The sequence below is a fragment of the Promicromonospora sp. NPDC057138 genome, from assembly GCF_042670845.1.
Lineage (GTDB): Bacteria > Actinomycetota > Actinomycetes > Actinomycetales > Cellulomonadaceae > Promicromonospora.
On the sequence record NZ_JBHUUX010000008.1, the window covers coordinates 57672 to 111239 of the forward strand.

60 protein-coding genes and 1 pseudogene (2 of these 61 running past the window's edge) are annotated in these 53568 nt (G+C 68.9%); 34 read left to right on the forward strand and 27 right to left on the reverse strand.

Annotated features, from left to right (window positions below):
- Nucleotides 1–2985, forward strand: partial view of a DUF3320 domain-containing protein gene (locus tag ACFT2C_RS07665; protein WP_377206434.1) — the 3' portion only. It extends 2412 nt beyond the left edge of the window; the window shows 2985 of its 5397 coding nt (coding positions 2413–5397); the start codon falls outside the window, past its left edge; its stop codon occupies nt 2983–2985.
- Nucleotides 2986–3081: 96 nt separating this feature from the next.
- On the opposite strand, the gene ACFT2C_RS07670 is transcribed toward ACFT2C_RS07665, so the two are convergent.
- The 3 genes from ACFT2C_RS07670 to ACFT2C_RS07680 all read right to left on the reverse strand — a co-directional run bounded on the left by ACFT2C_RS07670 (nt 3082) and on the right by ACFT2C_RS07680 (nt 5717).
- Nucleotides 3082–3420 (reverse strand): nucleotide pyrophosphohydrolase, encoded by a 339-nt coding sequence (locus tag ACFT2C_RS07670; protein WP_377206435.1) that lies wholly within the window; start codon nt 3418–3420, stop codon nt 3082–3084.
- A 186-nt stretch (nt 3421–3606) separates the two neighbouring features.
- Nucleotides 3607–4281 (reverse strand): YdcF family protein, encoded by a 675-nt coding sequence (locus ACFT2C_RS07675; protein ID WP_377206436.1) that lies wholly within the window; start codon nt 4279–4281, stop codon nt 3607–3609.
- The gene (locus ACFT2C_RS07680) at nt 4278–5717 is read right to left on the reverse strand and encodes a hypothetical protein (protein ID WP_377206437.1); all 1440 of its coding nucleotides are present in this window, start codon (nt 5715–5717) and stop codon (nt 4278–4280) included. Before ACFT2C_RS07680 ends, ACFT2C_RS07675 begins: the two co-directional genes overlap by 4 nt.
- Nucleotides 5718–5988: 271 nt before the next feature.
- Between ACFT2C_RS07680 and ACFT2C_RS07685 the strand changes: the two genes are divergently transcribed.
- Nucleotides 5989–6921 carry an HAD family hydrolase gene (locus tag ACFT2C_RS07685; protein ID WP_377206438.1) on the forward strand — a complete coding sequence of 311 codons (933 nt, stop codon included), beginning with the start codon at nt 5989–5991 and terminating at the stop codon, nt 6919–6921.
- A gap of 27 nt (nt 6922–6948) precedes the next feature.
- On the opposite strand, the gene ACFT2C_RS07690 is transcribed toward ACFT2C_RS07685, so the two are convergent.
- The 3 genes from ACFT2C_RS07690 to ACFT2C_RS07700 all read right to left on the reverse strand — a co-directional run bounded on the left by ACFT2C_RS07690 (nt 6949) and on the right by ACFT2C_RS07700 (nt 8415).
- Complete coding sequence (locus ACFT2C_RS07690) at nt 6949–7164, reverse strand: molybdopterin-binding protein (RefSeq protein WP_377206439.1); 216 nt, start codon at nt 7162–7164, stop codon at nt 6949–6951.
- Nucleotides 7165–7214: 50 nt separating this feature from the next.
- Complete coding sequence (locus ACFT2C_RS07695; RefSeq protein WP_377206440.1) at nt 7215–7712, reverse strand: GNAT family N-acetyltransferase; 498 nt, start codon at nt 7710–7712, stop codon at nt 7215–7217.
- Nucleotides 7713–7788: 76 nt separating this feature from the next.
- Nucleotides 7789–8415, reverse strand: a complete 627-nt coding sequence (locus tag ACFT2C_RS07700) for an FMN-dependent NADH-azoreductase (protein WP_377206441.1) — start codon at nt 8413–8415, stop codon at nt 7789–7791.
- A gap of 57 nt (nt 8416–8472) precedes the next feature.
- Here ACFT2C_RS07700 and ACFT2C_RS07705 point away from each other — a divergent pair, with 57 nt between their 5' ends.
- Nucleotides 8473–9123 carry a TetR/AcrR family transcriptional regulator gene (locus ACFT2C_RS07705; protein ID WP_377206442.1) on the forward strand — a complete coding sequence of 217 codons (651 nt, stop codon included), beginning with the start codon at nt 8473–8475 and terminating at the stop codon, nt 9121–9123.
- 28 nt (nt 9124–9151) lie between these two features.
- Here ACFT2C_RS07705 and ACFT2C_RS07710 read toward each other — a convergent pair whose 3' ends face one another.
- Together ACFT2C_RS07710 and ACFT2C_RS07715 are read right to left on the reverse strand one after the other, a co-directional pair.
- Nucleotides 9152–9916, reverse strand: a complete 765-nt coding sequence (locus ACFT2C_RS07710) for a glycerophosphodiester phosphodiesterase (RefSeq protein WP_377206443.1) — start codon at nt 9914–9916, stop codon at nt 9152–9154.
- The gene (locus ACFT2C_RS07715; RefSeq protein ID WP_377206444.1) at nt 9913–11163 is read right to left on the reverse strand and encodes a hypothetical protein; all 1251 of its coding nucleotides are present in this window, start codon (nt 11161–11163) and stop codon (nt 9913–9915) included. Before ACFT2C_RS07715 ends, ACFT2C_RS07710 begins: the two co-directional genes overlap by 4 nt.
- Before the next feature lie 120 nt (nt 11164–11283).
- Here ACFT2C_RS07715 and ACFT2C_RS07720 point away from each other — a divergent pair, with 120 nt between their 5' ends.
- Genes ACFT2C_RS07720 through ACFT2C_RS07730 form a run of 3 tightly spaced genes read left to right on the forward strand, consistent with a single transcriptional unit; the run spans nt 11284 to nt 12559 of the window.
- Nucleotides 11284–11655 (forward strand): ArsR/SmtB family transcription factor, encoded by a 372-nt coding sequence (locus ACFT2C_RS07720; RefSeq protein WP_377206445.1) that lies wholly within the window; start codon nt 11284–11286, stop codon nt 11653–11655.
- Nucleotides 11652–12155 (forward strand): SRPBCC family protein, encoded by a 504-nt coding sequence (locus tag ACFT2C_RS07725; RefSeq protein ID WP_377206446.1) that lies wholly within the window; start codon nt 11652–11654, stop codon nt 12153–12155. The genes ACFT2C_RS07720 and ACFT2C_RS07725 overlap by 4 nt, the downstream gene beginning before the upstream one ends.
- Nucleotides 12152–12559, forward strand: a complete 408-nt coding sequence (locus ACFT2C_RS07730; protein ID WP_377206447.1) for a VOC family protein — start codon at nt 12152–12154, stop codon at nt 12557–12559. Before ACFT2C_RS07725 ends, ACFT2C_RS07730 begins: the two co-directional genes overlap by 4 nt.
- Before the next feature lie 11 nt (nt 12560–12570).
- Here the strand turns inward: ACFT2C_RS07730 and ACFT2C_RS07735 are convergent, their stop codons facing one another.
- On the reverse strand, nt 12571–12894 hold the full coding sequence (locus ACFT2C_RS07735) for a hypothetical protein (RefSeq protein WP_377206448.1): 324 nt from the start codon (nt 12892–12894) through the stop codon (nt 12571–12573).
- A gap of 101 nt (nt 12895–12995) precedes the next feature.
- Between ACFT2C_RS07735 and ACFT2C_RS07740 the strand changes: the two genes are divergently transcribed.
- From ACFT2C_RS07740 to ACFT2C_RS07755, 4 genes are all read left to right on the forward strand, one after another.
- Nucleotides 12996–14705, forward strand: a complete 1710-nt coding sequence (locus ACFT2C_RS07740; RefSeq protein WP_377206449.1) for a polymorphic toxin-type HINT domain-containing protein — start codon at nt 12996–12998, stop codon at nt 14703–14705.
- Nucleotides 14705–15085, forward strand: coding sequence for a hypothetical protein (locus tag ACFT2C_RS07745; RefSeq protein WP_377206450.1), 381 nt, complete (start codon nt 14705–14707; stop codon nt 15083–15085). The genes ACFT2C_RS07740 and ACFT2C_RS07745 overlap by 1 nt, the downstream gene beginning before the upstream one ends.
- A 112-nt stretch (nt 15086–15197) precedes the next feature.
- Nucleotides 15198–15464 (forward strand): hypothetical protein, encoded by a 267-nt coding sequence (locus tag ACFT2C_RS07750; protein ID WP_377206451.1) that lies wholly within the window; start codon nt 15198–15200, stop codon nt 15462–15464.
- Nucleotides 15465–15538: 74 nt separating this feature from the next.
- The gene (locus ACFT2C_RS07755) at nt 15539–15949 is read left to right on the forward strand and encodes a hypothetical protein (RefSeq protein WP_377206452.1); all 411 of its coding nucleotides are present in this window, start codon (nt 15539–15541) and stop codon (nt 15947–15949) included.
- 97 nt (nt 15950–16046) lie between these two features.
- Here ACFT2C_RS07755 and ACFT2C_RS07760 read toward each other — a convergent pair whose 3' ends face one another.
- Nucleotides 16047–17012 carry an alpha/beta fold hydrolase gene (locus tag ACFT2C_RS07760; protein ID WP_377206453.1) on the reverse strand — a complete coding sequence of 322 codons (966 nt, stop codon included), beginning with the start codon at nt 17010–17012 and terminating at the stop codon, nt 16047–16049.
- Nucleotides 17013–17069: 57 nt separating this feature from the next.
- On the opposite strand from ACFT2C_RS07760, the gene ACFT2C_RS07765 reads away from it, so the two are divergent.
- Complete coding sequence (locus ACFT2C_RS07765; RefSeq protein WP_377206454.1) at nt 17070–17657, forward strand: TetR/AcrR family transcriptional regulator; 588 nt, start codon at nt 17070–17072, stop codon at nt 17655–17657.
- A 20-nt stretch (nt 17658–17677) separates the two neighbouring features.
- On the opposite strand, the gene ACFT2C_RS07770 is transcribed toward ACFT2C_RS07765, so the two are convergent.
- Complete coding sequence (locus tag ACFT2C_RS07770) at nt 17678–18616, reverse strand: aldo/keto reductase (RefSeq protein ID WP_377206455.1); 939 nt, start codon at nt 18614–18616, stop codon at nt 17678–17680.
- Between the two features lie 89 nt (nt 18617–18705).
- On the opposite strand from ACFT2C_RS07770, the gene ACFT2C_RS07775 reads away from it, so the two are divergent.
- From ACFT2C_RS07775 to ACFT2C_RS07790, 4 genes are all read left to right on the forward strand, one after another.
- Nucleotides 18706–19311, forward strand: coding sequence for a TetR family transcriptional regulator (locus tag ACFT2C_RS07775; protein ID WP_377206456.1), 606 nt, complete (start codon nt 18706–18708; stop codon nt 19309–19311).
- A gap of 88 nt (nt 19312–19399) precedes the next feature.
- Nucleotides 19400–19873, forward strand: coding sequence for a BTAD domain-containing putative transcriptional regulator (locus ACFT2C_RS07780; protein WP_377206555.1), 474 nt, complete (start codon nt 19400–19402; stop codon nt 19871–19873).
- 206 nt (nt 19874–20079) lie between these two features.
- On the forward strand, nt 20080–21717 hold the full coding sequence (locus tag ACFT2C_RS07785) for a GDSL-type esterase/lipase family protein (protein WP_377206457.1): 1638 nt from the start codon (nt 20080–20082) through the stop codon (nt 21715–21717).
- Between the two features lie 162 nt (nt 21718–21879).
- Nucleotides 21880–22134 (forward strand): hypothetical protein, encoded by a 255-nt coding sequence (locus ACFT2C_RS07790; protein WP_377206458.1) that lies wholly within the window; start codon nt 21880–21882, stop codon nt 22132–22134.
- A gap of 37 nt (nt 22135–22171) precedes the next feature.
- Here ACFT2C_RS07790 and ACFT2C_RS07795 read toward each other — a convergent pair whose 3' ends face one another.
- The 5 genes from ACFT2C_RS07795 to ACFT2C_RS07815 all read right to left on the reverse strand — a co-directional run bounded on the left by ACFT2C_RS07795 (nt 22172) and on the right by ACFT2C_RS07815 (nt 26813).
- A complete protein-coding gene (locus ACFT2C_RS07795; RefSeq protein ID WP_377206459.1) occupies nt 22172–22891 on the reverse strand; it encodes an ASCH domain-containing protein in 720 nt (239 codons plus the stop codon).
- 55 nt (nt 22892–22946) lie between these two features.
- Complete coding sequence (locus tag ACFT2C_RS07800; protein WP_377206460.1) at nt 22947–23519, reverse strand: hypothetical protein; 573 nt, start codon at nt 23517–23519, stop codon at nt 22947–22949.
- The gene (locus ACFT2C_RS07805) at nt 23516–24109 is read right to left on the reverse strand and encodes a DUF4291 domain-containing protein (RefSeq protein ID WP_377206461.1); all 594 of its coding nucleotides are present in this window, start codon (nt 24107–24109) and stop codon (nt 23516–23518) included. Before ACFT2C_RS07805 ends, ACFT2C_RS07800 begins: the two co-directional genes overlap by 4 nt.
- Nucleotides 24110–24516: 407 nt before the next feature.
- On the reverse strand, nt 24517–25023 hold the full coding sequence (locus ACFT2C_RS07810; protein ID WP_377206462.1) for an Imm1 family immunity protein: 507 nt from the start codon (nt 25021–25023) through the stop codon (nt 24517–24519).
- A gap of 11 nt (nt 25024–25034) precedes the next feature.
- A complete protein-coding gene (locus ACFT2C_RS07815; protein ID WP_377206463.1) occupies nt 25035–26813 on the reverse strand; it encodes a DddA-like double-stranded DNA deaminase toxin in 1779 nt (592 codons plus the stop codon).
- Nucleotides 26814–26975: 162 nt separating this feature from the next.
- Here ACFT2C_RS07815 and ACFT2C_RS07820 point away from each other — a divergent pair, with 162 nt between their 5' ends.
- A complete protein-coding gene (locus ACFT2C_RS07820) occupies nt 26976–27491 on the forward strand; it encodes a GNAT family N-acetyltransferase (RefSeq protein ID WP_377206464.1) in 516 nt (171 codons plus the stop codon).
- Nucleotides 27492–27496: 5 nt separating this feature from the next.
- On the opposite strand, the gene ACFT2C_RS07825 is transcribed toward ACFT2C_RS07820, so the two are convergent.
- The gene (locus tag ACFT2C_RS07825) at nt 27497–27964 is read right to left on the reverse strand and encodes a hypothetical protein (protein ID WP_377206465.1); all 468 of its coding nucleotides are present in this window, start codon (nt 27962–27964) and stop codon (nt 27497–27499) included.
- 292 nt (nt 27965–28256) lie between these two features.
- On the opposite strand from ACFT2C_RS07825, the gene ACFT2C_RS07830 reads away from it, so the two are divergent.
- Both ACFT2C_RS07830 and ACFT2C_RS07835 read left to right on the forward strand, forming a co-directional pair.
- Nucleotides 28257–29474 carry a sensor histidine kinase gene (locus ACFT2C_RS07830; RefSeq protein ID WP_377206466.1) on the forward strand — a complete coding sequence of 406 codons (1218 nt, stop codon included), beginning with the start codon at nt 28257–28259 and terminating at the stop codon, nt 29472–29474.
- Nucleotides 29459–30133 (forward strand): response regulator, encoded by a 675-nt coding sequence (locus tag ACFT2C_RS07835; RefSeq protein ID WP_377206467.1) that lies wholly within the window; start codon nt 29459–29461, stop codon nt 30131–30133. Before ACFT2C_RS07830 ends, ACFT2C_RS07835 begins: the two co-directional genes overlap by 16 nt.
- Nucleotides 30134–30160: 27 nt before the next feature.
- Here the strand turns inward: ACFT2C_RS07835 and ACFT2C_RS07840 are convergent, their stop codons facing one another.
- On the reverse strand, nt 30161–31417 hold the full coding sequence (locus ACFT2C_RS07840) for a GTP-binding protein (RefSeq protein ID WP_377206468.1): 1257 nt from the start codon (nt 31415–31417) through the stop codon (nt 30161–30163).
- A gap of 136 nt (nt 31418–31553) precedes the next feature.
- Here ACFT2C_RS07840 and rpmB point away from each other — a divergent pair, with 136 nt between their 5' ends.
- The 5 genes from rpmB to rpmG are packed head-to-tail and all read left to right on the forward strand — an operon-like array spanning nt 31554 to nt 32763.
- Nucleotides 31554–31790, forward strand: a complete 237-nt coding sequence (gene rpmB / locus ACFT2C_RS07845; RefSeq protein ID WP_377206469.1) for a 50S ribosomal protein L28 — start codon at nt 31554–31556, stop codon at nt 31788–31790.
- Nucleotides 31790–32095, forward strand: coding sequence for a 30S ribosomal protein S14 (gene rpsN / locus ACFT2C_RS07850; protein ID WP_377206470.1), 306 nt, complete (start codon nt 31790–31792; stop codon nt 32093–32095). The genes rpmB and rpsN overlap by 1 nt, the downstream gene beginning before the upstream one ends.
- Nucleotides 32096–32147: 52 nt before the next feature.
- Complete coding sequence (gene ykgO / locus ACFT2C_RS07855; RefSeq protein ID WP_020013141.1) at nt 32148–32270, forward strand: type B 50S ribosomal protein L36; 123 nt, start codon at nt 32148–32150, stop codon at nt 32268–32270.
- Between the two features lie 17 nt (nt 32271–32287).
- Complete coding sequence (locus ACFT2C_RS07860; RefSeq protein ID WP_377206471.1) at nt 32288–32596, forward strand: type B 50S ribosomal protein L31; 309 nt, start codon at nt 32288–32290, stop codon at nt 32594–32596.
- Entirely contained in the window at nt 32596–32763 is a 168-nt protein-coding gene (rpmG, locus tag ACFT2C_RS07865; protein WP_377206472.1) for a 50S ribosomal protein L33, read from the forward strand. The genes ACFT2C_RS07860 and rpmG overlap by 1 nt, the downstream gene beginning before the upstream one ends.
- A 166-nt stretch (nt 32764–32929) precedes the next feature.
- Here rpmG and ACFT2C_RS07870 read toward each other — a convergent pair whose 3' ends face one another.
- The 8 genes and pseudogenes from ACFT2C_RS07870 to ACFT2C_RS07905 form a co-directional block, all read right to left on the reverse strand.
- Complete coding sequence (locus ACFT2C_RS07870; protein WP_377206473.1) at nt 32930–34777, reverse strand: glycoside hydrolase family 15 protein; 1848 nt, start codon at nt 34775–34777, stop codon at nt 32930–32932.
- A gap of 112 nt (nt 34778–34889) precedes the next feature.
- The gene (locus ACFT2C_RS07875; protein ID WP_377206474.1) at nt 34890–35996 is read right to left on the reverse strand and encodes a sulfite oxidase; all 1107 of its coding nucleotides are present in this window, start codon (nt 35994–35996) and stop codon (nt 34890–34892) included.
- Nucleotides 35997–36042: 46 nt separating this feature from the next.
- Nucleotides 36043–36906: an enoyl-CoA hydratase/isomerase family protein gene (locus tag ACFT2C_RS07880; protein ID WP_377206475.1), complete on the reverse strand. Its 864-nt coding sequence runs from the start codon at nt 36904–36906 to the stop codon at nt 36043–36045.
- A 40-nt stretch (nt 36907–36946) separates the two neighbouring features.
- Entirely contained in the window at nt 36947–38311 is a 1365-nt protein-coding gene (locus ACFT2C_RS07885; protein ID WP_377206476.1) for a Dyp-type peroxidase, read from the reverse strand.
- Nucleotides 38312–38313: 2 nt separating this feature from the next.
- Nucleotides 38314–39105 carry a DUF4331 family protein gene (locus tag ACFT2C_RS07890; RefSeq protein WP_377206556.1) on the reverse strand — a complete coding sequence of 264 codons (792 nt, stop codon included), beginning with the start codon at nt 39103–39105 and terminating at the stop codon, nt 38314–38316.
- A 192-nt stretch (nt 39106–39297) separates the two neighbouring features.
- Nucleotides 39298–39450, reverse strand: a pseudogene (locus ACFT2C_RS07895) (DUF4331 family protein); the annotation flags it as partial.
- A 21-nt stretch (nt 39451–39471) separates the two neighbouring features.
- Nucleotides 39472–40020 carry a hypothetical protein gene (locus ACFT2C_RS07900; protein WP_377206477.1) on the reverse strand — a complete coding sequence of 183 codons (549 nt, stop codon included), beginning with the start codon at nt 40018–40020 and terminating at the stop codon, nt 39472–39474.
- A gap of 168 nt (nt 40021–40188) precedes the next feature.
- Nucleotides 40189–41058 (reverse strand): LysR family transcriptional regulator, encoded by an 870-nt coding sequence (locus tag ACFT2C_RS07905; RefSeq protein ID WP_377206478.1) that lies wholly within the window; start codon nt 41056–41058, stop codon nt 40189–40191.
- Between the two features lie 94 nt (nt 41059–41152).
- Between ACFT2C_RS07905 and ACFT2C_RS07910 the strand changes: the two genes are divergently transcribed.
- The 4 genes from ACFT2C_RS07910 (at nt 41153) to ACFT2C_RS07925 (ending at nt 44212) form a co-directional block, all read left to right on the forward strand.
- Nucleotides 41153–42145, forward strand: a complete 993-nt coding sequence (locus ACFT2C_RS07910) for an aldo/keto reductase (protein WP_377206479.1) — start codon at nt 41153–41155, stop codon at nt 42143–42145.
- A gap of 44 nt (nt 42146–42189) precedes the next feature.
- Complete coding sequence (locus ACFT2C_RS07915; RefSeq protein ID WP_377206480.1) at nt 42190–42705, forward strand: helix-turn-helix domain-containing protein; 516 nt, start codon at nt 42190–42192, stop codon at nt 42703–42705.
- Entirely contained in the window at nt 42705–43277 is a 573-nt protein-coding gene (locus ACFT2C_RS07920) for a DUF6036 family nucleotidyltransferase (RefSeq protein WP_377206481.1), read from the forward strand. Before ACFT2C_RS07915 ends, ACFT2C_RS07920 begins: the two co-directional genes overlap by 1 nt.
- A 392-nt stretch (nt 43278–43669) precedes the next feature.
- Nucleotides 43670–44212: a VOC family protein gene (locus ACFT2C_RS07925; protein ID WP_377206482.1), complete on the forward strand. Its 543-nt coding sequence runs from the start codon at nt 43670–43672 to the stop codon at nt 44210–44212.
- Nucleotides 44213–44322: 110 nt separating this feature from the next.
- On the opposite strand, the gene ACFT2C_RS07930 is transcribed toward ACFT2C_RS07925, so the two are convergent.
- Nucleotides 44323–45363, reverse strand: coding sequence for a LacI family DNA-binding transcriptional regulator (locus ACFT2C_RS07930; RefSeq protein WP_377206483.1), 1041 nt, complete (start codon nt 45361–45363; stop codon nt 44323–44325).
- A gap of 124 nt (nt 45364–45487) precedes the next feature.
- On the opposite strand from ACFT2C_RS07930, the gene ACFT2C_RS07935 reads away from it, so the two are divergent.
- The 7 genes from ACFT2C_RS07935 to ACFT2C_RS07965 all read left to right on the forward strand — a co-directional run.
- Nucleotides 45488–46729 (forward strand): amino acid ABC transporter substrate-binding protein, encoded by a 1242-nt coding sequence (locus ACFT2C_RS07935; protein WP_377206484.1) that lies wholly within the window; start codon nt 45488–45490, stop codon nt 46727–46729.
- Nucleotides 46730–46733: 4 nt separating this feature from the next.
- Nucleotides 46734–47618: a branched-chain amino acid ABC transporter permease gene (locus tag ACFT2C_RS07940; protein WP_377206485.1), complete on the forward strand. Its 885-nt coding sequence runs from the start codon at nt 46734–46736 to the stop codon at nt 47616–47618.
- Complete coding sequence (locus ACFT2C_RS07945) at nt 47602–48696, forward strand: branched-chain amino acid ABC transporter permease (protein WP_377206486.1); 1095 nt, start codon at nt 47602–47604, stop codon at nt 48694–48696. The genes ACFT2C_RS07940 and ACFT2C_RS07945 overlap by 17 nt, the downstream gene beginning before the upstream one ends.
- Nucleotides 48693–49469 (forward strand): ABC transporter ATP-binding protein, encoded by a 777-nt coding sequence (locus ACFT2C_RS07950; protein ID WP_377206487.1) that lies wholly within the window; start codon nt 48693–48695, stop codon nt 49467–49469. Before ACFT2C_RS07945 ends, ACFT2C_RS07950 begins: the two co-directional genes overlap by 4 nt.
- Nucleotides 49459–50247: an ABC transporter ATP-binding protein gene (locus ACFT2C_RS07955; RefSeq protein ID WP_377206488.1), complete on the forward strand. Its 789-nt coding sequence runs from the start codon at nt 49459–49461 to the stop codon at nt 50245–50247. The genes ACFT2C_RS07950 and ACFT2C_RS07955 overlap by 11 nt, the downstream gene beginning before the upstream one ends.
- Before the next feature lie 115 nt (nt 50248–50362).
- A complete protein-coding gene (locus ACFT2C_RS07960) occupies nt 50363–51409 on the forward strand; it encodes a ThuA domain-containing protein (protein WP_377206489.1) in 1047 nt (348 codons plus the stop codon).
- Nucleotides 51410–51595: 186 nt separating this feature from the next.
- Nucleotides 51596–53568: the 5' portion of a PQQ-dependent sugar dehydrogenase gene (locus tag ACFT2C_RS07965; protein ID WP_377206490.1), read on the forward strand. The gene runs 385 nt beyond the window's last position; the window shows 1973 of its 2358 coding nt (coding positions 1–1973); it begins with the start codon at nt 51596–51598; the stop codon falls past the right edge of the window.

Sequence of the window (53568 nt, forward strand, 5' to 3'; positions counted from 1 at the left end):
GCCGCCACGCTCGCCGGCGGCCGAGTACCGTCCGAACTCGCGGACTTCCTCTCAACGCATGGTCCCGACGACGGCCAGAATGCCATCGTCGACGCAGTGACGGCGGAATTCGACACATGGAAGTCCGGCCTCGCTCCCGCACCAAGACTCACCGGACGACCCGAACTCGTACTCGCACCTGTGCAAGTCTCAATCGATTGGCTCCTCGCGCACGTCGGGCCGATGCGACAGGCCGCTGAGCGCATCGGTGCAGTCATGGCCGTGACCCGGAAGACGCACACGCTGATGGATGCGAACCGGCTCTTGGAGCTGCGCGAGAAGGCCGCGGCGGCGCACCGCGCGCTGCAGAGCAAGGCCGAGTCGTATCGTGCCTCGTTCGATGAGCACTACAACGGCACGGAGACAAACCTCGCTGCGCTAGACAGCGCACTCAGATGGGCTGAGCAGACTCGCCAGATCACCCGCGGTTCGTTGTCGATCGATCAGATCAGGGCGCTCGAGTCGTCTCATCATGTCGAGAACCTGCAAGCGGCGTACGACAAGTGGACGTCTGTACGTGACCGGATCGTCGACGCCTTCGCGCGAACTCGGCGCACGGACTTGCTCAGCGACCTTGACGACTACACCGACGCCTTCGACCTGATCGACAACCTCCAAATGGACTCCATCGGTCAGCAAGAGTGGTTTGACTACATCAAAGCGCGCACCGACCTTCAGGGTTACGGCCTCGAGCCGGCCATCGAGTACTGCATTGACCATCAGGTAGAGAGCGAACAAGTACCGCACGTCCTCGAACGCTCCCTGCTCAGGGGTTGGGCGGACATGACGATCCACCTTGATGCTGACCTGCAGCCAGCACTAGCCATGGACCGTGACTCGCTGGTCCAGGAGTACCGGAACCTGGACCAACAGCTGCTCGTCAACGCAACGTCGGAGATCATCAGGTCAGCGAACGCGCGCCGCCCCGAGCGGACCACCCTCGGCGAGCCGGCCCTCATCCGTCGCCAGGGCATGCTCAAGCGCAAGCACAAGCCGGTGCGCGACCTCATCCGAGAAACACGTAACACATCACTTGCCATCAAGCCGTGCTTCATGATGTCGCCGCTCGCGGTCTCGCAGTACCTTCCGCCGGACATGAGCTTCGACGTCGTTATCTTCGACGAGGCCTCCCAGGTAACCCCGGGCGACGCCATCAACTGCGTCTACCGAGGCAAGGCATTGATCCTGGCAGGCGATGACAAGCAGCTCCCTCCGACGTCGTTCTTCGAACGGGTCGTTGATGACGAGGGCAACGATGAGACCGACGTTGCCGACTTCCAGTCCATCCTGGAACTCGCCAAGGGTGCAGGGGCCTTCCCGAACCTCGGCCTGCGTTGGCACTACCGCTCCCGCCACGAAGACCTCATTGCGTTCTCGAACTACAAGTTCTATGAAGGAAAACTGGTCACCTACCCGTCCTCCCACGCTGAAGGTGACGACGTCGGCGTCGCGTTCTACAACGCCAACGGCACGTACCGCCGGGGCGGCGGCGCCGACAACCCCACCGAGGCGGCTAAGGTCGCCGAGCGGGTCATCGAGCATTTCACCAATCGGCCCGATCTCACTCTCGGCGTCGTGACCTTCTCCATCGTGCAAGCCGACGCTGTCATCGCGGCACTCGACCAGGCACGAGAGTCCCGTCGCGACCTTGACCGGTTCTTCGACACCGGCGACCGCCTCAATGGCTTCTTCGTTCGCTCGCTCGAGTCGGTCCAGGGCGACGAACGCGACGTCATCATCTTCTCGATCGGCTATGGCCCTGACGAGGCAGGCAAGGTCACGACGAACTTCGGCGTCCTCAACAAGCCGAAGGGCTGGCGCCGACTCAACGTCGCTGCAACCAGAGCACGCCAACGTGTCGAGGTCGTCGCTTCGATGCGAGCCGGCGACATTCCACCGTCGACCAACGAGAACGTCGAGCACCTTCGCGCCTACCTCGACTACGCCGAGCGCGGTACGAAAACCCTCGCGCTTGAGTACGGTCCCAGCGGACTCGAGCCCGACTCGCCGTTCGAGGAGTCGGTCATCAAGGCGCTCAGAAGCTGGGGCTACACCGTTGATCCACAAGTCGGCGCGGCAGGATTCCGAATCGACATCGGTGTTCGTCACCCCGCACATCCGGGCATGTACGCGATCGGCATCGAGTGCGATGGCTACCAGTACCACTCAGCCCCAGCAGCACGTGACCGCGACAGGCTCCGTGAACAGATCCTGCGAGGCCTGGGATGGGAGCTGCACCGCATCTGGGGAACGTCGTGGTATCGCCATCGGCACCAGGAAGAGGAACGGTTGAGGGCGGCGATCGAACGGGCGATCGCGACACCGGCAGAGAACCGTCACCGCAAGCCGTCGTCGCTGGAGCGCCCGGAGATCAGCACCGTCGCAGTCGAAGGGGACGGTCCGCCCACGTGGACGACGGAGTACCAGGTTGCCCCTCCCAAGCGACTGCCCTACTGGGTCGATGCCTTCGAGGCCGCCGACCACTGGCACCTGCGGGAACCACTGACTGCACTGGTCGATGTCGAAGGCCCCGTGCACCTCGATGTCGTGTTTGAGCGCATCCGCGCGTGGTGGGACATCGGTCGCGTCTCCGCGAGGCTCCGCACAAACATTAAGCGCGCCGCCAGGGAGACCCATACTCTGCTGGACGGCGACTTCCTCGACGTGCCGGGCCGTCCCATCGATAAGGTGCGCACCCCGACTCGCCACATGACCCGGAAGGTCGAGCATGTTCACATCGGCGAGCTCACGCTTGCCGCCCAGCTCCTGCTACGAGATGCAGGTGCTGCTGATCGATCAGGACTCGTCGTCGGTGTGGCACGCATCTTCGGCTGGACGCGCACAGGGGCTCTCGTCGATCAGCGGATCAACGGGGCCATCGACCAGTTGCTCAGTGGCGGTGCACGCCTGGACGACCTTGGGCGGTTGCACTTCCCAGACGCATGACGGCACAAACGCCAAACGTCCACGATCGGCTTGCGCCGACCATGACCGGCACCGTGCCGGATCGGCATCAACCATCCACACGTGCGATTCGCGCAATCAGGCCGCCGATCGCGACGGCGGGAACCGATCGTCGTTCCTCGTGATCTTCGCGTGTGCCGCCTGAACTAGATCCACGCCGCAGACGTCGGCGAGCTGGATCAGGTAGAGGAAGACATCGGCGAACTCTTCCTCGACCTCGTTCCGGGTGTCGGGGTCGGCCAGCTTCTCGTGGACCTGCTCGTCCGTGAGCCACTGCATCTCGGCGAGGAGCTCGCCGACCTCTCCCGCGAGCGCCATCGCGAGGTTCTTGGGCTTGTGGAACTGGCCCCAGTCCCGCGCAACCGCGAATTCGCGGAGCCGGTCCCGTACTGACTCGATTGTGGCGTCGTCGTTCATGGGGTTGATTGTGCCCGGGCTGCGTACGGTCACGTGCCGAACGGCATGGTGCCGCCGACTGCTACGCATGCCGGGAGGGCGTGCCTGCTTTCGTCGGCCGTATGAAGGAGGCCCAAACGCCCGGAGGGGGCGTACCTATCTGAGGCCGCGCGTCGATGGGAAGCACCGCTTTCGGCCACGGGCCTCCTAGCGCCAACGAGCAGCGAACGCTCCATCGACCCGCTGGAGCGAGACGAAGCTGCCGTCGGTGATGCGTCGCCGGGTCTCCTGCCACTCGCGGATCACACGCCGCCGCCCATCGGCATGCTCGGGCCAGTTGTCTCGTGTGATGGGGACACCTGAGTAGACCGGCTCGTAGCTCAGCCCGTGCAATGGCGCGGCTTTCGGGTGCACGGTGGCGAGAATCTGGATCGCGCGACGGTGGTACCACTTGGACACCGCCGTGACGGGTAGGCCGAGCTGTACGGCCTCGTCGAGGAACGCGGCTGAGTTGTGCACGTTCTGCCAGGTGTCCGCCGACTCGGCCTCGACGCGAATCGCGTCCTCGGGGACACCGCGCTCGATGAGCAGGTCGCGCAGCACGTGCCCTTCGACGATGCCGCTGTGACGGTTGATCCCGCCGGTCACGATGATCAGCGGAGCCAGACCCTGCTGGTGGCGATCGGCAACAATGTCTGCGGGCAGCGTCTGGTTGGTGCCGAACACGAAGTACGCCGCCGGGCCGATCGGTGGTGCCTCGATGTCCACGAACGCCGTGATCTGCGGGACCTGTTCGGGGCTGATGTCGGCGACGCTGAAGTCGATCCCGGCGTACGCCGAAGCCGCGCCACCGGGCACCGGCGCTTCCCCCTGGTCGGTCACGTCCTGCTCCCTGCCACTGCGAGATCCCGTGCAGCGTCACGGTACAGGCCAGCAAATTCCGCTACCTCGGCCGTGTCGCTGCTGCCAGCACCCGCGAGGGCGCGGTCCAGCTTGCCCGCCAGGACGACGGTAGGCCACACGGTGCCCGGCACGCTCAGCGCGGCGGCTCCGGTCGCTGCAGCCTCGTCCAGCTTTCCTAGTCCGGCCTGTGCCAGTGCCAGCACGAGGAGAGTCCGGGCGTAGCTCGACGTCTCGCGGGCGCGGCCCTCCGGGTACGCCGTCGTGATCAGGTCCTCGGTGACCACCGAAGCCTCCGCGTACTCACCGACCAGTAGCAGCGAAGCGGCCGTGTACGGAGGCTCGGCCGCACGCGCGATCGAGTGCACACCGGCGTTGCCGTCATCCTCGAGAGCGGACATCGCAGTCTGCGCTTGGCGGCGAGCGGCCTGCATGCCCTGCGTGTTGCCGAGCGCGGCATGCGAGCGCATCTCCTGGCAGGTCAGCTTCGCAAACGCAACCGTGCCGGCAGGTGCCACGGCCGCGCCTTGACGGGCCAGGTCCAGCGAACGGGCTCCGCGTCCCTGGTAGTGCAAGACCGTGGCACGGGTCAGCAGCGCCCAGCCCGAGATCACCGGGTGGCCCGCCGCTTGGCCACGATTCTGCGCGTCGATCGCCCAGACCAGTGCTGAGGTGTGGTCGCCCCGGTAGGAGGACGCGACGGCCAAGAGGCTGGACAGCCACGCAGCGGCCGCTTGGATGTCAGCTGCCCGAGCCCCGACAGGCTTGTACCTGTCGAACAATGATCGCGCGAACTGCCGGGCCGCCAGAAGGTCGGCCAGGACCGATGCCGGGCCGGCGGTCGCGAGCCTGTCGGAGGTGAAGGTGATGACCTCTTCCAGAGCGTCGATCGCCGTACTGAGGCCGTCGGGCTGTCCGGACTCCACCATGTCCAAGGCGTAAGCGAGGCTGGAAGGGCTGGTCTCGGGTGCGGGGCTGACTCGCCCCGCTTCCTGGGCCACCCCGGGATACGACGCCGGCAGAGCCGGCTTGACGTCAACCTGCCTCATCGCCACAAGTCGACGTTCCGCATCCGACATGCGATCGAGGTCGGCCTCGTCGAGGAGGTCGGCAACCACGCAGCCGTGGCCGAATGCTGACGCCAGCGCAGCGAGGACCTCCAGCGAAGGACGTGTCCCACCGAACGGCCAGGACTCCCACTCGGAGACACGGCTCTCACCGATGGCCAGGTGCGGGTTGGCGGAGCGGAACTCCTGAACGAGCTTCCACTGCGGCCAGCCCATCGCATACCGCCAGGCGACCCGCGGCCGCACGTGCAACCGGGCGGCCAGCTCGACCGCGACGTCCTTGGCGGACATGCCCCTGCGGAACAGCTCCTGCCGGATCTGCTCGCGCAAGGCCTTCGCGCTCTTGGCCACGACCCACCCCTCCAAGTCCAGCTATCCATCAGACTCGCCTCCAGGCAGCGTAGTGACAGCAACGGACACCGGCCCTTCGCGCAGCGGAAGTTTCCAGGTTCTGGAAGTTCTCGAAGCTCGGGCTCGCGTTCCCGCTGCACCTAGCCTCGAATCGCGTTCTTCCTCGGACAGGCGGATTATCGACCCGTAGGCCACGGCAGGGTGGTTCTGCATCACGGCGACGGCTCCCCGCCGACGTCGGGCACTCGACCCTGACCGATCGGAGATCACCGTGACCACACCCGACAACGTCCACATCGCTTCGCCGAGGCTGATCGCCCTCGATATCGACGGCACCCTGCTCCACGCCAACGGCCACATCAGCGACGTCGTCCACGAGGCGATCGACCAGGCCCAAGCCGCCGGGCATCACCTCGTCCTCGCCACCGGTCGAGGCCTGGACGGGCTCCTGTCCATCGCCGAACGGCTCGCGCTGATCAACGGATTCGCGGTGGGCGCCAATGGCGGGCTGACGATCCGACTGGACCCCGCCGCGCCGGACGGTTACCGGTTCGCGAACGCGCGGATGTTCGACCCGGCGACAGTGATCCATGCCGCCGTCTCACTCGTCCCGGATGTCCTCGTCGGGGTCGAGGAGCTCGTCAGGGGCTGGAAGGTGAACCGCAATTTCGGCCCGAAGCGACTCAACGGGGAGCAGAAGCAGGCCGCCATGGTGGACCTGTCCGCGGGTCCGTCCTGCCGGGTCGCGTTGTCCGCTCCTGGGATCCAGCAGCACCTGGAAGCGCTGCGTGCGACGGGAGTGACGGTCACGCCCGCGGGACCGGACTGGCTCGACGTGACCGGCCCAGGCGTCTCGAAGGCCACGACTCTCGAGCGGCTCCGGACCAAGCTCGGCGTCGCAATCGAGCACACCGTCGCGATAGGCGACGGACCCAACGACATCGAAGCCCTCACCTGGGCCGGCCGAGGCGTGGCAATGGGTCACGCCGCCGAGGCCGTGCGCGAGGCGGCCGACGAGGTCACCGGCACGATCGACGAGGACGGCGCCGCGACGGTACTGACATCTCTGGTGCGGCAACGGGTCGAGGGGCCTGCCGATCAACCGACCGAGCGGTCAGCCAGACAGCGCCTCGACCCAGGCCGCCGCCGGCTCGTCGCTAGACGCGACCAGGCGAGTCAACGCGAGATACCGCGGTCCGCCTGAGCGTCGATGGCCGCGACCATGACCCCCTCAGTCATCGAACGTCACCGACTCCACCTGGAGCAGGAAGTCCAGACCTTGCGCGATCTCGCGCGGGTCGTCTGGAACCACAGCGGTCCGGACGACGCCGGCGCCGCGGCCGGCGATCTGTCGGCAGACCCAGCCGCTGTTGGTGTCCGTCGTCGATCCGTCGAGGATCTCGTCCCTACGACCAACAGGGCGACCGTCATCAGTTCTGTCCTTCACAGCGCCGTCAGGATCGCGACGACCGCGCCCGTCAGGGAACGACCATATGGTCAGAGCCCCCGCACCATCCGGATCTCGACGATGTCGAGCCCGTCGACGAACCGAGCGCCGTCCGCCGCGAACCCGTGCTTCTCATAGAACCGACGCGCCCGCGGATTGGCCTCGGCGACCCACAGCTCGGCCGGCCGCTGCGGAGGGAGCACAGCATCGAGCAGCAGCGCACCGATACCGATCCCGTGATGCTCCGCCAGGACGTACAGCGCCCACAGCTCGTCGGCCCGGACCGGTGGCGCGCCGTCTTTCCCCCGCGCAGCCCCGGCCCGCGCGAAGCCCACCACCTGCTGGTCGACGACGGCCACCAGCGGGTACCCGGACGCCTCCCCGGACAGTTGCACCTTCCAGCGCTCCCGGCGCCGCGCCACAGTGTCGCGCTCCCAGTGCTCGGCGGGCAGCAGGTCGGAATACGTCTGCACCCACCCCGTGTGGTGCACGACGGCGATCGCGTCAGCGTCGTCGACCATCGCGGGCCGCACCCGTGGCTCAGTCATGCGCACCACCTTGGCATCTGGCCCAACCCCCGGCGAAGCGTTTTGGCAGCGTCGAACAGCCCGCGTCAGACCCGGGTCAGAACGACCCCGCGACCTCGAGCACGACCGACCGCGCCTTCTCCCGAGCCGTGTCGACGTCCGCCGCAGCGAGGTTCGGCTGGAACCGCACGCTGGTGATGTCGCTGATCCCTGCCCACCGCAGCCAGTCCTCGAAATAGGGCTTCTGGAAGTCGCTGCCGAACTCAGGACCCCGATCGGCGCCCCATACCGCGCCCGTGTAGATCACCGCGGCCTTCTTCCCCGTCAGCAGACCCTGGTAACCCGTCACCGGGTCGAAGCCGAACACCATGCCCGGCTGCGAGACGACGTCGATGAACTGCTTGAGGATGTACGGCACGCCCGCATTCCACATCGGGACGCTGAACAGATACCGGTCGGCGGCATCGAAGCGAGCGAACGTCGCCTTCGCCGCCTCCCAGGCGGCAACCCCCTCGCCGCTCGGCTCCGCGCCCGCGAAGACGTCCATCTTCGCCTTCGCCGCCGCCGGACCGAATTCGGGCAGCGTGCCGTCCCACAGGTCGAAGTGCTCGACGTCGGCACCCGGGTTGGTCTCGCGGTAGACGTCGAGGAAGGCGGCGGCGAGCCTCAGCGACTCGGACGCCTCGCCACGTGGGGAAGCGCTGATGTGCAACAGTCGGGTCATGGTCAGCTCCGGTGTGTCGGGTGGACGACAACGCAAAAGCGGAATAGGTTCCGCTTCATGAAGGAAGTTAGCGGAACCGATTCCGCTTTGTCAACGGGGTCGCGCCTGCCCGTGCACGGCCAGCCCGACGCCGGTCCGGCGCGCTCCCCGCGCGTGGACGCCACCCGCAACCGAGGCAAGGTCCTCGACGCGGCGGAGCGGCTGTTCGCTCGCGACGGTGTCGAGCGCGTGACCATGCAGGCCGTGGCCAAGGAGGCCGGCGTCGGCGTGGGGACCCTGTATCGCGGCTTCGGCGATAAGGCCGGGCTGGCGATGGCCCTGCTCGGTGAGCGCGAGCGCCAGTTCCAGGAGCTGATGATCTCCGGACCGCCCCCGCTCGGCCCCGGCGCCGAGCCGGTCGAGCGGCTGACGGCGTTCGTCGACGGCTATACCGAGCTCGTCGCCGAGCAGCTCGAACTGGTCCTGCTGTCCCAGACGGCCGCCCCGGGCGCCCGCTTCCGCAGCGGAGCGCACGCCCTCTGGCGGACGCACTGCCGCCACCTGCTGGGCCTCGCCGGCGCACCCTCCCCCGAGTTCCGCGCGGACGCACTCCTGGCGGCGCTGTCGGGCGAGATGATCGCGCACTGGCTGACCGACCAGGACAGGGACCTCGCCGAGATCACCGACGCGCTGGTGGGGATGGCTCGCGCACTCGCCTCAACCAAGTGACCGCTGCCCCCGGTGGGGCGAAGCCCGACTAACCAGCCTTGACCAGCCCGATCGCCCGCTCCGGATAGTTCGTGGTCACCAGCCACGCGGCGTCCGGCCCCAGCCAGTACGCGAGCGCCTCAGGCTCGTCGACGGTCCAGACCAGCAGCGGCAGCCCCCGCCGTCGGGCAAAGCGCGCCACCGTGTACCGGGCGATCCGCTGCTGGCAGACGACGAGGTTGGCGCGCGAATTCCGGATCCGCCGTGCCGGGAAGAACTCCGAGAGCCGGGTCCGCAGCGCCTTCACCACGGTCATCTCCGACGTGTCCCGCCCCAGGGACAGGCCGACGAGCAGGTCGAGGCCGACGCCGTCGGACCAGTCGCGCACCGCCCGCACCGACTGGTCCTCGAGGGTCGTGATGATGAACTGGCCGGGCCCGAGGATCTCCAGGGCCTGCTGAGTGGCGGCCACCTCGTAGGTGCTCTCGGGGTCCGCGTACGCGGCGTCGGGCGAGACGAACTTGAGGTCGATGTGCGCGTGCTTCACTCCCTTCAGCGCGGCGAGCACGTCGTCGTACCGCATGAAGTGGTCGGCCATCCCGGAGAACTGCTCGAACGTCAGCTCCGCCATCGGGACGGTCCGGCCGTCGAGCTCCACGAAGTCGTCGTGGAAGAGCACGAACGTGCCGTCGCCGAGCCGCTGCACGTCGAACTCGACGTAGTCGACGTCGAGGGTGAGCGCCCGGTCGAGCGCCGCCCGGGTGTTCTCCAGGTCCCGGTCGCTCCCGGCCCCGCAGCGGTGTGCGCTGATCATCGCCATCTCGTTCGGTCCCCGTTCTGCGTGCGGAAGTACTGCCTGAGCGTCATGGCGGCGATCGCCACTGCGGAGGTGATCGCCAGGGCCCACACCAGACCGTAGACGGTCAGGTCATAGATCGACCTGTCAGCGGGGATGGTGTGCTCGCTGGAGACGCCGAAGTACGACAGGAGCAGGGCGATCGGGATCGCGATCCCGGACGCCATGCCGACGCCGAGCTGCCACCGGCGTTCGCGGGTGTCGGCGAGCTTGGCCGCGCGCACCTGGATGTCGGCGAGGCTGGAGCCGAGCACGTCGCTGAGCGCGTCCATGAGGCCGACCGTCGAGTCGGTGAGCTCGTTGAGGCGGAGCGCCTCGGCGAAGCTGGTCCGGAAGCTGTCGATGACCAGCTCGGGCATGAACAGCCCGTCGGAGTACCCCTGGACGTCGAGCGCCATGATCGTGCGCTGCCTGCGCACCTCCCTGGCGACCTCGCTGAGCCGTTCGGCGTCGTCCCAGATGCCGGCGGCCTCGTCCGGGGTGCGCGACCCCTGGAGCAGGTTCTCGATCTTCGCTCGCGCATGCCGCGCCCGCCCGACGGCGAACAGCAGCTCGCAGGCGGTCAGCCGCACGGTCGCCGCCGTCGCCTCGCTCTGCCCGCCCAGGACGACGACGCCGCGCCCGTGCGCAGCGAACGCGTCCGCCAGCGAGTTGAGCGCGGCCGGCACGCGCACCGGGACGCCGCCGTCGGGCAGCCGCTCGACGGTCCGGTAGATCATCGCGATGGCGTCGTTGCTGGGCTCGTCCGTGTCGGTGACGAGACCCGCGGCGTCGTCGAGCTCGACGAACTGCAGGACGTCCTGGTCCAGCGTGGGCGCCCGGTCGAGGTCGGCGCTGCTGACCAGCCAGTCGACGAGCGGGGTGCCGTCCAGCGACAGCGACGTCCGCTCGTGGCAGAAGACCGCCAGGTGGTTCGCCACCTCGTGCGGGGACGGGTCGTCGAGTTCGTACGACAGGTGAAGCTGCGCCAGGGAGACGTCGTCCCACCAGAGGTGCGCCGCGATGTCGAGCGGCGCGAGGGTCGACCGGTCCGTGGTGACCAGGACGTCGGCATGCTTGCCGAGATCCGTGACGCGCACGCCGTCGCCCGGGCGGTTCACCAGGTGCGGGGTGAACCGCCCGTAGTCATAGGCCTCCGTCAGCGGGACGCCGGCGGGTGGGGCGGGGAAAGCGCGGAACGTGAAGATGTGCACGATGCGGGCCATAGGCGGCATCGTGCCACGTGACAGGCCTGGACGAGCAGCCGTCGGATCCACAGCCCCCATCTCTTGACAGGCCGGCCCTCGCACGCGACCATCACCATATGGTTATGAAACCGGTTGGTTATGAGCACCGTCACCGCTGAGCGGCTCGATGCGACGTTCGCTGCCCTCGCCGACCCGACGCGACGCGCCATCGTGGCCCGGCTCGCCGCGGGCGAAGCGACGATCACCGAGCTGGCCGCGCCGTTCAACATCAGCCAGCCCGCGATCTCGAAGCACGTGAAGGTGCTCGAGCGAGCGGGCCTGGTCACGCGAACCCGGCAGGCGCAGCGCCGGCCGTGCCGGCTCCAGGCAGGGCCGCTGCGGGACGTCACCGCGTGGCTGGCGAACTACCGCGACTACTGGGACGAGAGCTATCAACGGCTTGATGCGCTGCTAGCGGACCTCACGGCCGACGACGAGTCCGCCGCTCCCCCAAGGGACGGCCAGTCGTGAGTGCCGACGAGCGCCTGCACGTCGCCGCGCCGGGCGATCGCGAGATCGTGATGTCGCGGACGTTCAACGCTCCCGCCAACCTCGTCTTCGACGCGTTGACCCAACCAGCGCTGCTGACCCGCTGGTACGGCGCCCGCGGCTGGAACCTCGTCGCCTGCACGGTCGACCTGCGTGTCGGCGGGCGCTACCGGTTCGTCTCGCGCGGCCCGGACGGCGCCGAGCTGGCCCAGTCCGGGACGTACCGCGAGGTCGAGCGGCCCTCGCGGCTCGTCTGCACCGAGGTGTTCGACGACCAGTCCTACCCCGGCGAGACCCTGATCGCGCAGGACCTCACCGAGCTCGCCGGCACCACGACGCTGACCAGCACCCTGCGCTACCCGTCCCCGGAGGCGCGCGAGATCGTGCTCCGCTACCCCATGACCCGAGGAGTCGGCCAGTCCTACGACCGGCTCGACGCAGTCCTCACCGAGCTCGCCCACCCCCAGGAGAAGCAACTATGAAGTGGACCCTTGAAGTCGTCGTCGTACCGGTATCCGACGTCGACCGCGCCAAGGCTTTCTACAGCGACAAGCTCGGCTTCAACGTCGACCACGACACGAAGATCGGCGAGGGCCAACGCGTCGTTCAGCTGACCCCGCCCGGATCGGGATGTTCGATCGTCATCGGCGAAGGAGTCGTGCCACCGATGCCGCCAGGATCGCTCAAGGGCCTGCAGCTCGTCGTCAACGACGTCACGAAGGCTCGGGCCGAGCTGGCCGAACGAGGCGTGGACGTGAGCGAGGTCCAGGTCCTCGGCGAGAACCCGACGCCCATGCCGGACCCGCTCGACAACGTGGGGTTCTGCTTCTTCAGCGACCCCGACGGCAACGCCTGGGGGGTCCAGCAGATCTCGACCCGCCCGTGACCGGACCGCTGTCAGCGCGCCTTCGTCTTCCACTGCAGGCGGTCGTCGCCGACGTCGCCGTCGTAGTCGGGAAGGTCCACCACCGGTAGCCGCGGAAGCCCGAGCAACGGCGCGATCACCTCGTTGGCGTCGTCCATCCACGCCGTCGCCCACACGAGGTCGCCCAGCCCGGACAGCAGCGGGCCGAGCGACCGGTCGATCCGCGCCAGATAGGGGTTGGACGACGCCATCCACACCTCCGGCGCATCCGGAACCGTCGGCATGCCGGAGCCGCCGAACGGCAGGAGCGTCCCGTCGACGTCGAGGAAGAAGATGGGGCGAGCGGCTCCGGTCATGCCCGCACGATATCGGCGGCGCGTTTTTTCATGGTCCTGGCGGCAATCGGTGGGTAACCTCGGCAGCGTCGTTGTCGTGGTTCGCGGGGGGTGGACGCGTGATGAGGCCGTCTGATTGGTCGCCGGTGGGGTTGGATTCCGATCCGACGCCGGGGGATCCGGTGCTGGTGCTGTCGGGTGGGCAGGAGTATCAGGAGGTTGCGCGGTCGATCGACAACGCGGCGTCGGCGATGTCTCGGTTGGATGTGGACGGGACGATCTCGCAGGCTGTGGATTCTCTGATGGAGGCCAAGGAAGACACCATCAGCGAGATCCGCAAGGCCCACTCCCGGTACGTCGCGGCGGGTGACGCGTTGATCGGGTACGCCAGCGCGTTGGAGCGGGTGCAGGGCGAGACGTTGGCGGCGTTGGAGCGGGCGCGGGATGCGCAGGACGCGGCGCAGTCGGCGTCGGGGTCGAAGGACCGCTGGCAGGAGCTGGCCGATTCGGCGAAGGACGAGACGGAGAAGCAGGAGTACCAGCAGAAGGCCGATCAGGCTGGTGGGGACGCCGACGAGGCAGCGGGGACGATCTCGAGTGCGAAGGGCACGGTGGAGTCCGCCGTGTCGGACCGGGACCGTGCCGCGGAGCATGCGGTGGACCGCATCGAGGAGATCACCTCATCCGATGACCTGAACGATGGGTGGTGGGACAACTGGGGTTCCAAGCTGGTCGCCGCGATCGCGGACATCGCCGACATGATCTCCACCATCGCGGGCATCCTCGCGATCGTGGTGGCCTTCATCCCCGTGGTCGGTACCGCCCTGGCCGGGGTGTTGATAGTCATCGCGGCGGTGGCGGCGATAGTCAGCGCGGTCGCGAACATCGCTCTGGCCGCCACGGGTGAGCGGTCTTGGGCTGAGGCTGGGATCGCGATCGCCGGTGCCGCGCTGTCGCTCATTGGTTTGGGTGCCGCGGCGAAGGCCGCGACAGGGTTGGCGAAGGGGATCACGAAGGGCGCGTTCAAGCAGGGGTTGAAGAAGGGGTGGTGCAAGTTCGGATTCGGCAAGTGCTTCGTCGCCGGCACCCTGATCCACACCCCGGACGGCCCGCGTCCGATCGAGGACATCCGAGTCGGGGACAAGGTCTGGGCCCACGACCTGGTCACGGGCCGGGACGAGCTGCAGCTGGTGAGCGAGACGTTCGTCCGCCACACCACCGAGCTGTTCCACCTCACCATCAACGGCATGGTCGTCTCGACCACCGCGGAGCACCCGTTCATGGTCCAGGGTCGCGGCTGGCTGGACGCTGCATTCCTCAGCGTGGGCGACGTGCTGGTCACCCCCGAGGGTTCCACGGTCCCAGTCGAGGCGATCGAGACCGAGCAGCGTGACGAGGCGGACGCGGAGACGGTCTACAACTTCCACGTCGAGACCCACTCCAACTACTACGTCTACGCCGGCAGCCTGCCAGTCCTGGTACACAACGCAGGCCACACGACGGGTGCCGTCAACAAGGCGAATGCTCCGGTCAAGGAAGTTGAGACCTACGCTCCGAAGCCCGTGAAGCCTGGCGATGCCGTCGAGCGAATGAACAACTTCCTGGGTGAGGGTCAGCACACAAACATCCACCCTCGAACCGGACAGCCGGACCCCCATCGAATTGTCTCGGAGGATGGTCAGCGCAGCATTCGGTTCGGGCCGCATGAGATGAACAGCGGGCCCACAAAGTTTCACTACCATGAGGAGTCGTGGGCCTACGATGAGGCGGCGGGTATCTGGAATGTGGATAACGTCGTGGTCAGAGTTCCGTACCCGAAGGGATCATGGTAATGCGCGGAGTCGTGCTGGCAAGTGTTGATGGGCAAGGCTCGGAACTCCGCTTGGAAACGGAGATCGGCCCAATTCTCGGTGTGTGGCGTGGGGACGCCCCGGTCGACTCTGGCGAGACCCTGGATGTCGAACTGGAATTTCCAAGCGCCCGTTCATGGCATGACATCGCGAGCGCCGCATCCGCCGACAGCGCCCGAAGCATCTCGTCAGACTCCCTCTATGGCACGGTCATGGAGTTGTTTGACGACGGGATCCTCATGGTGAAGATTGGCGGCTCGATCGTGCAAGTTGAACTTGACGACAGTCCGTCGCGGAACCCAGCTGGGGAGACCGTCGCTATTTCTCCTGACGACTTGGAGATCTACCCCACAGGTGTGTGATTGGACCGGTGCAACAGTCTCGTTCGGTCTGGCGACCGTGGCATCGCACGGCAAGCTCATCCTGGACAGGGATCCAATCGACATGCTCGCCTGCGTGCGATTGACTTGACATATGAGGCTGATGGAGTGCCCAAACTTCGACCAGGGTCTTGTTCGGCCGCTGGTAGCGCAGGAAGGTCAGATGATCCTCTTCTGCGACAGTGCCGAATGCATTTGGCTCAGCCCTGGGCACGTTTCGTCGGTCGAAGCGATCTACACCGAAGGGCCTGAGTGGGAAGTTGCTCCAGGAATTCACGCCACCCCCGGCAAGACTCGGTGGGCGACGCAGGACGACCTGCCCCAAGAATGGCTCGACGGATTTGAATGGCATGACGGCTAGGAGATTGAATTACTGATTCAGGTCGTGGGCATGGGGTGGGTGCCGTCACGGACGGCGCAGGTGGGAGCGAAGCGATGAGCTCGGAACCGAGTACCGGAGAGTGGCAATCCCTGGTCGCGGCCGAGCAGGAGGTTTCCAAGCTCCGCGAGGCGATCTATCGGATTCCGCACCGCGCGGAACTTTTGGCGAACGCGGTCTCAGGAAGTTCAGTGTGGGACAGGAACGTTGCGATGCGCTTCATTCGCGAATTTCCCGAAGACACACCACAGCTGCTTGACCAGCTCGTTGACCTCGCCTTGTCTACGGGTTGGGCGCGCGAGTCCATAGAAGCAATCCGAGCCGCCCGGAGCGAGATCGACCCCACTCGAATGACCGGGACCGTGGAGCCATTCCTCACCGACGGAGACGCAGAGGATCACCTCCGGCTCGCCGAGCTGACGGCCCAGACGGACGCATGGCAGGCAGTAGGCGTAGAGCGCCGATGACTTTGGACAGCGGGGTGGCGGCCGTCGCCCTGGCCGGGTGTGACCCGGCCAGGGCGGCCGGCGCAGAGCAACGCCGCGACACTCCGCCCCGAATGTGTCAGCCGTGCGACACGCCTGCTACCGGTTTGCCTCCGAGGAAGTCCTCCAGGATCTCGGTAAACCGCGCCGGCTGCTCCTCGGCCACGTAGTGGCCGCAGTCGTCGACGACCACCTCGGTGACGTCGTCGGCCGCCAGCCGCATCGTCGCGGCGGCCGCCGAGCCGCTGTACAGCGCGCCGCCGACGGCGAGCACCGGCAGCGTCAGCCGCGTCTTCTTGCGCTGCTCGTTCTGCGCGATCGTCGCGTCCAGCGCGCGGTAGTACGCGAAGCTCGCCCGTAGCCCGCGAGGATCCGCGACGATCGCATCGACGTAGACGTCGACGGCGTACGCGGGGATCGCGTCCGGGGTGGCCGCCTTCTTGGCGAACTGGTAGCCGAAGAAGAGCCGCTCCCGCCCCCGGACCAGCTCCTCGTTGAGGTCGGTGAGCTGGTTGAAGCCGAAGTGCCAGAACCGCTGGCTGACCGCGGCCGGGCTGAAGAACGGCGGGGTTGGCGTGAGACCGGGGATGATGGCGTCGACGACGGCGAGCCGGCCCACACGCTCGGGGTGATCGGCAGCGAGGGCGTATCCAGTCCACATGCCGATGTCGTGGCCGACCACGTCGAACCGGTCGTGCCCGAGCGCGGCCATCAGGGCGACCAGATCGGCGGCCAGCGTGCCGGCGTCGTAACCGTCGTCAGGCTTGTCGGAGAGCCCGGCCCCGCGCGAGTCGACGGCGACGACGGTGTGCTCGCGGGCGAGCGCGGGCATGACCTCCCGCCAGGCGTACCAGGTCTGTGGCCACCCGCCGACCAGCAGCAGCGGCGGGCCGTCCCCGCCGATGACCGCGTGCAGCCGCAGCCCGTTCAGCTCCACGAGCCGGCTGGTGAAGACGTCGGTGAACCCGTCGGGCAGCCGCAGCGAGCTCAAGCTTGTCGTGCTGTCGGCCGTGCTCATCATGGAACGATCGGTTCGACTTGTCATGCCGGCGACCCTACACATCTTGAAACGATCGGTGCAAGATGTGTAGGCTGACGAACCATGGCGGGCCGCAAGCAATTCGACGTGGACGAGGCACTACGACGCGCGATGCACGTCTTCTGGCGCTGGGGCTATTCGGAGGCCTCGATCGACCGCCTGACCGAGGGCACGGGCCTGGGCCGGAGCTCGCTCTACGGCACCTTCGGCGACAAGAGCGCCCTCTTCCGGAAGAGCCTCCAGCGGTACGAGCAGACCTACCACCCGCTGTACGACCAGGCACTGTCCGGCCCCCACCCGAACCCGAGCGCCGTTGTGGCGGCCTACCTGCAGGTCACCCTGAACCGCATCGCCGACCCGACGGTCCCGGACGGCTGCCTGCTCACGGTGTCGGCAACGCAGTTCCCGGCCCTCGACGCGGAGGGCCGGGCGATGGTCCGCGCCATGATCGACGGCTTGCGAGCGATGCTGGAGCAGGCGTTGCTGGCGGCGGGGGCCGATGAGCACGAGGCGGCAGAGCTGGCGTTGTGCACGCTGGCAACGAACAAGTCCCTGGCGGTGCTGAGCCGCGCCGGCTTCTCGAGCGACGACCTGGCAACCGTCGCCGCGGCCGCCGCCCGCATCCCCGGGAGACCACATCCACTGCCGTGAGAGTCCCCGCGGACCCGGGGTCAGACGCCCCGGCTACCGAAACCGCCGTCGGGCGCGATCTCCGCGATGCGCGCCATGTCCTCCTCGCTCAGCACGATCCCGCCCGCGGCGACGTTCTGCACCACACGCTCCGGGTTACGCGACCCCGGGATCGGCACGATGTAGTCCTTCTGGGCCAGCAGCCAGGCCAGCGCGAGCTGCGAGAGCGTCACGCCCTTGCTCGCGGCAAGGTCCCCGAGTCGCCGAGCGATCTCGACGTTGCGGTCGAAGTTCTCTGGCGCCCACCAGCCGATCATGTGGCGCACATCATCCGCCTCCAGCCCGTCCCGCGGCTGGACCGCGCCGCTCAGAAATCCGCGCGCCAGCGGCGAGTACGCGACGAGCCCGATCCCGAGCTCCTCGAGCACGGGCAGCAGCGGCTCGGAGTCGCGGGCGAAGATCGAGTACTCCTCCTGCAGCACGGAGATCGGGTGCACGGCGTGCGCCCGGCGGATCGTGTCCTCGTCGGCGTTCGACAGGCCGAGGAACTTGACCTTGCCGGCGTCCACGTACTCCTTCATGACGCCGACGACGTCCTCGATCGGGACGTCCGGGTCAGGGACGTGCTGGTAGAGCACGTCGATGGTGTCGACGTTCAGGTTCCGGAGGCTGTGGTCGACCACCTCGCGGATGTGCTCCGGCCGCGAGTCGGACCCGTAGGTCTCGGTGAAGCCGAACTTCGTCGCGATCACCACCTCGTCGCGGATCGGCGCGAGCGCGTGACCGAGCAGCTTCTCCCCCACTCCCCAGCCGTACAGCTCGGCGGTGTCGAAGAAGGTCACGCCCTCGTCGTGGGCGCGGCGGATGGCGGCGATCGACTGCGTGTCGTCGGTGGGCCCGTAGAACGCCGCGGTCCCCATCGCGCCGTAGCCCAGCGCTGAAACGGTCAGGCCCTGCTGGCCCAGCTTGCGTGTCTGCATGGTGAAACCCCTCTTTGAGCGGACTCGTGTCAGCATACGCCACACCTGTCAGACTCTGACACGCATGTCACCGCCTGTACTCTGGAGGCATGTCGAGCGCGACCAGCGGCGGGCCGAGCCTGCGAGAGATCAGCCGGGACGCCGTGCGCACACGCATCACCGACGTCGCGCTCGGCCTGTTCGTCGAACGCGGATTCGACCAGGTCACCGTCGAGCAGATCGCCGCCGCAGCGGGCATGTCCGCGCGCACGTTCCACCGCTACTTCCCGGCCAAGGAGGACGTCGTCGTCGGCGAGCCGGCGCGCTGGGGCGAGCTCGTGCGCGACGCCCTCGCGGACCGCCCCCGTGACGAACCCGTCTGGGAGTCGCTCCGGTCGTCCTTCGAGACACTCCTTGCCCAGGCCGGCCGCATCAACGGGGACGAAGGCGCCAAGCTCACCATGCGCGTGCTCGGCACCACCGCCTCCCTGCGCGCCCGGAACCTCGAGAAGCACCTGCTGTGGGCAAGCATGCTCACGCCCCTCGTCGCCGATCGCCTGAAGGGTGACGACGCCGCGCTGCGCGCCGAGATCATCGTCCAGTCGGCCCTCGCGTGCCTCGACGTCGCGCTCACCACCTGGGCCAATGTCGACGACGGCACCACGGCCAGCGAGCTGCTCGAACGAAGCTTCGCGGCGCTGCAGCCTCAGGTGTAGGGGCCCGGCCTCAGGTTGAGGGCATCTCCGACGGAGGACAGCCCCACCCCAACGCGGCGGCGCGCACCATTCCGGGGACAGCGACTGGCTGCGATCCGGGGAGCACGCGCGTCTGCTGCCCTCGGTCGCCGACGCCGCGCGGGCGCACCCGCTCGACGAACGCCTGGCCGGGCAGCTGATGCTCGCTCTGTACCGCTGCGACCGGCAGGCCGATGCGCTGGCGCACTTCCACGTGGTCCAGCAACGGCTGGCCGACGAGCTCGGCAGTGACCCCGGCCCGACGCTCCGCGGGGTGTACCAGCAGATCCTGCGGCACGACCAGGAGCTCGCTGCGCCAACCGGTGTCTCGGGGCCGGCTACGCACGAACCGGGCAGCATGCACGCTGACGCTGCGGCAGACGGCGATGCGGCGGAAGCCGTCGCAGCCTCGGTCGAACGGTCGCACCGGCCGGCGCAGTTGCCCCTTGACGCGGCGGGCTTCACCGGGCGCGCCAACGAACTGCGGCGCCTCGACGAGCTGCTCCGAATGTCGCGAACGACCTGGCGGCCAGGACCGTGGTGATCACCGCGATCGGCGGGACCACCGTCATCGGCTCGCTCTTCACCCAGATTGCATCAGGCGGCATCATTGTCGGCGGCTACCGAGCAGACGCGCACCACCCCAGTGACGTCCGAATGAAGAACCAGAACATCACCGTCTCCACGAAGAAACCGCGCACGTCCCCACGCGGAAGAGCCGCACGTCCCTACCCAGAAAGAAGGCCGCACATGCACACGTCCCGAAGACTCTCCGCCAGACTCACGGCCACGGCATCCGCCATCTGCCTGGCCGCCGTCGGACTCGCCCTCGTCCCGGCGGCAGACGCCTCCGCCGCGGGCGCGCCGCAGGGCGGCCACGTCTACGCGCTGACAGCGGCGCACAGCGGCAAGAACGGCGCCGTGCTGTCGGACTCCCTGGCCAACGCAGCGGCGGTCGTGCAGAAGACCGCCTCCGGCGGCCCCGGCCAGCTGTGGGAGGCGGTCGACCACGGCGACGGCACCTTCTCGCTGGTCAACATCAACAGCGGCAAGTGCATGGACGTCCAGAGCGGCTCCACGAACGCGGGGGCCGCGATCATCCAGTGGTCCTGCACCGGCTCCAGCAACCAGCGCTGGACTGTCAGCGGCTCGGCGATCGTCTCCGCCCGCAGCGGCCTGTGCCTGGACGTCTCCGACAACTCCACCGCGGAGGACCACGCGATCATTCAGTGGACCTGCAAGAACACTACCAACCAGCAGTGGAGCCTGACCGAGCGCCCGCGCTCGGCGACCTGGGGCCCGAGCATGGTCAGCGGCGGCCAGACCTTCACCTCGCAGACCATCCGGATGGTCGTCCACAACAACACCTCCGGCGCGGGGCTGCGCATCCGGCTGTCCAACCTGCGCAGCACGACCGCCCTCTCGGTCGGTGCCGTCACGGTGGCCGTCCAGTCCAGCGGCGCCACCGCGGTCGCGGGCACCACACACACCGTCACCTTCGGCCGTTCGGCCACGCCCACCATCCCCGCCGGGCAGGAACTGACCAGCGACGTCATCCCGATGCCGGTCGTCGCGGAGCGGAACCTGCTGGTGAGCGTCTACCTCCCGGGCACCACCGGTGCCTCGACCTACCACTACGACGCCCACCAGACCTCGTACCTGTCCGCCTCGGGCACCGGCAACCACGCGGCCGAGGAGGCCGCGACGAACTTCACCACCACCACGGCCCGCTGGTTCTACGTCGCCGGACTCGACGTCGTGTCACCCACGGCCAAGGGAACCGTCGTGGCCATCGGTGACTCCATCACCGACGGCTCCCTCGCCACCGACAACGCCAACCAGCGCTGGCCCGACTACCTCGCCCGGCGGCTCCAGGCCCAGTCCGGCGGCCAGCGCCTCGGCGTTGTCGACGCGGGCATCGGCGGCAACCGCGTGGTCCACGACAGCCCGTCCACGCAGCAGGGCATCGCGGCCGTGACCCGGTTCTCCCACGACGTCCTGACCCAGCCGGGCGTGAAGGACGTCATCCTGCTGGAGGGCATCAACGACATCAACTCCACCGCCATCCCCACCACCGCCGACGAGATCATCGCCGGCTACCAGACCATGATCGACCAGGCACACACGGCCGGTGTCCGAATCATCGGCGGGACGATCCTGCCGGCCTCGCAGACCGCCGCCAAGGCCGCCGCCCGCGCCCAGGTCAACGACTGGATCCGCACCAGCGGCGCCTTCGACGCGGTGATCGACTTCGACGCGGCGCTCCGGGACCCGGCCAACCCGGCGCAGCTGCTCCCCGCCTACGACAGCGGCGACCATGTGCACCCCAACAGCGCGGGCATGCAGGCCATGGCCAACACGGTGAACCTCTCGCTGCTCACCTCCTGAGCGGTGCCCACCTCCCGGACGGCGTAGTTCCGTTCGGCGCCCCCTCTCCGCGTACGGGGCACCGGACGGAACGGCTCGTCATCCGTGCGCCGCCGGGCAGCTGCTGCTGCGGACGATCAGGTGGCGCAGGACGACCGAACGCATCCAGGAGCACGGACGCCCGTGGATGTGGTCGAGCATCACGGTGATGCACCGGCGCCCCATTTCGGCGAATTCGGGGCGCACCGTCGTCAGCGGCGGGAGGCCTGCGTGGTGCCGTTCGCGGTCGTCCTCCTGGCGGACGGCGGGCCGGGGTCGCTCACCGACTCGGCGCTCGGTCTCGTCGAGCGGTGTGTGGTGATCCTCGATGTCATGGCGATCGGGGTGCTGGCCCGATGGTCGCGAGCGAGCGCGACCGTAGCGGTCGCCGGGCGATAGTCGCCCCGGCGCTGCCGGCGATCGGAGGGCGTGCCGGTCAGCCCTTTCCCGCGACCCGGAAGCGCACGAAGTCGACCACGTCGTCGTCGACGATCTCCGGGTAGTAGTGGGTCCGTAGCGCCGTGCGCAGCTCGTCGGCCGTGCAGCCCTCCAAGGCGGCCTGGGCGTCGGTGATGTCGGCGAACCGGACTGGCTCGACGGACTCGACCACCCCCGGGAGGGACCGGTATCGGTCGTCGAACTCGAACAGGAGGGTGGCCGGCCCCGGCACAGCGGGGTCGTTGAAGCGGGTGGTGGCCGTCTTGACGCCGTCGACCACGTTCGTCCAGTGCCCCGGGCTGAACCGCAGCAGGCGCGGCGGGTTCGCGTCCGGGTGCTGGGACGGGTACGGAAGGAGCTCGCGGGCTGGAACCGAGCTCGAGCCGTCGCTGTCAGGAACGATGACGCGGGTGTCCGGCTGCTGGTCCAGCAGGACCTGGCGGCATCGTCCGCACGGGGGCATGACGCCACGGTCCTCGTCACCTACCGCGACGATCTCCGCGATCGGGCCGGCCCCCGCGGACGCCGCCACCCCGAGCGCCACCAGCTCCGCGCACGGGCCTCCCGTGAAGTGGAAGACGTTCACGCCGGTGTAGATGTCGCCGTGAATGTCCATCACCGCGGACGCGACGGTGTTCAGGTAGGTGCCGTCGGCGGGAAGCCGGGACGCGACGTCAGCGGCGGCGTCGAAGAGGCGCTGCTCAGGAGCGGTCAACATGGGACGACCCTGGCACGTGCGATGAGCTCACATCGAGGCCATTTCCTACTTCTCTTCAGGGCTCGTCGGCCGGCCGCCCGCGGATCTCGGCGAGCAGCCGCCACCCGAGGCCGTCGAACGCCGTGTGGTATCCCGAACGCAGCGCGCGGTACAGCTCATCGGCGGCATGGCGCGCGACGGCGGCCGTGGCGGCGTCGACCAGATCGGCGGCTTCGGCGTCGTCCAGCTCATCGGCGTCGACGATTCCGGCGTCGTCGGCCGAGCACCACAGGTCCAGCTCAAGATCGAGGAAAGAGAACAGCTCGTCGCGCGCCGCGGCGACGTCGACCGAGATCCACGGGGACGTCCAGTGGTCGGCGGGCGGTTCCGGGGCTGCCGACCAGCACCAGGCGACGAACCATCCGCCCGACTCCGGGAGCGCCTGCGCGGGGAAGAACTGCACACCGTCGGCTGGCTGCGCCGGCAGCGGGCCGTCCGGACCGACGACCTCCGTGCCGGCGGGGCTGAACAGCCAGACCCCCTCCGGCCCGCGCCGGACGACCCGTGAAGCGTGCGTCTTCTCGGCGCCGTCGAGCTTCACCTTGCGGCTACGCACCGCACGCCCCAGCGGGCTGCCGTCGTCATTCATACATGACCGTCCGCTCCGATCCGGGCCCCGACCTCCGGCGGCAGCACGTACGGCACCTCGGCGGGCAGCGCAGGCGAACCACCACCGAGCAGGTCGGAACGCCAGGTCCGGACTCGGTCGGTGATGTCCTCCAGCCCTACCACCCACTCGTCCACGTACGCGCCCACGGCTCCCCCGCCGATCCCGACCTGCAGCGAGCGGTGGTCCAGCGCGACGCCGGTGGGAGTGCGCTCCGGATCCCACTGGACCCGTACGGGACTGGCCGCTTTCTGCGCGGCCCACGCCGCGGCGTCGTCGTGCAGCCTGCGGTCGAAGTGGCTGAGTGAGGCCATGCCGAGCGCCTGCTCGAAGCCCTCGCGCGACATACGCACCGCGAGGACTCGCTCCTGACCGGGCTTCGTGGCCCAGCCGCAGCGGTACATCATCCAGCAGAACGAGGGCTTGACCCAGGTCATCCGCTCACGCTTGAACGGCGGCACGAACCGGCCGGCGCGGACGGCGGCGTCCGCGATCTCGGGCGGGTAGGCCTGGTAGACGGTGATGGTGTCGGCGTCGTAGACCGCTCGCACCTGTCGGTTCGGAGTGTTCATCGACGGTGACGGTACGCACCTGGGCGACGTCGGCCCAAGCGAATTGCCCGGGCCAGACCAGTCGAAGACGAGTTCGCGGAAGGCATCACGGACCCTCGTAAGAGGTTGGCGATCGCGGTTGTAGTACAGCTTGTTGGTCAGCAGCACAGCCCATCGCTCGCGTCGCGGCGATATCCACATGCCACTTCCCGTGAAGCCATAGTGAACCCAGATGTCGTCGGCCAGAGCGGTACCAGGAGCGGTTTGCCAGAAGAGGCCACGTGCGGGTTCGAGGCCGCCGGTCTGAATGGTCAGTGACTCCGTGATCCAAGCAGTGGTGAACCCGACCTCGCCCGCGGTGGTCGAGACGCGGCCCGCGCACTGCAGGGCGGGGCTCACCGGGAGCGGCAAAGAGCCTCCCGCAGAGGTCAGGAGCGTCGCCCTTGCATGTCGCCGGCAACCCACTGAACCGTAGTGGGACGATCTCCATTGCCGACTGTAAAGAATTCCTCGAGTGCCGCGACGACGTGCTTTACCGGGATCGCACTCGCGGCATCGTGGAAGATCCCGTTGTAAGGGTCCGCGGGTACGCGCGGGTCGTCGGCAGGCGGCTCGGGGCTGTCGGAAACCCAGATGCCCTGGGGCGACGTCTCCGTCTCCGGCCGATCGGCGGTACAGAACCAGATCAGGCCGCCATAACCAGTCGTCCTGTTAACCGAGACATAGAGACAATGGTCAGGCTCCTGCGTGCCTGACGGGCTCGGCAGCCACGGGTTCGCCTCAGCAGCGTTGTCACCACTGACGAAGTACAGTTCTGCGCGCTCGCCGTTCGTAGCCCGATCGCTCCCGGGCTCAGCTAGCTCCGTGGTGATCTCATCAATGAGTTCCGCCATCGACTCATGTCCGGGAACCTCCCGCACCTGACGACGGAGCATGGCCTTGAGGATCAATAGACTGCCTTTCCATTGAGAACTGTGGGCTCGGCGGCGCCCGGGAACCAGACGTTCATCGCCGACCCCTCCGGCAGGATCGCCGGGACGGCATTTGTGCAGCTGAACACGCCTTCACATACACCTTCGGGATTATTGATCGCCACGTCAGCATTGGACACACCACTGTCCCGCATCCACACGGCAAGCTTGGTCTCCACGTCGCCGGCGACATTGTATTCCCCATTGATCGGGCGCAGTTCTTGGAGACGAGCCTGCGCCGCATCGGCCAGCGGGTCGTCCTGAAGACCGCTCGTCAGGTCGTCGCGCAACTGGTTCCCGTTGGAGTCGAAGACGCGCCCCGTCGTGACCCGCTGACCCGCAAGATCCTGCAGCGCGTCGTCGATGTGTGAGCCCCCCACGTGGTTGGCGCTGTTGTGCACGAGGACGGGTTGGTCACCGGCCAGGACGTAGTAGTTGTGGTGGGTCTCGACATGGAAGTTGTAGACCGTCTCGCAGTTGGCCGACTCGCGGTCCTCGACCTCTATGCCCTCCACCACCGCCGTCCCGTCCGGGGTGACCAGGAGGTCCCCAACCCTGAGGAACGCAGCATCCAGCCAGCCGCGCCCCTGAACCATGAACGGGTGCTCGGCGGTCGTGGAGACGATGTCGCCGCTGATCGTGAGGTGGAACAGCACGTTGGCTTCCCGCACGAACGTCTGCTTGACAACCTGGAGCTCGTCCAGGCCAGTGTCCAGGTTGCGGGCCCAGACCTTGTCCCCGACACGGATGTCCTCGATCGGCCGCTGCCCGTCCGGGGTGTGGATCAGAGTGCCGGCCACGAAGCACTGTCCGAACCCGAACTTGCACCAGCCCTTCTTCAACCCCTGCTTGAACGCGCCCTTCGTGATCCCCTTCGCCAGCCCGGTCGCGGCCTTCGCCGCACCACCCAGACCGATCAGGGACAACGCGGCTCCGGCGATGGCGATCCCCGCCTCCGCCCAGGACCGCTCACCCGTGGCTGCCAGCGTGATGTTCGCGACCGCCGATACGATCGCCGCGACTGCCGCGATCACGATCAACACCCCGGCCAACGCGGTGCCGACCACGGGAATGAACGCGACCACGATCGCGAGGATCCCCGCGATGGTGGAGATCATGTCGGCGATGTCCGCGATCGCCGCGACGAGCTTGGAACCCCAGTTGTCCCACCAGCCGTCGTTCAGATCATCCGAGGACGTGATCTCCTCGATGCGGTCCACCGCGTGCTCGGCGGCGCGGTCCCGGTCCGAGACCGCGGACTCGATCGTGCCTTGCGCCGAGCTGATCGTGGACTGCGCCTCGTCGGCGTCCCCACCAGCCTGATCCGCCTTCTGCTGATACTCCTGCTTCTCCGTCTCGTCCTTCGCCGAATCGGCCAGCTCCTGCCACCGATCCTTCGACCCCGACGCCGACTGCGCCGCGTCCTGCGCATCCCTGGCCCGCTCCAACGCCGCCAACGTCTCGCCCTGCACCCGCTCCAAAGCCGAGGCATACCCGGTCAACGCCTCACCCGCGGCCACATACCGCGAATGCGCCTTACGGATCTCACCGATGGTGTCTTCCTTGGCCTCCATCAGAGAATCCACAGCCTGCGAGATCGTCCCATCCACATCAAGACGACTCATCGCCGACGCCGCGTTGTCGATCGAACGCGCGACTTCCTGATACTCCTGCCCACCAGAGAGCACCAGCACCGGATCACCCGGCGTCGGATCGGAATCCAACCCCACCGGCGACCAATCAGACGGCCTCATCACACGTCTCCCCCGCGCAGCCCGACATGAGAGTCATTCGCGACAATCAGGGTAGGTGAAAAATGCCATGTCAGACAACGAAAATGTCACCCTCAACCAGGGCCGGCCCGCCGCGACGCCCCGGCAGCCGACACTGCCAACCAGGTCGGATACCTTGTGCCTGTGCCCGACCAGACGATCGCCCAGCGCAACCCGGCCCACCTCGACCGGGTCGTCGGTGCGCTGCGACAGGTCCACGAGAAAAGCGGCTACCCCATGGTCTGGCCCGACGACCCCACGGCCTGGCTCACCCCCGCCGGCACTCTCGACGCGTGGGTGGCGCTGTCGGACGGCGAGGTCGTCGGCCACGTGATGCTCGTCGAAGGGGACAAGGTCGAGTACGCGGCCGAGCTGGTGGAGGCGACCGGCGTCCCCGTGACCGGTCTGGCCGGCGTGAGCCGCCTGTTCGTCACACCGGCCGCGCGCCGCAGGGGCGTCGCCGCCGCCCTGCTGGAACGGCTTGAGGACACGTCCACCCGGCGCGGACGCCGGCTCGTCCTCGACGTCGTGGACGACGGCGGGCCCGCCGTCCGCCTGTACGAACGCCTCGGCTGGACCCGCGTGACCGCAGGCGAGGCCACCTGGACCACCCCTGCCGGCACTCGCCCGAAAACGGCCGCCTACCTCTCCCCCCGCTGACCCGCTCATCCCCGCCCGGCGAACGCCGCACGCACCCGTCGCCCACGGAGCACGCCCGCGGCCGCGCCAAGTGCGAGCGCGCAGGCGGTCTGCTCCAGGGTGAACCACAGCGGGGCCACGCCGGGGATCAGGTCCACGACGACGATCGCCACGGGCACGATGATCGAGATGGCGCGCACGCGCTCGTAGGCCGAGCGCGAACCCCGCGCCGCGGCTGCGGCAAGCCAGTAGATCAGGACCGCGCTCGCGAGGATGATGCTCGACCGGATCCACTCGAACGTGCACGTCGCGTGCCCGAACGCCGCGACGAGTGCAACCGTGCCGAGTACCGCGGCGCTGAGCACGCCGTAGGTCACGACAAGGGCCTTCGTCGCGGTGAACGCCCGCCGGACCTGTGCCTCGCCGAGGCGAGACTCACCGATGGGACCAGCCTCATCCCGGGCAGCGGCCTGGCCGTTATTCGTCGTCGTCATGTCTCGTTCCCCTGTCTTGTCGGTCCTGGCTTCGACCTTTCGATCGTGACGTCGACGCTATGGAGCCCGCGCGGGCCCCGGTATGCGCCCAGGCCCACCACTGGGTGGGGCCAGACCCACTTCAGGCCCGTTCCGATAGGAAATCGTCAGGGGCTGGGGCACAGTCGTGGCACCGAGCCGGACCGGCCGGGTGCCCGGCGGCGGGGCTGGTATGCCACCGGATCAGGAGACGTGGAAGGGAAACATCATGCGAGAAACGGGGTCATGGGCCGCAAGCGCCGGGACGGGTTTCGTGCGATCGTGCGCCGTGGCGGGCGCAGGCCTGTTGGTCCCGGCCGTGTGGGCGGTGGCGGTAGCGCTGACACTCTGGTGGGGCAACCCGTGGGCGTCGATAGCGCCGTTCCTGGTGGCGTGCACCGGAACGCTGGCCCTGGCGAAGCCGGTGGCGGGGATGTTCCGCGCCCTCGCCGCACGGTGGACCGGGACCGTCATCGCACCCGGGTATCGGGAGCGGCAGCCGGTGGTGCAGATGTCTACCGGGTACTGGTGGAACGGATACGCGTACGCGAAGTCCCGGAAGGAGGCCCAGGAGGACCAGGAGCTGAAGGTACGGTTCGGCGACCCCGCCACGTGGCGTGACCTGCGGTTCACAGCGATCGCCGTGGTCGCGGGGGTCATTGCCGCCGTCCCGCTCGCGGCCCTCGCCGGAGCCGCGCTCGGGTTCGGGTTGGGGTTCGGCCAGCCAGGCCCGGCCCCGCGCCTGCTCGGCGCGCTCAGCCTGGTCGTGGCGGTTGCCTGCGCCCCGTTCGCGTGGCGTCCTGCCGTGCCGGTGGCCGTCCGTTTCCTGGGCAGGCCGACGGCGCAAGCGCTGGCGGACCGGGTGGACGAGCTGACGGCGCAGCGGGCGGACGCCACGGTCACGCAGGCGACCGAGATCCGCCGGATCGAACGGGACCTGCACGACGGCGCGCAGGCGCGGCTGGTCTCGCTCGGGCTCGCGCTGGCGACTGCGGAGAAGCTGATGGCGACCGACCCCGCTGGGGCGAGGTCGCTGATGCGGGAGGCGCGGGCCGGCGCCGCCGCGTCACTGACCGAGCTGCGCGAGCTGGTCCGGGGCATCAGCCCGCCGGTGCTGAACGAACGGGGCCTGGTCGACGCCGTGCGCGCGCTCGCCCTGGACAGCCCGCTCGACGTGACGGTCCGCGCCGACGCGCTGCGGCCGCTGGACCCGCCGATCGAGTCCGCCGTGTACTTCGGGATCGCCGAGCTGGCGACCAACGCCGCCAAGCATTCCCGCGCGGACCGGGTGCTGATCGCCATCGCTCGCAGCGGCTCGAACCTCGTCGTCGATGTCCAGGACGACGGCCGGGGTGGCATCACCGAACGCCCAGACGGCGGGCTTGCGGGGCTGCGCCGCCGCCTCGCCGTCTTCGACGGCACGCTCGAGATCACCAGCCCGGACGGCGGCCCGACGCGTGCGAGGATGACGGTGCCATGCGAATCGTCATAGCCGAGGACCTCTACCTCCTTCGTGACGGGATGGTCCGCCTGATCGAGGCCTACGGGCATCAGGTGGTGGCGACGGCGGCCACAGGACCTGAGACGCTCGACGCACTCTTGAAGTGGCGGCCCGACGTGGCCGTGGTCGACGTGCGTATGCCCCCGACCCAGTCGGACGAGGGCCTGCGGGCGGCCCTCGCCGCCCGCCGCGAGGTGCCCGGTCTGCCGGTGCTGATCCTGTCCCAGCATGTCGAGCAGCTGTACGCCCGCGAGCTCCTGGCCGACGGCGCCGGCGGTATCGGCTACTTCCTCAAGGAGAGCGTGTTCGACGCCGACCAGTTCGTCGACGCACTGCAGCGCGTCGCCGACGGCGGCACCGCCATGGACCCGGCGGTCATCGCGAAGCTGCTCGCGGGCGGTTCGTCGAACCGGCGGCTCGAACGGCTCACCGACCGCGAGCAGGACGTGCTCGCCCTGATGGCCGAGGGCCTGTCGAACCAGGCCATCGGAGGGCGCCTGTTCCTCAGCGACAGCGCCATCAGCAAGTACACGACCTCGATGTTCGGCAAGCTCGGCATCTCCGACGACGACCACCACAACCGCCGTGTCCTCGCCGTCCTCGCCCACCTGAACCAGGGCGGCCCGACGGCTGGCTCGGCGTCCTTGTAGCCCTTCCCGACAGGCCCGAGGGACAAGTCAGACCGAGCGGGCCCCCAACCACGGCGCCAGGTGGTCCTCGCGCCAGAGCCACTCGACGCCGGCACCCACCTCGTCCGGCGTGCACAGCGCCTCGTGGAACGCCTCGCGCAGGCGCTGGCGGTCGTCGACGAGGCCCGCGCCCGAGCCGCGGTCGTCCGCCACGCCGACCACCACGATCCGCGTGTGCGGCACCGTCCCCGCGCACACCTCCGACCACGGCCCCAGGTCGGCGACGGCGAGCTGGCCGCCCGCGCCGTCCCACAGGCACGCGAGGCCCGGCCGGTCGGCGACGTGGAACACGCCGCGCGCCCGCAGGCCGCCGACGCTCAGCTCCTCGATCCGGTCGAGCAGCCGCTCGGGGTGGAACGGCAGCGACGAGCGCAGCTCGAGCGTCCAGCTGCGATCCCCGGGCACGCCGCCTGGGCCGGTGATCGCCACCGCGCCGAGCGGGTGCGCCCGGTGCTCGGCGCGGGACGGCGAGTGCGTCGCGGAGCTGAGGTCGGACGCCGACAGCGCGTGCAGGCCGTCCACGCGGCGCGAGCCGGCGCCGCGCAGCCGGTCGAGCAGGCCCGACGTCGTCGGCGAGGGCCGGGTCGCGACAGGCTCGACCAACGGGGACCGGGTCTCGACAGGCTCGACCAGCGAGGACGGCTCGACCAGCGGGGACGGCTCGACCACCGAGAGCGACGGCTCGACCAGCGAGGAGCTCGTCACCACCAGGTCCGCCTGCTCGATCTGGGCCGCGAGCGCCTCCCCGAGCGAGCGTTCGTCGTCGGAGGTGAGCTCGAGGCCGCGTTCGACGAGGGTGTCGTCGCCGAACAGGTCCCGCTGGAGCGTGTCGGTGTCGACGACGGTGAAGGAGGTGGCGATGCGGGTGTGGGCCAGTGCGCCGCCGGGCCTGGTCTCGGCTGCGAGGGCGCGGGCGGCGAGCAGGGGCTCGGCGCTGAGGGGCAGGGCGAGCAGGACGTGGGTCCACCGGCCGTCGCGGGCGAGGCGCGCGATGGTGGGTACGGCGTCCCCGCGGACGGCGCAGGACAGGCAGGCGTGCTCGAGCGGCACGAGGACGTCCTCGACGACGCCGGTGGCGTCCTGCACGAGGCGTCGGAGGTGGTCCTCGTGGATGTCGTGCCGTACCGCGACGAGTCCTGGGGCGTCCACGAGGAGGCCGAACAACGCGGAGTCGCGCAGCACGGGGTCGGTGGTGGCCAGGACGCTCACCGGGATGATTCCGCGGCTCTTGCCGGTTTGGTACATGCTGCCTCCTCGCCCGGGACCGGCCTGGACCAGCTCGGAATAATTGATAACCGTTCTCAGTTCTGGTTCACTGTAGCGCGATATGAGAACGGTTCTCATACGCGGCGGCCACGCCGTCGCAACAGCAGGAGGTCATGTGTCAGCCAGATGCCAGGTGCTGGGCACCGTGCAGGGGTTCGGCCACTCGGTCTCGCACTCCCACGTGCGCACCAAGCGCCGCTTCAACCCCAACATCCAGAAGAAGCGCTACTGGGTCCCGTCGCTCGGCCGCAACGTCACGCTGCGCGTCAGTGCCAAGGGCATCAAGACCATCGATCGCAGCGGCATCGATGTGGTTGTCGCCCAGATCCTTGCCCGAGGGGAGAAGGTCTGATGGCCAAGAAGTCGAAGGTCGCCGCCGACGTCCGACGCCGCGAGGTGGTCGCCCGGTACGCCGAGCGGCGCGCCGCGCTGCTCCGCGTCATCCGAAACCTGGACCTGCACCCCACGGTGCGCGCCGCCGCCGTCAGCGAGCTGGGCAAGCAGCCGCGCGATGCCAGCCCGACCAGGCTGCGCAACCGCGACGTCGTGGATGGCCGGCCCCGCGCGTACTCGCGCAAGTTCGGCCTGTCCCGCATCCGCCTGCGCGAGATGGCGCACCGCGGCGAGCTGCCCGGGGTGACCAAGTCCAGCTGGTGAGAGCCCGCTGGCATCCCGCTCGGCCCCAGGTCCACCATCGAAGGAGTGGCACATGAAGGTTCGCGCATCCCTGCGTTCCCTGAAGGACAAGCCCGGCGCCAAGGTAGTGCGCCGCCACGGCAAGACGTTCGTCATCAACAAGCTCAACCCGCGCTGGAAGGCGCGCCAGGGCTGAGCGGAAGGAGCCAAGTCATGAAGAACATCCACCCCACCTACGGCCCCGTCGTGTTCCGGGACCGGAGCGCCGACTTCGCGTTCCTCACCCGCTCCACGCTCGCGGGCGAGACGGACGGCGGCCCCGGCGTCCCGACGGCCACCATCGAGTGGACCGACGGCAACACCTACCCGGTGGTCGACGTCGAGATCAGCAGCGCCAGCCACCCGTTCTGGACCGGATCGGCCCGCGTGGTCGACACCGCCGGACGCGTCGAGAAGTTCCGGCAGCGCTACGCCAACCGTGGCACCTCCAGCAGCACCAAGAACAGCAAGGGCGGTAACTGATGGCCTCGCGTGTTGACCTCCGACCGATCATCAAGCTGCGCTCGACGGCGGGCACCGGCTTCACGTACGTGACCCGCAAGAACCGGCGCAACGACCCCGACGGGCTCGTCCTGCGCAAGTTCGACCCCGTCGTCCGCGCGCACGTCGACTTCCGCGAGGAGCGCTGACCTTCAGCGCCCCTCCCGGAGCCTCGATAGCGGGGCACTGACAGAGACGGCCACCGCGAAACAGACACCCCGGCGCAGAAAGCGCCGGGGTGTCTGTTTGTGGGCGTGATCGTTGCGAGTTTCTGTCCGGTTGAGGCGCAACGATCACGGCCACAGCCAAGACGGGCTAGCGTCGTCGACGGCGAGCCTGCGCCGCGTCGAGGCGATCGTTCAGGGTGATGGCGGCGTCGATCAGTGCCAGGTGCGTGAACGCCTGCGGGAAGTTGCCGATCTGTTCGCCGGTCAACGCGATCTCCTCCGAGAACAGGCCGAGGTGGTTGGCGTAGGTCAGCATCTTCTCGAACGTCACGCGAGCCTCGTCGAGCCGATCGGCGCGCGCAAGCGCGTCCACGTACAGGAAGGTGCAGAGCGAGAAGGTCCCCTCCGAACCGCGAAGCCCGTCGGGCGATGCGCTCGGGTCGTACCGGTAGACGAGGCTGTCGGACACGAGTTCTTCCATGGCCGTCAGCGTGTCCGTCCACATCGGGTCCTTCGGGGACACGAAGCCCACCTGCGCCATCTTCAGCAGTGAGGCGTCGAGCACGGGCTCTCCGTACTGCTGGACGAACGCTCGGCGCTCGGCGCTCCACCCTTTCTCCATGATCTGGTTGTAGATCGCATCGCGCTCCGCGATCCAGCGGTCCAAGGGGGCCGGCCGGCCGCGGACGGTGGCAAGCCGGATGGCGCGGTCGAAAGCGACCCAGCACATCAGGCGCCCGTACGTGAAGTTCTTGCGTCCGCCGCGGGTCTCCCAGATTCCCTCCTCCGGCTGGTCCCAGTTGTCAGCCAGCCAGTCGAGCAGTCCGCAGATGGCCACCCAGCCGGGCTGTCCGACCTCGACGCCGGCGCGGTCGGCGTTCCAGATCGCCTCCATCGCTTCCCCATAGATGTCGAGCTGCAGCTGTCCGGCGGCCCCGTTGCCGATCCGCACCGGGTAGGAGCCGCGATAACCCTCCCAGTTCTCGAGGATCTCCTCGGACAGGTTCGGGTCGCCGTCGACCCGGTACATGATGTTCAACGGGCCGGTGTCGCTGCCCGTCGGTTCAGCCACGCGGGCGCGGAGCCATTGCCCGAACGCCGCCGCCTCGTCGTAGAACCCCATGCGCACCAGCGTGTTGACCGAGAAGGAGGCATCGCGCACCCACGTGAAGCGATAGTCCCAGTTGCGCTCGCCTCCGACCTGTTCAGGGAGGCCCGCCGTCGGTGCCGCGACGAGGCCGCCCGACGGTGCGTAGGTCAACAGCTTGAGCGTGATCGCCGACCGCTGAAGCTCCTCGCGCCACCGGCCGGTGTACGTGGACTGCCCGACCCAGTCCTGCCAGAACTGCACGGTGTCGTCGAAGAGCCGCTGGGCGTCGACAACGGGAATGGCCTGCGGGGGCGCCCCACTGCCCGTCTCGACGACGACGCCGCGCATCTGGCCCTCCACAAGGCCGAGCGAGAAGCGTAGGTCGCCCTCGTCCGTCTGCTCCGACCGTGTCAGCCGTTCGTCGTCGGGGTTCCGGATGAAGCTGAGCGTCAGAGTGGTCTCGCCCGCGGTGAAGGTTGCACCGTCGTCGGTGGTCGTCACCTGATGTGCCTGCCGACCGTAGTCGAAGCGAGGAGCGATCTCGATGTCGAACTGGATCGTCCCACGCACGCAGCGCACCGCCCGCAGCAGCCGGTGACGGTCGCTCGGCGTCCCGGAGGTCACCGGCATGAAGTCGATCACCTCGCCCACGCCCTGCTCCGTGAGGAAGCGGGTGATGAGAATCGCGGTGTCGGGGAAGTAGAGCTGCTTCGTCTCGAACGCGTCGTCGTGGGGTCGCGTGCTGAAATGTCCGCCGCGCTCGCGATCCAGCAGTGAGCCGAAGATGCTCGGCGAGTCGAAGCGGGGGCTGCAGAACCAGTCGATCGTGCCGTCCGTCGCGACCAGCGCAGAGGTCTGCAGGTCGCCGATCAGGCCGTGGTCGGCGATCGCAGGGTGGTCGTTCATCATGGTGATCCTCGATTCCCGCGCCCCGCTCCGCGGAGTGTGACGCTCATGGCTGCTTCGCGGGGGCCGCGGTTCGCACCTCTGCCGGGGATGGCATAGGACTCGACCGAATTCAGATCGTCGGTGCGTGCGAACTGGTCAGACCGATATCGACGAAGATGACCTCGATCGCGTTGTTTCCGTAGCCGAGCCGGTTCCATGGCGGGACTTCAGGTTGCACATTGCCGGCGGCGTCGGTCGCTCGGGCTCGCAGGGTGTGTCGTCCGTCGTTTGGGGGTTCCCATTCGAATTTCCAGTCCTGCCATTGATATGGGCCCTTGGGTGGCTCGAGTGTCGCCGGGTACCAGTCGCCTTCCCCGGTGAAGCTGACGTCGACGCTGGTGATCGGGCCGCTGCCTGACCAGGCTTTGCCTCGGACGGTGCAGGGCCCGGCGGGCAGTACTGATCCAGGTGCAGGGTCGGTGATTCGGGCGCGTACACGCATGATGGTGACCGGTTCGTGGGGGCGGTCTGGCCATTCGTAGATGTAGTGGCCGGTCTGAAACTCGCCGGCGAACGGCTCGGTGAGCACGTCGATCCGGTGCAGCCACTTGACCGATGCCACGGCGTACCAATGTGGCACGACGACTCGGAACGGGGCACCGTGATCGGGCCGGAGCTGTTCACCGTTCATCTCGTAGGCGATCAGAATCTCCGCTGCGGGGTCGGCTGCGAGCGCGAGCGGAAGCGCCCTGACGAACGTCAGGTCTTTGCCGTCGGTGGTGGGGAGGACTGGGTGGAGGTGGTACGGGCCGTGGTCGGCGCCTTCGAAGCGAACCTCAATGCCGTCGTCGGTGGGTTGTGTGAGGGCGAGGACGTCAGCGAGGCGGGCGCCGGTCCAACGAGCGGTCGACACGGCGTAGTCACCCCACGGCTCGCCGATAGGCAGTGGTCGCATCTCGAGGCGGCCGTTGCCGGCACACTCGAGCGTGACGGATCGCTCCAGTGAGGGCAATGCTCGGAGATCGGCGAGTGTGAGTGTGATCGGGTTCTCGACTGCGCCACCGATCGTGAAAGTGCCGTCATGGGCGGGCAGCGCGAAGTTGCTGCGGACGTAGTGGAAGTCGGTGGGTGTGATGTCGCCGGCCAGTGCCTCCGGTGGTGCTTCGGCGTTGTAAGGAGCCGGATTGATCATCTGGAGTGCGGCACGGGAGTGTTCGAGCTCGTCGGTTTCGGCCATGATCAAACTCCTCGTCGATGGGTGAATGGGCCGTCCGTAGTCAGCGTCAGTAGTCAGCGTCGTGGAAGGAAGGATCGCGGCCATCGTTGAAGGCACCGACGCCTTCGCTGCGATCGGGATGCACCGCGGAGCGCCAATGGGCTTCCATCATGATGGCGATCGCCTGCTCGATCGGTTGTCCTTCGCCCAGGTGCACCGCCCGCTTGACGGCTTGCACGGCGGTGGGCGAGTTGCTGGCGATCTTCGCCGCGATCCGTAGCGCCGCGTCGACGACTTCCGACAGGGCGTGGATCTCGTTGACCATGCCCAGCCGGTAGGCCTCCTGCGCAGTGATCGGGTCTCCCGTCATCAACATCTGCAGTGCCCTGCCAGGCGGGAGGAGCCGCGGCAGGAACACGGGTGAGCCACCGCCGGCGGCCAGGCCGATCATCGCTTCGGGTTGGCCGAACGTGGCGTTGTCCGAGGCGATGATGAAGTCGGTGCTCTGCGCGAGCTCCGACCCGCCGCCGTAGGCGATGCCGTTGACGGCGGCGATGATCGGTTTGCGCAGCTGACGGAGCGTGTACAGCGTGCGATCGAAGTCCTGCCGCTGGCGCAGCCATTGCTCCTTGGTCATGGCGTTGCGTTGGCGAAGGTCGCTGCCGACCGAGAACGCCCGGTCGCCCGCCCCCGTCAGCACGGCGACACGGATCGATGGGGTGACGGCGATCCCCTCCAGGATCTCGGTGAGCCGCACGCCCATCTCGGTGGTGATGGCGTTGTCGGCATGCGGCCGGTTCAGCGTGATCACGGCCACTCTTCCGTCGGCCACGTGGTCGACGAGCACCGATTCGTCAGGCTCGTCCCCCTCGGAGGGCGGCGGCCCGAAATCCAGTGAGTCCCATCGGTCCGTTGCGGTCGCGTCGGTCATCTCTGCCTCTTGGTGCTCTTGTTGCTGTCGTTTGTTGCCGTCAGGTGTCTAGCTCCGCGAGCCACCGCAGCGCGCGCAGGCCGGGCGCGAAGCAGTACTCCCCGCCACGGGTCACCACGAACGGCGGCAACTCGGTCAGGCGTCGGCGGATCGGTCGCTGTGGAATCGTGAAAGTTCCGGTGCCGTCGGCTGATCCGACGATCGGGTCCTTCTCGGCCGGGGCGCCGATGAAGATGCCGTCGTTGAGCCATTGCGTCTTGACGAACTCGAACTGTCGCTTCAGGTGCGCGCCGGCGAACACGAAAATGATGCCGCGATCGACCCCGTCGTCGTCCAGCACGCCCTCGGGCAGCATCGGCCCGTAGCTGGTCCCACGGCGGATCATGCGGTGCAATCGCACGTCGACGCTGCCATCGCCATAGAGCGCGTCCCGCGGGTTGGCCCGTCGGGCGTGGGCACCCGCAGGACACTTGAATCCGCGCAGATCATCCCCGTACAAGAAGTCGTTGTTGCGATGCCGATCTGCGCCCAGTGCGGGATCGTCACGCTCGGGCGAGACTGCGAGTGGCGCGCCGCTCTGCCAACGGCCGACCATCTTGGCGCCGAGGAGCGCCTCGTCGTCTCGGCTCGCCGCCCGCTGTCGCAAATACGTGCGGTACGCCGCGACCCGGGTGTGGAGCTTGCGGAACACGACATAGGTGCCGTTACGTCCGAGGATCTCCGGAGTTGGCATCGGAGGCAGCTCGCCGGTCTCATCCGGATACCCGAGGACGATCTCGCCGGCTTTCAGGGGCCGCTCCCGTGGGTTGGTCGGGGCGATTCCTGTTCCTTCGATCGCCGGTTGTCCGATCCCGTCCTTGAAGCCGAATGAGGTGCGCCCCGTCGGGAGCTGGTAGCAGTCCTGTCGCCAGATGAGTTCGACGCCGGTCAATTCCTCGAACGCCCTGTGCGCCCGTGCCAGGACCGCTTCGAGTCGTTCCGCATCCGGTGACAGTGCGGCGAGGGCGACGTGGACGTCACCGGTGCCGAGCGGCCGCTCCCAGTTGGCCGGGCTGCTGGCACCGACGTCGCCGAGATGCTCGGCACGGGCAGCCATCCCCTCCCGGAACTCCGGTGCGAAGCTGTCGAGCGAGTTCTGCGGAACACCGAGCGCTTCGAGGCCCTTGTAGGTGAACGCGACCGTGATCCATGCTCCGTGCGCGGGAATGGCTGCTGGGCGTCCCGAGTCGACAAGTGGGATCAGCCGTCGCACGAGCTCGCGTCCGGCGGCGAGATCGTCGATGCGTAGGAGCAGATAGCTGCCGACGTACGGCGACGGCCGTTCGTGCAATGCACCGCTCTGGATATCGTCGAGCTCGAGTTCTATCTCGACCTCGCCGGGGACACCGCCGGTCTGCGGTTCCATGATCAATGATGGTGCGCGGGAGCGGAGGGCGGATCGGGGTTCGGTTCCGCCAGATACGGGAACGTCCGCGTTGCCGGTCTGGTCGCCGCGTCGACCCCGTCACGAATGACCGGCCCGTACCCGGCGTTGATCAGCTGGGTGAAGATCGTGTCCATCACATCGTCGTTGAGCGCGCGCCCACCACACGACTCGTGCTCCTGGCCGCGCATAGCCGCCAGCTCGATCTCGAGGAACGACCCCGTCTCCTGGTACGGCTTCGTCAAGTCGACGACGAGGTAGTCGGCCATCATGAGATCGGTGAGTGGGTGGTCGCCGTTCGCATTCGTTGCCCAGTCCACCTTGCCGTCGATGCCGTCCCAGTACGCCAGGTTGGCGTTCAACCGTGCCCGGTACGCCCCCGGGTAGGACTCGCCCAGGTTGAACGCGTCTTCGCTGTTGTAGATGTCGCGGATCTCCAGGTCACGGTTCACCTGATCGTGTTGTTTCGGGCCGAGCATCATGTTCTTCACCTCGGGTCGCCCAACGCGTTCGATCCGGACGTTGAACTTCCCGCGCGTCAGCGTCTCCGCTACGACACCGATCAGCTCGGTCTTCTCGAGCAACGCCAGGTCCACCTCGACGACCAGGCTGAGAACGCTCTTGCCGTCGAGATAGATCGACCCAGGATCGGTGAACGCGAGCGTCCCCGTCGCGATTGTCTTCAACGCCGCCGGAGCGTCCATCATGAACGGATCCCATCGAGGGCCTGCGAAGACGCGCACCCCGTGCGCCGACGCATTGTGCTCGTCGTTCACCCGGAACGGGACCGTGTCTCCCGTCGGCGTCGTGCAGAACCCGTCCTGCACCACACCGGTTCCCGCCTCCGGGGCCGACGGAGGTGAGAAGACGCAGTCGAAGACGAACTCGCGGGAACCTGCGCTGAACGGAGCCGCGTCGCTCGTCCCGCTGGGAGTGAGCGGTCGCAGCCGAAACCGGTAGATGAGCCCCTCGGACAAGGTGTCGGATGGCTGCGCGAATGGCAGCGTGTTCATCACCATGACGAGATGGCCGGGCCGTTCCGGGCTCGGGAACGCGAACACATCTGTGATGTCCGCGATCGGTTCCGCCAACGCGCGCGGCCCAGAGATGTGATCCGACATCAGTATCCTCGGCTCACCGCATCAGCCGGCGGCTTCGTCGAGCAACGGCTGCAGCGCAGGGTGCCGCAATGCCTCAGCCGCGTCCGGATGATCGAGCACCCGCTCGAACGCGGCGTTCACGCGCTGCGCCTTGCGGATCTCCTTCACGGTGCCGCCGTAGTTCCGGGCGTACGCCGCCGCACGCTGTTGTGCGCCGAGAATGAACGCCTTCAGGGCCGCCAGGTCGGGCAAACCGTCGTAGCCCTCGGAGTGCCGGAAGATCATGTCGAACAGCGCGAGCGTCGGCCCGGACGTGAAGAAGTCCTCCATGTACGCGTCCCAGGGCCCATCGAAACTGGTGATGAACGCCAACTGCTTGTCGTCGTCGAACAGCACGAAACGCGCCTCATGGATCGTCGAGACAGCCATTCCGTAGTCGCCCGGCCGATACCCCGGAGTACGTTGGAGATCAGTCAACGCCGCACGCAGTGACTCGCTCTCTCCCGCCTTCACGCGGAAGAACAAGCTGAACTCGCTCGTCGGACCGACCGTCACACCCGGTCGAGAAGTCCCTGCCTCCGATGTCGTCATCGACGCCTCCTGGGAGATCGCGAGGATACCGACGATCCACGAACATCGTGTCAGTCCCGTCGACAGCCTGCAATCTCAACGCCGAGTCTCGGCCGAACGTCCGTGCGGCACCGGCGTCGACCACGACGTCTGGGCCCGCCACCAGCCCGTCGACCCAGGTCCCTGCGGTCAGCCCCCGGACGCCCGCCCGACAGCGGCGACGAAGTCGCGCACCTCGTGGCGGGTGTCGTCGGGCCGCCATGCCAGGCGCAGCTCGGCGTCAGGCAGCCCGTCCACGGGCCTGCACACGACGCCGGCGCGCGGGTACAGCCCGGCGTTCCCCTCCGCCAGCAGCACCGCGCCCACCCCCGACGCGACCAGCTCCAGCGCCGTGTCGGCGTCCTCGGCGGTCGCGGCGACCTCGGCCGGCGTGGTCCGCAGGTCGTCGGCCAGCCACCACGCGCGCAGGGCGCCCGCCGACTCGGGGAGCGCGACGAGCGGAAGGCTCGCGACGTCCTCGAAGCGCAGCCTGTCCCGACCCGCGAGCGGGGAGTCGGCCGGGAGCGCGATCAGACACCGCTCGCGCGCGACCGTCACCGACGCGAAGCCCTCGTCGCTGGGCACCCACAGGAACGCGACGTCGCTGGTGCCGTCGGCCAGGCCGGCGGTGGGGTCGCGCCACGGCACCAGCCGCAGGGACAGGGTCGTGGACGGGCGGGCGCTGCGGAAGCGGTCGAGCGCCGCGCGGTGGATGCCGCGCCCGACGGCGGTCTGCATGCCCACGACGATCCGCGGCGTGCGCGCGACCTCCCGAACCCGCGCGAGCGTCACGTCCCAGCCGTCGAGCAGGTCGCGCGCGCCCGCCAGCAGCGCCTCCCCGGCCCGCGACGGCGTCATGCCCCGGGCGTCCCGGACGAAGAGCTCGGCGCCGAGCTCGCGCTCCAGCGCGCGCAGCTGCTTGGAGACCGCGGGCTGGCTCACGAACAGCCGGGCGGCGGCGCCCGTCACGGTGCCCTCCTCGGCCACGGCGACGACGTAGCGGAGCTGACGCAGATCCATTCCAGAAGGTTATGCCCACAGGTCTTGGACGAGGAGCCGCCGGCGGACCGACAGTGAAACCACCCCCACGAACCCCTCCACGAACGGAACCGCCTTGAGCAGCCAGCACCCGCAGCACCAGTCCGACCCGCTCCGGCTGCCGCCGATCGGCTTCGGCGCGATGGTCCTCTCCCCCGGCGTATACGGTCCCATCGACGACGGCGCCGCCCTGACCGCGCTCACCGCGGCCGTCGACGCCGGCGCGACCCTCGTCGACACCAGCGACGCGTACGGCGACGGCGGGCACAACGAGCTGCTCGTCGGCCGGGCGATCCGCGGCCGCCGCGACGACGTGGTCCTCGCCACCAAGTTCGGCCTCGCCGTCCCCGACGGCGCCGACCGGCGCCGCCTGCCCGTGGGGTTCAGCTTCGGCCACCTCGAGGTGAACGCCGATCCGGCCCTGGTGAGCGGCTACGCGGAACGGAGCCTGCGCAGGCTGGGCACCGACCGGATCGACCTCTACTACCCGCACTTCCCGGACCCGCAGGTGCCGATCGAGGACACCGTCGGCGCCGTCTCCGACCTCGTCCGGGAAGGGAAGGTGCGGCATCTCGGCCTCTCGAACGTCACGGCCGAGCAGGTGCGCGCCGCGCACACGGTCCACCCGGTCGCCGTCGTGCAGACCGAATGGTCCCTCTGGAAGCCGATCGACCCCGAGCTCCTCGCGGCGGCGCGCGAGCGAGACATCCGGGTCGTCGCGTGGGGGCCGCTGGGCAGCGGGTTCCTCACCGGCACAGTCGCCGGCATCGACGACGACGACTTCCGCCGGTTCGCGCCCCGCTTCTCGGCGCAGAACCTGCAGGCCAACCGCAGCCGGTTCGCGCCGGTCCTCGACATCGCGAAGGAGCTCGGCATCACGCCCGGCCAGCTCGCGCTGAGCTGGCTGATCTCGCAGACGCAGCCCGCGCTCCCGATTCCGGGCAGCCGCAACCCGGCGCACATCCGGGAGAACACTGCGGCGGCGCAGATCCGGCTGCACCCCGACACGCTCGACGAGATCGCGCGGCGCCTGAGCGGAACCGCCGTCGCGGGGCGGACGCTCCTGTAACAGCGCGACCCACCAGACATAGCAAAGGTTGCTATAATCCTTCTGTGGACCGTTCCGATGTGTTGCGCCAGGTGATGCGGGAGACCCGCACCACCCAGTCGGAGCTGTCCAGGATCAGCGGTGTCCACCAGCCGAGCATCAGCCAGTTCTTGTCGAGCCGTGTGGACATGAGCGACAGCATGCTCGACAGGCTGCTGTCGTGCATGGGGTACCGCCTGGAGGTCATCCGCAAGCCTGTGCGCCGTGAGCTGCGGCGCTCCGAGGAGCGGTCCTGGCGCTTGCACCGCGAGCTGTCGCGGCATCTCGATCTCCTGTCATTCCAGGAATGGCGGCCAGTCATGCTCCGCAATATCACTCGGCTGCGAAAGCAGGTCACCGGCCAGCCGCACGTGCGGAATCTGTTCCGGTGGGAGGAGCTTGTCGACGACGGCGACCTGTCCGGGCTGCGCCACGTGCTCACCGGGCTGGACCGCGACTCCATCGAGATGCGCGAGGTCTCGCCCATGCGCGGCCTGCTGCCGCAGGAACAGCGCCTGGACGCTCTGGGAATCGCGAGCTGATGCGGCGCGATCAGCTTGAGCACGCCATCCGCACGGCATGCCAGATCATCGGGCATCCCGAAGTCATCGTGGTCGGATCCCAATCCATCCTTGGTACCTATCGCGAAGACCAGCTTCCGCCTCAGGCGACGATGTCGATCGAGGTAGACGTCCTGCCGATCGCGGACGGAAACGAAGAGACAGCACGACTGGCCGACATCATCGAAGGCGTAGCCGGTGAGTTCTCGCCTTTCGAGGAACTGCACGGATTCAGCATTGACGGCGTCGACCTGGAGACCGCGATCCTGCCTGATGGCTGGCGAGACCGACTCGTCAAGGTGCAGAACCGCAACACTGCCGCGCTCTCAGGCGAGCCGCAGTTCACCGGGTGGTGCCTGGAGAAGGAAGACCTCTGCACCGCCAAGCTCTGCGCGCTGCGCGAGAAGGACCGGAACTTCGTGGGTGCGTTGCTCGACGCCGGATTGGTTGACCCCACCGTGATCCGGCATCGTCTGGCCGAAGTCCCGGAGCCGCACCGAGACGCGGCGGAGCGGGGCAGGTTGTGGTTGACCGCATGGCTTCCGCAGCCCTGATCGAAAGTTGTCCAACTTGCTTCAAACCCCGGTTCCTTGGGAGAAGCCCGTCTCTCCGCGGTTGTGGCTGGCCCTGGAATGAGTACTGTCAGAAGCGCGAGGGGCAATAGCCCTGAGAAGTGAGCCCGGGAGCCCACCCGTCAGGTGGGTAACCCGGGCTTCGCGCTGTCCACAACGACACCTACTCCGCGGCCGGCGTCGTGCGCTTCTTCTCGGTCTACCCGGCCGGCCCGGGCGCCCGCCTGCTGTCGATCATCAGCCTCCCGGACAGCCTGTCCGGCGCCGTGGTGGCCCGCGCCGTCGGTATCGCCCGGCGAATACAGGACAGAAATAGACCGCTTCTCGTCCTACGGTCGGAGTGCCGATGGAAGCCGCTTCGAGAGGACCCAGCGATGCCCGACCAGACAGACGCCACACCCGCCGGATACACGACCGTCGCCCCGTGGGTGGTCACCGATGACACCGGAGCGCTCCTCGACTTCGTCGCCACGGCGTTCGAGGGCGAAGAGCTGGCGCGGGTGGTGACCGAGGACGGCCTCGTCGGCCATGGCGAGATCCGCGTCGGCGACACGGTAGTGCTGGCATTCGACCGCCGCCCGGAATGGCCCGTCATGCCGAGCCTGCTGCGAGTCTTCGTGCCTGACGCCGACGCGGCATTCGCCCGGGCCATCGCGGCCGGCGCCGTCGTCGTCACCGACCTGGACGACAATGCCTTCGGCCAGCGCGGCGGCCGAATCAAGGACCCGTTCGGCAACATCTGGTGGGTCATCAGCCATGTCGAGGACGTCCCCGAGGACGTGATGTGGCAGCGCCTGCAGGAGCCCGCCTACGCCGAGGGCATGCGCGTCGCACAGGAGACGCTCGACGCCGAGCTGAGCGGGCGCCAGGAGGGACGCAGCAGCGCACCGGTCGCACCGAGTGCCACCCCTCACTAGTTCGCCCGAGCTGAACAGTTCAGGTCAGGTGAACTAGCCAGGGCCCTCGCGAACGAAATCAACCGCACCTGGCACCCACCATGCGGGGCACCTGACCCGGCGGGAGCCACTCAACTCCGGTCCCGCACCCGCGCCGTCGAGGCCCGGACCATCAGCTTCTGCTCGGCCGTCCGGCGGCGCGCCCGCGCGGCCCGCGGCAGCAGCGCGAGCTCGAGCGCCTGGCGCCCCATCTCCTTCATGGGCAGGTGCACCGTCGTGAGCGCGGGCGAGAGGTGCCCGGCCACTGTGACGTCGTCGAACCCGGTCACCGACACCTCGCCCGGCACCGCGACGCCCCGCTCCCCCAGGACCGACAGCACGCCCACCGCCATGTCGTCGTTGAGCGCGAGGATCGCCGTCACGTCCGGGTGCTCGTCGAGGATGCGCCGCGCTGCGTCCTTGCCGCCGTCGAGCGTGAACTCGGCCTCCACGACGGGCAGGTCGCCCAGCGCGAGGCCGTGCGCGTCCAGGGCCTGCGAGACGCCGGCGAGCCGGTCGGCCATGGTGGCCAGCCGCCGCGACCCGGCCGCGACGCCGATGCGCCGGTGCCCGAGCTGCAGCAGGTGCTCGGCGATCGCGCGGCCGCCCTCGATGTTGGCCGGCACCACGGCGTCGACGCCGAGCTGCGGGTGCCGGCCGATGACGGCGACCCTGCCGCCCACCGCCTCGAACGCGCTCACCTCGGCCTTCATCCGGGTCTGGACGTCCCGGTCGAGGTGCCCGGAGCCCGCCACGACGATGATCCCGACGCGGGCGTTGACCAGCGCCCGCAGCTGCGCCACCTCGGCGTGCGGGTCCCGGCCGGTGTGGCAGATCTGCACCATGCGCCCGTGCGTGCCGGCGACCTCCAGCACGCCGCTGGCGATCTCGGCGAAGTACGGGTCGCCGATCTCGTGCACCACGAGCCCGACGCCCAGGCTGGCACCGCTCGCGAGCGACCGCGCGTGCACGTTCGCCACGTAGCCCAGCTCAGCGGCGACGGCGCGCACCCGCTCGGCCAGGGCCTCGGACACACCCGGCGCGCCCGACAGCGCGCGCGAGGCGGTGGCGATCGACACGCCGGCGCGCTCGGCGACGTCGACCAGGCGCAGCCCGGCGCTGTGCTTCCGCATGAGATCTCCTCGCTGCAGGTCATGCCATAGGTAATGAATGGTGACAAAACCCTTGTCACTCAGCGTTTCAGTTCCTAGAGTGCCGTAAGCGGTTACGGAAGCGCTTGCCACAAGGGAGTGGATCATGAGAGCAACCCGACGGCTGACGGTAGCGGCAATCGCCGCGACCACGGCACTGACCCTGTCCGCCTGCCTGGCCAACCCCAACGAGGGCGGCAACCAGGGCGAGGGGACCGGCGGCCCCGACGACCCGATAGTCATCGGCGTCTCGCTCCCCCTGACCGGCGACTTCGCCGAGCCCGGCAAGGGCGTCCAGCGCGGCTACGAGGCGTGGGCGGCGTACGTTAACGAGAACGGCGGGCTCCTGGGCCGCCAGGTGGAGCTGGTCGTCGTCGACGACCAGTCCAACGCGGACCGCGTCGCGTCCGACTACGAGCGGCTGATCAACCAGGACGGCGTCGACCTCGTCTTCGGGCCGTTCTCGACCCGGCTCGTGGTCCCCGCCGCGCAGGTCGCGCAGGACTACGGGCTCCTGTTCGTCGAGCCCGCGGGCGCCGCCGCCGAGGTGTTCGAGCAGGGCTTCGACAACCTGTTCTACGCCGCGCCAGCCATCGCCGACGACCACTACAACCACCTCGCCGAGTACCTCCTCGCCCTGCCGGAGGACGAGCAGCCGAAGTCGATAGCCGTCGCCTCGATGGACGACCCGTTCGCCATGGGCACCGCCTACGGCCTGCGCGACAAGCTCGCGGACGCGGGGATCGAGGTGCTGGTCGACGAGGTCTACCCGCCGAACACCACGGACTTCAGCGGGATCGCCGCGAAGATCGCGGACTCCGAGGCCGACCTGCTCATCGTCGGGTCGCAGTACCAGGACGGCGTCAACCTCGTCGTCGCGCTGCAGCAGCAGGGCTACCAGCCCGAGATGGCCGCCATCTCCGGCGCCCCGACGAACGCCGAGTTCCCCGCCGCCATCGGCGACAAGACGGAGGGCATCCTCGCACCGACCGGGTACACGCCGTCGGCCCCGTACCCGTCCAACGAGGAGTTCGTGGACTTCTACACGGCGGAGCACGACGCCCCGCCGGCCGAGGACGAGGCCAACGCCTGGACCACGGGACAGGTCGTCGCGGCGGCAGTGGAGGCCGTGGGCTGCGCCGACCCGTCGCCGGAGTGCCAGGAGCAGCTCGTCGACTGGCTGCACGAGAACGAGGTCGAGACCGTCGTCGGCACGCTGAGCTGGGACGCCCAGGGCCGGCCGCAGAGCGCCCACCTGATCCAGCAGTACATCGACGGCGAGATCAAGATCGTGCTGCCCGACGACGTCAAGGAAGCCGACCTCGTCCACCCGAAGCCCGAGTGGTGATCGCATGACCGGTGCCCTGTTCGCGCAGAGCCTCGTGCTCGGCGTCCTCCTGGGCGGGCTGTACGCCCTCCTGGCGGCGGGCCTGACGCTGTACTTCGGCGTCATGCGGGTGGTCATGATCGCGCACTCCGCGTTCCTGATCCTCGCGGCCTACCTCGCCTGGTACTTCCACGAGACCTCGGGGCTGGACCCCCTCCTGTCGCTGGTCATCACAGTGCCGCTGTTCTTCGTGGTCGGGTACGGGATGCAGCGGTTCCTGGTGTCGCGGCTGCGGCCCATCAGCCTGACCACCATGTCGGTGCTGCTGACGTTCGCGGTCGCGCTCACCATCGAGGGCCTGCTCGGGTTCGTGTGGACCGGCACGCAGCGGCGCGTCCAGCTCGGCTACTCCGGGACCAGCATCGAGGTGGCCGGCGTCAGCATCGCCGTCGTCAAGCTCATCGCGTTCGCCCTGGCGGCGATCTCGCTCGGCGTGCTGTTCGTGGTCCTGCGCAAGACGTCGTTCGGCCGCGCTCTGCGCGCCACCACGCAGCACCCGGAGGCCGCACGCCTGGTCGGCATCGACACCGACCGCGTGGCCGGGCTCGGCTTCGGGCTGGGGCTGGCCACGGCCGCCGTCGGCGGGACGGCGCTCGCGCTCGACTACACGATCTACCCGTCGCTGCACTGGCACTGGATCGGGCCGCTGATGGCGATCATCGTCGTCGGCGGGCTGGGCAGCATCCCCGGGGCCGCCATCGCGGCCCTGCTGCTGGGCGTCGCGGCGAGCCTGCTGCAGGTGCCGCTCGGCACCACCTGGGCGCAGACCGTGTTCTACCTGGCCCTGTTCGTGACCCTCATGATCCGCCCGCAGGGATTCTTCGGAGGTCGCCTTGCCCAACGCTTCTAGCCCCGCGCGAGCGCCCGGCCCGACGACGGCCGTCGCCCCCAACCGATCCGGCGGCCCGACGGCGGCGCGCGTGGCCCGGATCGCCGCCCTGCTCGCCCTCGTGGCGGTCGTGCTCCTGTTCCCGTCGCTGGCCCCCGACCCGTTCATCCTGTCCGTCGGCGTGGTGATCCTGAGCTACGCCGTGCTCGCGACGTCATGGAACCTGGTCGGCGGGTTCACGGGGTACATCTCCCTGGGCCACGCCGCCTACTCCGGGCTCGGCGGGTACGCGACGGCGCTGCTCATCCTCCGCACCGGCATGGACCCGTGGCTCGCGCTGGTCGCGGGCGGCCTGATCGTCGCCGTCGTCGCGATCCCCGTCGGCATCGCGTCGCTGCGAGTGCGGGGCGCGTCGTTCGTGATCACCTCGATAGCGCTCGTGCTGATCCTGCAGCTCACGTTCCAGAGCTGGCACACGTTCACCGGCGGCTCGAACGGCCTGCGCGTGCCGCGGCCGTTCGGCACCGAGGTGCTGCGACCCGAGCAGCACGAACGGTTCTTCTACCTGCACGCCGTGCTCCTGGCGCTCGCGCTGCTGACCTGGTGGGCGATCGAGCGGTCCCGGCTCGGCGCCGGGCTCAAGGCGATCCGCGAGGACGAGGACAAGGCCCAGGCGCTGGGCGTGCCTACGTTCGCCTACAAGCTCACCGCGCTGGTGGTGAGCGCCTTCTTCACGGCGCTGGGCGGCGGCCTGTACGCGCTGTGGTTCGGCTACCTCGACCCGATCTTCCAGTTCTCCATCCTGGTGGGCACCTACATGGTGCTCATGTCGCTGCTCGGCGGGGTGCGGAGCCTGTTCGGGCCGCTGCTCGGCGCCGTCGTCGTGGGGTACGCGGTCGAGGTGTTCAAGTCGCAGTACGGAGACACGCAGCTCCACCTGGTCGCCACCGGCATCCTGCTCGGCCTGGTCGTCCTGTTCATGCCCGACGGCGTCATCCCGGCGCTCACGTCCTTCCTGAACCGGCGCCGTCGGGCGGCATCGATCCGCGAGGTGAGCGCCGAGGAGCTGGCGAAGCAGCGCGAGGAGGCGGCCCGATGACCGACGCGACCACCCCGGTGACAAGCCCGGCGGGCAGCGCGACGCGCTCCGTCGCGACGCAGGACCTGACCAAGTCGTTCGGCGGCGTCCGCGCGATCGACGGCGCCTCCGTGGCCTTCCGCGAGGGCGAGATCAACGCCCTGATCGGGCCGAACGGCTCCGGCAAGACGACGTTCTTCAACTGCGTCACCGGCATGATCAAGCCCGACGCCGGCACGGTGACCTACCAGGACCGGGACGTGACCGGGCTGGCGCCGCACCGGATCGCCCGGTCCGGGATCGGCCGCAGCTTCCAGCTCTGCCGCGTCTTCCCGCGGCTGACGGTGCTGGAGAACGTGCTGGTCGCGGTGCAGCCGCACGGGCTGCTGCAGCGGCTGCGGGGGTCGCGCAACCCCGCCGACGTCGCCCGCGCGCGCGATCTGCTGGCCCGCGTGGGCATCGACCACCTGGAGCACGCCGAGGCCCGCGACATCTCCTACGGCCAGCAGAAGCTGCTCGAGCTGGCCGGGGTGCTCATGGGCGACCCGCACACGATCATGCTCGACGAGCCGGCCGGCGGCGTGAACCCGGCGCTGGTGGACCGGATCGCCGACCTGGTGCGCGAGCTCAACGCGGAGGGCCGCACCTTCATCATCGTGGAGCACAACATGGAGCTGGTCATGGGCCTGAGCGACCACGTCGTCGTGTTCGACCGGGGCCGGCCGATCGCGCAGGGCACCCCCGCCGTCGTGCAGGACGATCCCCTGGTCCTGGAGGCCTACCTTGGCGTCTGAACTGGTCCCCGAGCGTGCCGCCGGACCGGCCGCCGCACCGGCGTCCGAACCCCTCCTGCGGCTCACCGACGTGCAGGCAGGCTACGGCCGCGCCGCGCTCGTGCTGCGCGGGCTGTCCGTGACCGTCGCGCCGTCCAGCGTCGTCTGCCTCGTGGGGCCCAACGGCGCCGGCAAGTCGACGGTGCTCAAGGTCGCCAGCGGCATGCTCAGGCCGCGCGCGGGGCAGGTGGTGGTCGACGGCGTCGACGTCACCGGGCGCACGCCGCAGCAGCTCCTGGCCGCCGGGCTGTCGCACGTGCCGCAGGGGCACAGCGTGTTCCCCGAGATGACCGTCGCGGAGAACGTGCTGCTCGGCGCCTACACGGTGCACGACCGGGCGCTGATCGCCGAGCGCACCGAGTTCGTGACCGGGCTGTTCCCGCTGGTCGGCGAGCGATGGTCGGCCCTGGCGGGCGCGCTGTCGGGCGGGCAGCAGAAGCAGGTCGAGTTCGCGCGCTCGCTCATGGTGCGGCCCAAGGTGGTGCTCCTGGACGAGCCGTCGATGGGGCTGGATCCCAAGGCGACGGCGGTCGTGTTCGAGCAGGTGCAGCGCATGCGCGACGCCGGCACGGCGGTGCTGCTGGTCGAGCAGAACGCGCGGCGCGCGCTGGAGGCGGCCGACGTCGGCTGCGTGCTGGACCTGGGCCGCGTCCACATCACCGGCCCGGCCCCGACCCTCCTGGCCGACCCGAGACTGGCCCAGCTCTACCTGGGCGGCCGCCCGAAGGAGGTCCCCTAACCCACCCCTGCTTCCGTTGAGTGCTGGCTATTTGTTGGATCGACGCCCGATTTCCCGCAAATAGCCAGCACTCAACGGAGAGGGGCTGACAGATGGCCGTTCAAAGGAGAACGTCATGTCGATCCGGAAGATGTTCGGGAACGTCTTTGGCGGCGCGGGGCAGGCCGTGCTCGGCCTCGCCATCCTCGCCGCACTGCTGGCCGGCCTGCACCTCGCGGCGCCGACGCCGACAGCGCTGACATCGGCGGACGGCGGCCCACCGGCGTCGTCGGACCGGGCCGCCGCATCCACCGGCGATGCCTCGCCCTACCAGGACAAGCTGGCCGACTACGGCGTCTGCCGCGGCACCGACCCGGCTTGCTACAACGACTGGGACCTGCCGCGGTCCGACGACGGCGTCGTGCGCGTGCTGGTCTTCACCGCGACGGGTGTCTCCCGGCACGCGCACCTCGGGCCGCTGCTGCCCGCCGGGATGAACCCGCCGCTCACGTCCGCGCACGTCGCGCAGAACGCCGTCGTCCGCTGGGGGCAGGAGTACGGGTTCGAGGTGGACTGGACCGAGGACGTGCGCCAGCTCGACACCCCGGCGAAGCTCGCGCCGTACGACGCCGTCGTGTTCCTCAGCAACTCGCGCACCATGCTCGACGACGCGTCCCAGACGGCTCTCCTGCAGTACGTCCGGTCGGGCGGCGGCTTCGTCGCGATCCACAACACGCTCGGCGCGATGTACCACTGGCCGTGGTTCCAGGGGCTGCTCGGCGGGGCCAACTTCTACGATCATGGGCCGCACCGCGACGCGCAGGTCATCACCGTCGACCGCCGCGACGCCTCCACCCGCGACCTGCCGCCGCGGTGGGACTTCCGCGACGAGTGGTACAACCTCGAGCCGTTCCCCACGGGCGTGCGGTTCCTCGCCGAGGTGGACACCGGCACGTTCGAGAACGGCAGCGGCGTCGGCTTCAACGGGCACCCCGGGCATGCCGGCAACCACCCGGTCTCGTGGTGCCAGTACTACGACGGCGGGCGCGCCTGGGTCACCTCGCTCGGCCACGACCCGGAGGCCTGGACCGAGGACTCGACGCTCGTGGGCGCCGAGTCGTTCAAGACGCACGTGGTGGGCGGGATCCTCAGCGCGGCCGGCGCGCGCCCGTTCTGCCGGTAGGGCCCGGGCCGGCCCGGGTCTCGACAAGCTCGACCACCGAACAGCTCGACCACCGAACAGCTCGACCACCGAACAGCTCGACCACCGAACAGCTCGACCACCGAACAGCTCGACCACCGAACAGCTCGACCAGCGACACCAACGAAGCACTCCCGCAATGACGACGACGACATTCCAGGAGGCACCATGCGCACCAGACGACGATGGCGACCCGCGGTGGCCGCGATCGCGGTCACCGCGGCCACCCTGACCGGGCTGACGACGGCGACCATGACGACGGCGTCCGCCGACCCGGGCGCGGCCACTGCCGCGGCGGCCGCCGAACCGATCACCGACCCCGCGCCGGAGGAGGTCCAGTCCACGCTGGGCCTCGTCCTCGAGGAGTACGCGCAGTTCCCCAAGACCGAGCCCACCCCGGCGCCGATCGACCGCCGGCTGATGCGGCACGCGCGCATCAACGCCCTCGGCGAGCTGCCGGACGGGTCGGGCCGCACGTACGTGCCGGACCTCAACGGCCCGCTCTACTTCGTCGAGGACGGCGAGCCGCAGGTGTACCTGGACGTGGCCGCGCGGTTCGCGCCCGAGTTCTTCTCGGGCCGCGGCATGGGCAGCGGGTTCGGGTTCGTGGCCTTCCACCCGGACTTCGAGGAGAACGGCACCTTCTACACCGTGCACAGCGAGCGCCCCGGCAATGCCGGCCCGCCGCCGGACCCGACGACCTACCCGCCCCAGACGCCGACGTTCCTGCACTCGGTGGTGACCGAGTGGGTCGCCGACGACCCGGCGGCCGACGTGTTCTCGGGGACGAGCCGCGAGGTGCTGCGCCTCGGCTTCGCGGGCCAGGTCCACGCGATCCAGCAGATCGACTTCAACCCGACGGCGCGGCCCGGCGACGAGGACTACGGCCTGCTCTACCTCGCGGTGGGCGACGGCGGGCAGGGCGTCGGGACCGGCATCCCGCAGGACATGGGGACCCCGGCGGGCAAGATCCTGCGCATCGACCCGGCGGGCACCGACGGTCCGGGCGGCGCGTACGGCATCCCGCCGTCGAACCCGTTCGTCGGGACGCCCGGCGCGCTGGGCGAGATCTACGCCGTCGGCATGCGCGACCCGCACCGCTTCAGCTGGGACCAGGACGGCCGGGGCGACACGCGCATGTTCCTCGGCCACATCGGCGAGCACGCGATCGAGGCCGTCTACGACGTGCAGGCGGGCGACAACTTCGGTTGGGGCGAACGGGAGGGAAAGTACGTCTTCGACCCGGCCGACCGCTGCAACCTCTACCCGTTGCCGGAGAACGACGCCGACTTCGGCTTCACCTATCCCGTCGTGGCGTACGACCACGACCCGCCGCCCGGCTGGCCGTGCACGTCGGACAGCGGCTACGCGATCAGCGGCGGCTTCGTCTACCGCGGAGACGACCTTCCGGCCCTGGACGGCAAGTACCTGTTCACGGACCTGGTCGAGGGGCGGGTGTTCTACTCCAAGGAGTCGCAGATGCGGCGCGGCGGGCCGGAGGCGCAGATCTACGAGCTCGCGCTCTACGACACCGACGGCACCCGCAAGCGGATGCCCGACCTCACCGGCGACGAGCGGGCCGACCTGCGGATGGGCCGCGACCGCGCGGGCGACCTCTACCTCATCGCCAAGGCGAACGGGAAGATCTGGAAGGTCGTCGACACGGTGTACGCGCCGGTGCCGCAGGAGGTCCCCCGCTCGCTGCAGGGGAACGTGGTGAGCTTCTACGACTTCGAGCACCCGTTCCAGCAGGACGGGGCCGTGGAGATCGACCGCGGTGCGTCCCGCACGCACCTCAACCTGATCAACGGTGGGGAGGACATGCGAGTAGCGGACGGCGCCTACCCGGCCAGCAACAACTCGATCCGGCTCGGGCAGGTGAACCCGCTGGCCGCGGGCAACGACGACTGGAAGGCGGGCGTGTACGACGCCGAGGGGGTCGACACCCTGTCCGCCTTCAACGGGGTGGACGGGATCACGGTGATGGGCTGGGTCAAGATGACGGGCGAGAACCCGAGCCCGAACACCACCACCCCTGATCCGGACGACCTCTACAACGCCGTCGGCCTGGCGGGCGTGCTCAGCGGCGACTCCGACGGGCACGGCGTCCGCGCGCTCCTGGAGATCATCGAGGTGGACGG

What these genes read in the sequence shown, in the direction of transcription:
- ACFT2C_RS07825 (WP_377206465.1), bottom strand. Translation starts at nt 27,964, where the DNA reads ATGACGACGACGAATAACGGCCAGGCCGCTGCCCGGGATGAGGCTGGT.
- ACFT2C_RS07810 (WP_377206462.1), bottom strand. Translation starts at nt 25,023, where the DNA reads ATGCTCCGTCGTCAGGTGCGGGAGGTTCCCGGACATGAGTCGATGGCG.
- ACFT2C_RS07735 (WP_377206448.1), bottom strand. Translation starts at nt 12,894, where the DNA reads ATGACCGGAGCCGCTCGCCCCATCTTCTTCCTCGACGTCGACGGGACG.
- ACFT2C_RS07960 (WP_377206489.1), top strand. Translation starts at nt 50,363, where the DNA reads ATGTCGATCCGGAAGATGTTCGGGAACGTCTTTGGCGGCGCGGGGCAG.
- ACFT2C_RS07775 (WP_377206456.1), top strand. Translation starts at nt 18,706, where the DNA reads ATGTCGAGCGCGACCAGCGGCGGGCCGAGCCTGCGAGAGATCAGCCGG.
- ACFT2C_RS07935 (WP_377206484.1), top strand. Translation starts at nt 45,488, where the DNA reads ATGAGAGCAACCCGACGGCTGACGGTAGCGGCAATCGCCGCGACCACG.
- ACFT2C_RS07700 (WP_377206441.1), bottom strand. Translation starts at nt 8,415, where the DNA reads ATGACCCGACTGTTGCACATCAGCGCTTCCCCACGTGGCGAGGCGTCC.
- ACFT2C_RS07800 (WP_377206460.1), bottom strand. Translation starts at nt 23,519, where the DNA reads ATGAATGACGACGGCAGCCCGCTGGGGCGTGCGGTGCGTAGCCGCAAG.
- ACFT2C_RS07720 (WP_377206445.1), top strand. Translation starts at nt 11,284, where the DNA reads ATGAGCACCGTCACCGCTGAGCGGCTCGATGCGACGTTCGCTGCCCTC.
- ACFT2C_RS07755 (WP_377206452.1), top strand. Translation starts at nt 15,539, where the DNA reads ATGAGCTCGGAACCGAGTACCGGAGAGTGGCAATCCCTGGTCGCGGCC.
- ACFT2C_RS07860 (WP_377206471.1), top strand. Translation starts at nt 32,288, where the DNA reads ATGAAGAACATCCACCCCACCTACGGCCCCGTCGTGTTCCGGGACCGG.
- ACFT2C_RS07840 (WP_377206468.1), bottom strand. Translation starts at nt 31,417, where the DNA reads ATGTACCAAACCGGCAAGAGCCGCGGAATCATCCCGGTGAGCGTCCTG.
- ACFT2C_RS07805 (WP_377206461.1), bottom strand. Translation starts at nt 24,109, where the DNA reads ATGAACACTCCGAACCGACAGGTGCGAGCGGTCTACGACGCCGACACC.
- ACFT2C_RS07870 (WP_377206473.1), bottom strand. Translation starts at nt 34,777, where the DNA reads ATGAACGACCACCCTGCGATCGCCGACCACGGCCTGATCGGCGACCTG.
- ACFT2C_RS07930 (WP_377206483.1), bottom strand. Translation starts at nt 45,363, where the DNA reads ATGCGGAAGCACAGCGCCGGGCTGCGCCTGGTCGACGTCGCCGAGCGC.
- ACFT2C_RS07925 (WP_377206482.1), top strand. Translation starts at nt 43,670, where the DNA reads ATGCCCGACCAGACAGACGCCACACCCGCCGGATACACGACCGTCGCC.
- rpmG (WP_377206472.1), top strand. Translation starts at nt 32,596, where the DNA reads ATGGCCTCGCGTGTTGACCTCCGACCGATCATCAAGCTGCGCTCGACG.
- ACFT2C_RS07745 (WP_377206450.1), top strand. Translation starts at nt 14,705, where the DNA reads ATGCGCGGAGTCGTGCTGGCAAGTGTTGATGGGCAAGGCTCGGAACTC.
- ACFT2C_RS07785 (WP_377206457.1), top strand. Translation starts at nt 20,080, where the DNA reads ATGCACACGTCCCGAAGACTCTCCGCCAGACTCACGGCCACGGCATCC.
- ACFT2C_RS07905 (WP_377206478.1), bottom strand. Translation starts at nt 41,058, where the DNA reads ATGGATCTGCGTCAGCTCCGCTACGTCGTCGCCGTGGCCGAGGAGGGC.
- ykgO (WP_020013141.1), top strand. Translation starts at nt 32,148, where the DNA reads ATGAAGGTTCGCGCATCCCTGCGTTCCCTGAAGGACAAGCCCGGCGCC.
- ACFT2C_RS07750 (WP_377206451.1), top strand. Translation starts at nt 15,198, where the DNA reads ATGAGGCTGATGGAGTGCCCAAACTTCGACCAGGGTCTTGTTCGGCCG.
- rpsN (WP_377206470.1), top strand. Translation starts at nt 31,790, where the DNA reads ATGGCCAAGAAGTCGAAGGTCGCCGCCGACGTCCGACGCCGCGAGGTG.
- ACFT2C_RS07875 (WP_377206474.1), bottom strand. Translation starts at nt 35,996, where the DNA reads ATGGCCGAAACCGACGAGCTCGAACACTCCCGTGCCGCACTCCAGATG.
- ACFT2C_RS07770 (WP_377206455.1), bottom strand. Translation starts at nt 18,616, where the DNA reads ATGCAGACACGCAAGCTGGGCCAGCAGGGCCTGACCGTTTCAGCGCTG.
- ACFT2C_RS07740 (WP_377206449.1), top strand. Translation starts at nt 12,996, where the DNA reads ATGAGGCCGTCTGATTGGTCGCCGGTGGGGTTGGATTCCGATCCGACG.
- ACFT2C_RS07730 (WP_377206447.1), top strand. Translation starts at nt 12,152, where the DNA reads ATGAAGTGGACCCTTGAAGTCGTCGTCGTACCGGTATCCGACGTCGAC.
- ACFT2C_RS07815 (WP_377206463.1), bottom strand. Translation starts at nt 26,813, where the DNA reads ATGAGGCCGTCTGATTGGTCGCCGGTGGGGTTGGATTCCGATCCGACG.
- ACFT2C_RS07705 (WP_377206442.1), top strand. Translation starts at nt 8,473, where the DNA reads ATGAAGGAAGTTAGCGGAACCGATTCCGCTTTGTCAACGGGGTCGCGC.
- ACFT2C_RS07920 (WP_377206481.1), top strand. Translation starts at nt 42,705, where the DNA reads ATGCGGCGCGATCAGCTTGAGCACGCCATCCGCACGGCATGCCAGATC.
- ACFT2C_RS07765 (WP_377206454.1), top strand. Translation starts at nt 17,070, where the DNA reads ATGGCGGGCCGCAAGCAATTCGACGTGGACGAGGCACTACGACGCGCG.
- ACFT2C_RS07710 (WP_377206443.1), bottom strand. Translation starts at nt 9,916, where the DNA reads ATGATCAGCGCACACCGCTGCGGGGCCGGGAGCGACCGGGACCTGGAG.
- ACFT2C_RS07795 (WP_377206459.1), bottom strand. Translation starts at nt 22,891, where the DNA reads ATGTTGACCGCTCCTGAGCAGCGCCTCTTCGACGCCGCCGCTGACGTC.
- ACFT2C_RS07695 (WP_377206440.1), bottom strand. Translation starts at nt 7,712, where the DNA reads ATGACTGAGCCACGGGTGCGGCCCGCGATGGTCGACGACGCTGACGCG.
- ACFT2C_RS07940 (WP_377206485.1), top strand. Translation starts at nt 46,734, where the DNA reads ATGACCGGTGCCCTGTTCGCGCAGAGCCTCGTGCTCGGCGTCCTCCTG.
- ACFT2C_RS07835 (WP_377206467.1), top strand. Translation starts at nt 29,459, where the DNA reads ATGCGAATCGTCATAGCCGAGGACCTCTACCTCCTTCGTGACGGGATG.
- ACFT2C_RS07885 (WP_377206476.1), bottom strand. Translation starts at nt 38,311, where the DNA reads ATGGAACCGCAGACCGGCGGTGTCCCCGGCGAGGTCGAGATAGAACTC.
- ACFT2C_RS07670 (WP_377206435.1), bottom strand. Translation starts at nt 3,420, where the DNA reads ATGAACGACGACGCCACAATCGAGTCAGTACGGGACCGGCTCCGCGAA.
- ACFT2C_RS07880 (WP_377206475.1), bottom strand. Translation starts at nt 36,906, where the DNA reads ATGACCGACGCGACCGCAACGGACCGATGGGACTCACTGGATTTCGGG.
- ACFT2C_RS07715 (WP_377206444.1), bottom strand. Translation starts at nt 11,163, where the DNA reads ATGGCCCGCATCGTGCACATCTTCACGTTCCGCGCTTTCCCCGCCCCA.
- ACFT2C_RS07760 (WP_377206453.1), bottom strand. Translation starts at nt 17,012, where the DNA reads ATGACAAGTCGAACCGATCGTTCCATGATGAGCACGGCCGACAGCACG.
- ACFT2C_RS07900 (WP_377206477.1), bottom strand. Translation starts at nt 40,020, where the DNA reads ATGACGACATCGGAGGCAGGGACTTCTCGACCGGGTGTGACGGTCGGT.
- ACFT2C_RS07950 (WP_377206487.1), top strand. Translation starts at nt 48,693, where the DNA reads ATGACCGACGCGACCACCCCGGTGACAAGCCCGGCGGGCAGCGCGACG.